46 protein-coding genes and 1 tRNA gene are annotated in these 54,074 nt (G+C 58.0%); 17 read left to right on the top strand and 30 right to left on the bottom strand.

Annotated features, from left to right (window positions below):
* Positions 1–341: 341 nt before the first annotated feature.
* Positions 342–2,543 (bottom strand): catalase/peroxidase HPI, encoded by a 2,202-nt coding sequence (gene katG, locus AC2FJF_RS22970; RefSeq protein ID WP_496727344.1) that lies wholly within the window; start codon positions 2,541–2,543, stop codon positions 342–344.
* Positions 2,544–2,813: 270 nt separating this feature from the next.
* Positions 2,814–3,659 (bottom strand): SDR family oxidoreductase, encoded by an 846-nt coding sequence (locus AC2FJF_RS22965; RefSeq protein ID WP_496727343.1) that lies wholly within the window; start codon positions 3,657–3,659, stop codon positions 2,814–2,816.
* A 90-nt stretch (positions 3,660–3,749) separates the two neighbouring features.
* Between AC2FJF_RS22965 and AC2FJF_RS22960 the strand changes: the two genes are divergently transcribed.
* On the top strand, positions 3,750–4,382 hold the full coding sequence (locus AC2FJF_RS22960) for a class I SAM-dependent DNA methyltransferase (protein ID WP_496727342.1): 633 nt from the start codon (positions 3,750–3,752) through the stop codon (positions 4,380–4,382).
* A 5-nt stretch (positions 4,383–4,387) separates the two neighbouring features.
* On the opposite strand, the gene AC2FJF_RS22955 is transcribed toward AC2FJF_RS22960, so the two are convergent.
* Genes AC2FJF_RS22955 through AC2FJF_RS22945 form a run of 3 tightly spaced genes read right to left on the bottom strand, consistent with a single transcriptional unit; the run spans position 4,388 to position 8,356 of the window.
* Complete coding sequence (locus AC2FJF_RS22955) at positions 4,388–5,167, bottom strand: carnitinyl-CoA dehydratase (protein ID WP_496727341.1); 780 nt, start codon at positions 5,165–5,167, stop codon at positions 4,388–4,390.
* Entirely contained in the window at positions 5,164–7,179 is a 2,016-nt protein-coding gene (locus AC2FJF_RS22950; protein WP_496727340.1) for an acetate--CoA ligase family protein, read from the bottom strand. Before AC2FJF_RS22950 ends, AC2FJF_RS22955 begins: the two co-directional genes overlap by 4 nt.
* Before the next feature lie 16 nt (positions 7,180–7,195).
* Positions 7,196–8,356, bottom strand: coding sequence for an acyl-CoA dehydrogenase family protein (locus tag AC2FJF_RS22945; RefSeq protein WP_496727339.1), 1,161 nt, complete (start codon positions 8,354–8,356; stop codon positions 7,196–7,198).
* A gap of 78 nt (positions 8,357–8,434) precedes the next feature.
* Between AC2FJF_RS22945 and AC2FJF_RS22940 the strand changes: the two genes are divergently transcribed.
* On the top strand, positions 8,435–9,376 hold the full coding sequence (locus AC2FJF_RS22940) for a GlxA family transcriptional regulator (protein WP_496727338.1): 942 nt from the start codon (positions 8,435–8,437) through the stop codon (positions 9,374–9,376).
* Here AC2FJF_RS22940 and AC2FJF_RS22935 read toward each other — a convergent pair.
* Both AC2FJF_RS22935 and AC2FJF_RS22930 read right to left on the bottom strand, forming a co-directional pair.
* Positions 9,373–10,362, bottom strand: coding sequence for a sterol desaturase family protein (locus AC2FJF_RS22935; RefSeq protein WP_496727337.1), 990 nt, complete (start codon positions 10,360–10,362; stop codon positions 9,373–9,375). The genes AC2FJF_RS22940 and AC2FJF_RS22935 overlap by 4 nt on opposite strands.
* A 22-nt stretch (positions 10,363–10,384) precedes the next feature.
* The gene (locus AC2FJF_RS22930) at positions 10,385–11,140 is read right to left on the bottom strand and encodes a class II aldolase and adducin N-terminal domain-containing protein (protein WP_282154113.1); all 756 of its coding nucleotides are present in this window, start codon (positions 11,138–11,140) and stop codon (positions 10,385–10,387) included.
* 119 nt (positions 11,141–11,259) lie between these two features.
* Between AC2FJF_RS22930 and AC2FJF_RS22925 the strand changes: the two genes are divergently transcribed.
* The 5 genes from AC2FJF_RS22925 (at position 11,260) to AC2FJF_RS22905 (ending at position 17,028) form a co-directional block, all read left to right on the top strand.
* Positions 11,260–12,135 (top strand): LysR substrate-binding domain-containing protein, encoded by an 876-nt coding sequence (locus AC2FJF_RS22925; protein ID WP_496727336.1) that lies wholly within the window; start codon positions 11,260–11,262, stop codon positions 12,133–12,135.
* Positions 12,136–12,279: 144 nt separating this feature from the next.
* Entirely contained in the window at positions 12,280–14,082 is a 1,803-nt protein-coding gene (ade, locus tag AC2FJF_RS22920) for an adenine deaminase (protein WP_496727335.1), read from the top strand.
* Positions 14,079–15,542 carry an AMP nucleosidase gene (locus AC2FJF_RS22915; protein WP_496727334.1) on the top strand — a complete coding sequence of 488 codons (1,464 nt, stop codon included), beginning with the start codon at positions 14,079–14,081 and terminating at the stop codon, positions 15,540–15,542. Before ade ends, AC2FJF_RS22915 begins: the two co-directional genes overlap by 4 nt.
* A 130-nt stretch (positions 15,543–15,672) precedes the next feature.
* A complete protein-coding gene (locus tag AC2FJF_RS22910) occupies positions 15,673–15,960 on the top strand; it encodes an HU family DNA-binding protein (protein ID WP_039533371.1) in 288 nt (95 codons plus the stop codon).
* Between the two features lie 234 nt (positions 15,961–16,194).
* Positions 16,195–17,028 carry a hypothetical protein gene (locus AC2FJF_RS22905; protein ID WP_496727333.1) on the top strand — a complete coding sequence of 278 codons (834 nt, stop codon included), beginning with the start codon at positions 16,195–16,197 and terminating at the stop codon, positions 17,026–17,028.
* A gap of 81 nt (positions 17,029–17,109) precedes the next feature.
* Here the strand turns inward: AC2FJF_RS22905 and AC2FJF_RS22900 are convergent, their stop codons facing one another.
* Entirely contained in the window at positions 17,110–18,306 is a 1,197-nt protein-coding gene (locus AC2FJF_RS22900) for a BCCT family transporter (protein ID WP_496727346.1), read from the bottom strand.
* A gap of 181 nt (positions 18,307–18,487) precedes the next feature.
* Between AC2FJF_RS22900 and AC2FJF_RS22895 the strand changes: the two genes are divergently transcribed.
* Positions 18,488–19,375, top strand: a complete 888-nt coding sequence (locus tag AC2FJF_RS22895; protein WP_496727332.1) for a DMT family transporter — start codon at positions 18,488–18,490, stop codon at positions 19,373–19,375.
* Here AC2FJF_RS22895 and AC2FJF_RS22890 read toward each other — a convergent pair.
* A complete protein-coding gene (locus tag AC2FJF_RS22890; RefSeq protein WP_496727331.1) occupies positions 19,351–19,872 on the bottom strand; it encodes a glutathione peroxidase in 522 nt (173 codons plus the stop codon). The two genes, AC2FJF_RS22895 and AC2FJF_RS22890, sit on opposite strands and share 25 nt — an antisense overlap.
* 145 nt (positions 19,873–20,017) lie before the next feature.
* On the opposite strand from AC2FJF_RS22890, the gene msrB reads away from it, so the two are divergent.
* A complete protein-coding gene (gene msrB, locus AC2FJF_RS22885; protein ID WP_170563837.1) occupies positions 20,018–20,467 on the top strand; it encodes a peptide-methionine (R)-S-oxide reductase MsrB in 450 nt (149 codons plus the stop codon).
* Complete coding sequence (gene msrA / locus AC2FJF_RS22880; RefSeq protein WP_496727330.1) at positions 20,464–20,973, top strand: peptide-methionine (S)-S-oxide reductase MsrA; 510 nt, start codon at positions 20,464–20,466, stop codon at positions 20,971–20,973. Before msrB ends, msrA begins: the two co-directional genes overlap by 4 nt.
* Before the next feature lie 30 nt (positions 20,974–21,003).
* Here msrA and AC2FJF_RS22875 read toward each other — a convergent pair whose 3' ends face one another.
* The 7 genes from AC2FJF_RS22875 to AC2FJF_RS22845 form a co-directional block, all read right to left on the bottom strand.
* The gene (locus AC2FJF_RS22875) at positions 21,004–23,007 is read right to left on the bottom strand and encodes a hydantoinase/oxoprolinase family protein (protein WP_496727329.1); all 2,004 of its coding nucleotides are present in this window, start codon (positions 23,005–23,007) and stop codon (positions 21,004–21,006) included.
* Between the two features lie 72 nt (positions 23,008–23,079).
* Positions 23,080–24,117 (bottom strand): tRNA epoxyqueuosine(34) reductase QueG, encoded by a 1,038-nt coding sequence (gene queG / locus AC2FJF_RS22870; protein WP_496727327.1) that lies wholly within the window; start codon positions 24,115–24,117, stop codon positions 23,080–23,082.
* 80 nt (positions 24,118–24,197) lie between these two features.
* Positions 24,198–24,863, bottom strand: a complete 666-nt coding sequence (gene fzlA / locus AC2FJF_RS22865; protein ID WP_496727326.1) for an FtsZ-binding protein FzlA — start codon at positions 24,861–24,863, stop codon at positions 24,198–24,200.
* Between the two features lie 58 nt (positions 24,864–24,921).
* On the bottom strand, positions 24,922–25,656 hold the full coding sequence (gene mtgA / locus AC2FJF_RS22860) for a monofunctional biosynthetic peptidoglycan transglycosylase (RefSeq protein ID WP_496727325.1): 735 nt from the start codon (positions 25,654–25,656) through the stop codon (positions 24,922–24,924).
* 161 nt (positions 25,657–25,817) lie between these two features.
* Entirely contained in the window at positions 25,818–30,350 is a 4,533-nt protein-coding gene (gene gltB / locus AC2FJF_RS22855) for a glutamate synthase large subunit (protein ID WP_496727323.1), read from the bottom strand.
* Positions 30,347–30,781: a GFA family protein gene (locus AC2FJF_RS22850; protein WP_496727322.1), complete on the bottom strand. Its 435-nt coding sequence runs from the start codon at positions 30,779–30,781 to the stop codon at positions 30,347–30,349. Before AC2FJF_RS22850 ends, gltB begins: the two co-directional genes overlap by 4 nt.
* Before the next feature lie 26 nt (positions 30,782–30,807).
* A complete protein-coding gene (locus AC2FJF_RS22845) occupies positions 30,808–32,241 on the bottom strand; it encodes an NAD(P)-dependent oxidoreductase (RefSeq protein ID WP_109313050.1) in 1,434 nt (477 codons plus the stop codon).
* A 229-nt stretch (positions 32,242–32,470) separates the two neighbouring features.
* Here AC2FJF_RS22845 and AC2FJF_RS22840 point away from each other — a divergent pair, with 229 nt between their 5' ends.
* Positions 32,471–33,274, top strand: coding sequence for an undecaprenyl-diphosphate phosphatase (locus AC2FJF_RS22840; protein ID WP_496727321.1), 804 nt, complete (start codon positions 32,471–32,473; stop codon positions 33,272–33,274).
* Here the strand turns inward: AC2FJF_RS22840 and AC2FJF_RS22835 are convergent, their stop codons facing one another.
* Positions 33,275–34,258, bottom strand: a complete 984-nt coding sequence (locus AC2FJF_RS22835) for a complex I NDUFA9 subunit family protein (protein ID WP_496727319.1) — start codon at positions 34,256–34,258, stop codon at positions 33,275–33,277.
* Between the two features lie 198 nt (positions 34,259–34,456).
* Here AC2FJF_RS22835 and AC2FJF_RS22830 point away from each other — a divergent pair.
* Positions 34,457–34,543, top strand: a tRNA-Leu gene (locus tag AC2FJF_RS22830).
* A gap of 103 nt (positions 34,544–34,646) precedes the next feature.
* Here the strand turns inward: AC2FJF_RS22830 and AC2FJF_RS22825 are convergent.
* From AC2FJF_RS22825 to AC2FJF_RS22775, 11 genes are all read right to left on the bottom strand, one after another.
* Entirely contained in the window at positions 34,647–35,099 is a 453-nt protein-coding gene (locus tag AC2FJF_RS22825) for an SRPBCC family protein (RefSeq protein WP_058279316.1), read from the bottom strand.
* 106 nt (positions 35,100–35,205) lie between these two features.
* Positions 35,206–36,018, bottom strand: a complete 813-nt coding sequence (locus AC2FJF_RS22820) for an XdhC family protein (RefSeq protein WP_496727317.1) — start codon at positions 36,016–36,018, stop codon at positions 35,206–35,208.
* A gap of 11 nt (positions 36,019–36,029) precedes the next feature.
* Entirely contained in the window at positions 36,030–37,217 is a 1,188-nt protein-coding gene (locus tag AC2FJF_RS22815; RefSeq protein ID WP_496727316.1) for a vWA domain-containing protein, read from the bottom strand.
* Entirely contained in the window at positions 37,217–38,083 is an 867-nt protein-coding gene (locus AC2FJF_RS22810; protein ID WP_496727315.1) for an AAA family ATPase, read from the bottom strand. Before AC2FJF_RS22810 ends, AC2FJF_RS22815 begins: the two co-directional genes overlap by 1 nt.
* 105 nt (positions 38,084–38,188) lie before the next feature.
* Positions 38,189–40,606 carry an aerobic carbon-monoxide dehydrogenase large subunit gene (locus AC2FJF_RS22805; protein WP_496727314.1) on the bottom strand — a complete coding sequence of 806 codons (2,418 nt, stop codon included), beginning with the start codon at positions 40,604–40,606 and terminating at the stop codon, positions 38,189–38,191.
* Positions 40,603–41,097 (bottom strand): (2Fe-2S)-binding protein, encoded by a 495-nt coding sequence (locus tag AC2FJF_RS22800; RefSeq protein ID WP_155149197.1) that lies wholly within the window; start codon positions 41,095–41,097, stop codon positions 40,603–40,605. The genes AC2FJF_RS22805 and AC2FJF_RS22800 overlap by 4 nt, the downstream gene beginning before the upstream one ends.
* A gap of 14 nt (positions 41,098–41,111) precedes the next feature.
* Positions 41,112–41,945 (bottom strand): FAD binding domain-containing protein, encoded by an 834-nt coding sequence (locus AC2FJF_RS22795; protein WP_496727313.1) that lies wholly within the window; start codon positions 41,943–41,945, stop codon positions 41,112–41,114.
* Positions 41,946–42,084: 139 nt separating this feature from the next.
* Entirely contained in the window at positions 42,085–43,182 is a 1,098-nt protein-coding gene (locus AC2FJF_RS22790; RefSeq protein ID WP_496727312.1) for an MHYT domain-containing protein, read from the bottom strand.
* A 142-nt stretch (positions 43,183–43,324) separates the two neighbouring features.
* The gene (locus AC2FJF_RS22785; protein ID WP_496727311.1) at positions 43,325–44,329 is read right to left on the bottom strand and encodes an ABC transporter substrate-binding protein; all 1,005 of its coding nucleotides are present in this window, start codon (positions 44,327–44,329) and stop codon (positions 43,325–43,327) included.
* Positions 44,308–45,675 carry a sensor histidine kinase gene (locus AC2FJF_RS22780; protein ID WP_496727310.1) on the bottom strand — a complete coding sequence of 456 codons (1,368 nt, stop codon included), beginning with the start codon at positions 45,673–45,675 and terminating at the stop codon, positions 44,308–44,310. Before AC2FJF_RS22780 ends, AC2FJF_RS22785 begins: the two co-directional genes overlap by 22 nt.
* Positions 45,665–46,333, bottom strand: coding sequence for a response regulator transcription factor (locus AC2FJF_RS22775; RefSeq protein WP_282154090.1), 669 nt, complete (start codon positions 46,331–46,333; stop codon positions 45,665–45,667). The genes AC2FJF_RS22780 and AC2FJF_RS22775 overlap by 11 nt, the downstream gene beginning before the upstream one ends.
* 108 nt (positions 46,334–46,441) lie before the next feature.
* Between AC2FJF_RS22775 and AC2FJF_RS22770 the strand changes: the two genes are divergently transcribed.
* The 5 genes from AC2FJF_RS22770 (at position 46,442) to AC2FJF_RS22750 (ending at position 51,437) form a co-directional block, all read left to right on the top strand.
* Positions 46,442–47,419, top strand: a complete 978-nt coding sequence (locus tag AC2FJF_RS22770) for a tripartite tricarboxylate transporter substrate binding protein (RefSeq protein ID WP_496727309.1) — start codon at positions 46,442–46,444, stop codon at positions 47,417–47,419.
* Positions 47,420–47,488: 69 nt separating this feature from the next.
* Entirely contained in the window at positions 47,489–47,971 is a 483-nt protein-coding gene (locus tag AC2FJF_RS22765) for a tripartite tricarboxylate transporter TctB family protein (protein ID WP_496727345.1), read from the top strand.
* Position 47,972: 1 nt separating this feature from the next.
* A complete protein-coding gene (locus tag AC2FJF_RS22760; protein WP_058275183.1) occupies positions 47,973–49,484 on the top strand; it encodes a tripartite tricarboxylate transporter permease in 1,512 nt (503 codons plus the stop codon).
* Positions 49,474–50,661: a CaiB/BaiF CoA transferase family protein gene (locus AC2FJF_RS22755; protein ID WP_496727308.1), complete on the top strand. Its 1,188-nt coding sequence runs from the start codon at positions 49,474–49,476 to the stop codon at positions 50,659–50,661. Before AC2FJF_RS22760 ends, AC2FJF_RS22755 begins: the two co-directional genes overlap by 11 nt.
* Positions 50,658–51,437 carry a citryl-CoA lyase gene (locus AC2FJF_RS22750; protein WP_496727307.1) on the top strand — a complete coding sequence of 260 codons (780 nt, stop codon included), beginning with the start codon at positions 50,658–50,660 and terminating at the stop codon, positions 51,435–51,437. Before AC2FJF_RS22755 ends, AC2FJF_RS22750 begins: the two co-directional genes overlap by 4 nt.
* 4 nt (positions 51,438–51,441) lie before the next feature.
* On the opposite strand, the gene AC2FJF_RS22745 is transcribed toward AC2FJF_RS22750, so the two are convergent.
* The gene (locus tag AC2FJF_RS22745; RefSeq protein ID WP_496727306.1) at positions 51,442–52,956 is read right to left on the bottom strand and encodes a heme biosynthesis protein HemY; all 1,515 of its coding nucleotides are present in this window, start codon (positions 52,954–52,956) and stop codon (positions 51,442–51,444) included.
* Positions 52,957–52,966: 10 nt separating this feature from the next.
* On the bottom strand, positions 52,967–54,074 hold a 1,108-nt coding region (locus AC2FJF_RS22740; protein WP_496727305.1), incomplete at its 5' end, for a COG4223 family protein.

The raw sequence follows: 54,074 nt of genomic DNA, 5'->3' as shown, positions 1-54,074 counted from the left end.
GCGTCCGGCTGTCTCTCCAACCCGTCCGGCCGTCTCTCCGACCCGTCAGCACCGCCTCAGCAGCGCCGGTGAAGGGGTATTTACGGATTAGGTCTGGGACCTGCAACCCCCATTTTGAAAAAACTTCACATTTCTCCGCAGAAACTCGCCCATGTTAATGAAAACAATAAGTTAGCTTAATAATTTGGGTAAGAAACAGGGCTGGGCGATGCGTGACGCGCGGGTTAGTCAAGGCTTTGGGCGAAATCGTACCCAATGCTTGGTATGCCCGCGGGGCTCGACCCAAAGAAAACGCCGCCCGAGTCCCCTCGGGCGGCGCTACCTCTGCGATGATCGTCGGTTTACTTCAGATCAAATCGATCCGCGTTCATCACCTTGTTCCAGGCCGAGACAAAGTCACAGACGAATTTACCCTCGGCACCCGTCTGACCGTAGACCTCAGCAAGCGCCCGCAGTTGCGAGTTCGAACCGAAGACCAGATCGACGCGTGTACCGGTCCATTTGACCTCACCGCTGGCGCGGTCACGACCTTCATAGACGTCCTTGCCGGCAGGTTTCCATTCGGTGCCCATGTCCAGAATGTTGGTGAAGAATTCATTGCTGAGTACACCCACACGATCCGTGAACACCCCATGCTTGGCGTCACCGAAGTTGGCGCCCAGAACACGCAGGCCACCGACAAGTGCCGTCATCTCTGGTGCAGATAAGGTCAACAATTGTGCGCGGTCGACCAGCAACTCCTCGGGCGAGACGGTGTAGTCGGCCTTTTGGTAGTTGCGGAAACCGTCTGCTGCGGGCTCCAGGACTGCGACGCTGTCCACATCGGTCTGCTCTTGCGATGCATCGGTGCGGCCCGGGGTGAACGGAACCTCGACATCCTGACCGCCAGCTTTCGCAGCCTGCTCGATGCCGACGGCACCGGCCAGAACGATCAGGTCGGCCAGCGACACTTTCTTGTTGCCCGACTGCGCGCCGTTGAACGCCTCCTGAACGCCTGTCAGCGCATCCAGCACCTTGGACAGTTTCATTGGCTCGTTGACGTCCCAATCCTTCTGAGGCGCAAGACGGATACGGGCGCCGTTGGCACCGCCCCGCTTGTCCGAACCGCGGAAGGTCGAGGCCGAGGCCCATGCGGTCGAAATCAGCTCGGACACCGACAGACCGGATGCAGCGATCTTGGTTTTCAAATCCGCTACATCGGCATCATCGACCAGGTCGTGATCCACCGCAGGCACGTTGTCCTGCCAGATCAGCTCTTCGGTCGGGGCTTCCGAACCGATATAGTTCGACCGCGGCCCCATATCGCGGTGGGTCAGCTTGAACCAGGCGCGCGCGAAGGCATCTGCGAACTCTTCCGGGTTCTCGTGGAAGCGTTTCGAGATCGGGCCATAGATCGGATCCATGCGCATCGCCATGTCGGCGGTGGTCATCATGGTTTTGACCTTCTTGGTCGGATCACCGGCCGCCGGGGCCATGTCTTCTTCCTTGACCCCGATCGGTTCCCAGATCCATGCGCCCGAGGGGCTTTTGGTCAGGTTCCACTCATATCCAAACAACAGGTCGAAATAGCCGTTATCCCATTTGATCGGGTTCGCGGTCCATGCGCCCTCGATGCCCGAGGTTGTGGTATCGTCACCGACACCCGAACCGAACTTGTTGATCCAGCCAAGACCCATCTCTTCGATCGGTGCCGCTTCGGGTTCGGGGCCGACCAGATCAGGATCACCCGCGCCGTGCGCCTTACCAAAGGTGTGGCCACCTGCAACCAGTGCGACGGTTTCCTCGTCATTCATCGCCATCCGGCCAAAGGTGTCACGGATATCACGGCCCGAGGCCAGCACGTTTGGTTCACCGTCCGGGCCCTCGGGGTTCACATAGATCAGGCCCATCTGAACGGCGGCCAGTGGGTTTTCCATGTCGCGCTCACCAGTGTACCGGCTGTGCGGGTTGTCGGTGGGGGCAAGCCACTCAGTTTCGGAACCCCAATAGATGTCTTCTTCAGGCGCCCAGATATCCGCGCGACCACCAGCAAAGCCAAATGTTTTGCCGCCCATGGATTCAATGGCGCAATTGCCGGCAAGGATCATCAGGTCGGCCCAGGAAATCTGGTTGCCGTATTTCTGCTTGATCGGCCACAGCAGACGGCGCGCCTTATCAAGGTTGCCGTTATCCGGCCAGCTGTTCAGTGGCGCAAAGCGCTGGTTCCCGGTCGAGGCACCGCCACGGCCATCCGCCGTGCGATATGTACCGGCGCTGTGCCAGGCCATCCGGATGAACAGACCGCCGTAATGACCATAGTCGGCAGGCCACCAATCCTGAGAATCGGTCATCAGCGCGTACAGATCTTCTTTCAGCGCCTTCATGTCCAGCTTCTTGAATTCTTCAGCGTAGTCGAAATCAGGCCCCAGCGGGTTCGACGCAGGCGAATTCTGGTGCAGGATCGACAGGTTCAGCTGGTTCGGCCACCAATCCCGGTTTGACCGGGTTCCTGCGCCGTGCATTACAGGGCATCCGCCTGTTTTAGGGTTATCACTTCCGTCCATGTCGATCTCCAATCCTGGCTAAAATCCGGCTCGTTCGCGCGGTGAGAAAACGCGGGCGATCAAGAACATATATAGATGACACTTTTACCTCTTTTAGATGCGCGGCTTGGATTGCGCACATTCTGTCAAAGGTATCGGCGACTCTTGTCTTGTCACCGCCAGACCTAGCAAATTCGAACCATGCAAATAAGTTTTCTTTATGGATGGTTCTGATAACCAAAAACTATCACCAAGCATCCGGGGCGCATCACCGGAAATCAAGCCGACAGCTCAGTTACCGGTCATAAGCGACCGCAGTCCAACCCGATAATTCGGGTACATCAGGTTTACTCCCAGCTCATCCTTGATCCGATCGTTTCTCACCCGCTTGTTCTCATTGTAAAAGCTGCGCGCCATGGGGGTCATGTCGGCCTCGTCAAAGGGTACTTCGGGCGGCAACGGCAGTCCCTGCAATTCGGCCGCATAGGCGATGACATCCTGTGGTGGAACGGGTTCATCATCACATACGTTGTAAATCGCCCCCGGATTGGGCGCGGACATGGACGCGGCAAGAACCTGGGCAATGTCAGCGACATGAATGCGCGAAAAGACCTGCCCCGGCTTGATGATACGTCGCATACCAACACGCTTGAGCTTGGAAAACGGCCCGCGACCGGGACCATAGATGCCCGCAAGGCGAAAGATGTGTGTCGGCAAGCCGGGGATGTTCTGCCACTGCTCTTCCGCCTGCACCCGCCATTTGCCGCGCTGCGCCGTGGGCGTAGCAGGGGTGACCTCGTCGACCCAGTTGCCCTGATGATCGCCATACACGGCCGTGGTCGAAAGATAGCCAACCCATTTGAATTGCGCAGCCCGTTCCGCAATCTCATCCGCCAATGCACCCAGAACCGGATCTCCGTCCGCGTTTGGCGCAGCCGAGATCAAAAGATGCGTCACCCCATCCAGCTGTGGCACTTGCCCCGGCCAAATCACCGGCTCTGCGCCGGACGCCTTGACCACCTGCGATTGGGCCGGATCACGCGTCGTACCCAAGATACGCCAACCATGGGGTTGCAACTGACGGGACAAGGCCTGTGCCGAGTACCCGTGACCGAAGGAAAATAGTGTGCCTGTCATACGCTCTTAGATGATCCGCAATTTCGCCAGATGCAAGAACTCTGCCAAGGATACTTGATTCGAATCCCCCAATGCGCCTTTCTTTTGGGTATGAGTGACAAAACACCAGATCTGCATGCCGCCTACGCGCTGGATTCCCCGGAAGACCACAAGCGTCTCTATGCTGAATGGGCCGGGGATTACGACGAAGGCTTTGCCACGCGCGAGGACTATCAGCTGCACATCCATACCGCCCGCGCCTTTGTCGGCGCCGGCGGGCAAGGGCCTGTGCTTGATGTAGGTGCAGGCACTGGCCTGTGCGGCGCGGTTCTGGCCCGGCTGGGTGTGGGACCGATAGATGCCACCGATATCAGCGCCGAGATGCTGGATCAGGCCATGCGCAAGGATATCTACCGCGACGCCATTGAGGCCGATCTGAACGAAGGCATCCCGGTGCCGCGCGAAAGTTACTCCGGAATCGTTTCATCCGGTTCATTCACCCATGGCCACCTCGGGCCAGAAGCTTTGACTGCACTGCTGCGTGTGGCCCGCCCCGGTGCTCAATTCGCGCTGTCGATCAATGCCCAACATTATGAAAAGCTGGGATTTGCCGAAACCCTGCACCGGTTGGCGCAAGGCCGGATTCGAAACCTGACCCTGCCCGAAGTTCGCATCTATGGCGATCTTGCATCTGGCCCCAACAAGGATGACACAGCGCTGATAGCCCTGTTCGAACGCGCTTAGGCCGACTATCGACCTTTCCACATGGGATCACGCTTTTCAGCAAAAGCGCGGGCGCCTTCTAGATTGTCTTCAGAGCCATAGAGGGTATCAACCGTCGGCAATTGCCGCCCGGTAATCCGATTCATGGCATCCTGAAACTTGGAGTCTTCAGCATCCCGTACAATCTCTTTGATTGCGGCATAAACCAAAGGCGGACCGCTGGCCAAAAGACGCGCCAGTTCCCATGCCCGATCCATCAGTTGATCGCCCGGCACGATTTCGTTCACCAATCCCCAGTTCTTAGCCTCTTGGGGGTCAAACCAGCGTCCGGTCAAAAGCAGTTCCATTGCCACGTGATAAGGGATGCGCTTGGGCAGTTTGACGCTGGCGGCATCTGCCACTGTGCCGGACCGGATTTCCGGCAGCGCGAAACTGGCGTGGTCCGCGGCAAGGATCATGTCGGCGCTCAGGGCCAATTCCAGCCCGCCGCCGCAGGCTATCCCGTTGACGGCGGCGATGACGGGCTTGTTCATGTTCCGCAGTTCCTGCAACCCGCCAAAGCCACCAACGCCATAATCTCCGTCCACGGCATCCCCGTCAGCGGCTGCTTTTAAATCCCAACCGGGGCAAAAGAACTTCTCGCCGCCACCGGTCAGGATGGCGACGCGCAGATCGGGATCATCACGGAAATCACGAAACACTTCGCCCATGACACGGCTGGTCGCCAAATCAATCGCGTTCGCTTTGGGACGGTCCAAAGTGACTTCCAGAATTGCGCCATCGCGCTTGGTTTTGACCGGGTTCATATACTTGCCTTTCGGATCAGAGCATCCACCGCTATGGCACGGTCCGGTGTGCAGATCAGTGGGTTTATTTCAACTTCGCTGACATGGGATGCGTTGGCAATGACGTAGGCCTGCACCGCATCGACAGCGTCCAGGATGGCCTCAATCTCTGCCGCTGGTTTGCCGCGATATCCCGCCAGCAAGGGGGCGCAGTTCAAATTACCCAGCGCCTCTTTCACCGCGGTGCGAGAGGATGGGATCAAAAGTGAAACCGTGTCGCGCAGGATTTCAGTCAACACACCCCCTGCACCCAGCGTCAGAACAAGTCCATGCGCCGGGTCTCGGGTCACGCCGACCAACAATTCTGCCACGCCGCCAACAGCCATTTCCTCAATAAGGACCTCTTCGGTTCCGATTTCCGCCGCGACTTCAGCCACGGCATCAGCGTGAACCTCTAGGCGCACGGCCGCATGTTCAGACTTATGCGCCAACCCGACGCCCTTGATCGCAAAAGGACCAGTCAGCGCGGCAGAGGCTTGTTTCGCCAGATCCGGCGTCACCACAACGTTGTGCGGTACACAAACACCGAATTCCGCAAGAGCCTGCTTGGCTTCTGCTTCGGTCAGAACATGATCCGCAACGGTATCCGAGGGCAACAGGACCGGTTCGGCCTCCGTTGCTTGCGGCCGCGCGGCCGCCTCAATTGCCGCAAGCGCTTCGTGCAATCCGGCAAAAGGGATAACACCGCCATCGAGTAATCGCTGTGCCACGTCTTCGGGCAAAAGCTCCGGCAGAGTCGCCGTTACCGCAAAGGGGCGCCCCGTCTGAGCAACACTATTCAAAGCAGCCTGCGTGGCGCATTCCCAATCCGTCGCATCCGTGTGCGGATAGTCGAGAATAGCCATAGTCAGGGCCTGTTCCGGCCCCATCATAGCAGTCCAAGCGCGGGTCATGGCTGGCGTGTCACGCCATATATAGGTGTGATAATCCAGCGGGTTCGCCAAGGCCACCATCGGCCCCAAGGCATCGCGCAGGTCAGCTTTTTGTGCTTGCGACAACGGCGGGAAGTGCAGATTGCGCCCCTCGGCCATGTCCGCAGCCAGACTTGCTTCACCACCTGAGCAACTGATCGACCCCAAACCGTTGCTGTCTAAGCGCCCGGTCACGTGCAGCAGCTTGAGGCATTCCAGGAAACTGGGAATGTCATCCAAACGCGCGATCCCAAGGCGATCCAGAAATGCCTGCGCGCCCGCGTCGCCTCCGGCCAATGATGCAGTGTGAGAAATCGTCGCCGCCTGTGCATGGGCGGACCGGCCCACTTTCAGCGCAACAATCGGCACGTTACGATCTCGCGCCTTTTTGGCCAGCGCCTCCCATTTACGCAGGTCACCGAAGCCTTCAATGTGGACACCTACCGCGGTGATCCGGTCATCATCCAACAGGGCCGAGGCGATGTCGGCCTGATGGGTTTGCGCCTGGTTCCCACTGGTCAGCATAAAGGCCAGCGGCAAGGCCCGGCGCTGCATCGTCATATTGATCGCTATGTTCGAACTTTGCGTCAGGATCGCCACACCGCGATCTACCGGTCGCATGCCGTGCTGATCGGGCCAAACAGCGGCACGGTCTAGCCCGTTGACGAAGCCATAACAGTTTGGCCCGAGGATCGGCATCTCGCCTGCGGCCTGCACCAAACGGACCTGCAAATCTGCACCCTGATCGTCCTCGGCATGCGCTTCGGTAAATCCCGAGGCAAAACACACTGCACCCCCGGCCCCCATGGCCGAAAGGACCGCGACAGTCTCGATCGTTGCATGACGGTTGATGCCAACAAAGGCTACGTCGGGGGCCGCTGGAAGGTCCTCAAGGCGTGCAAAGGCACTCAGACCCTCGATTTGACCGGCTTTGGGGTGGACCGGCCAGATGTCGCCCTGAAACCCGAATTTCTGGGCCTGTTCGATCACTGAGACGCACCAGGCGCCGCCGCCAATCACAGCGATGGATGTGGGGTGCAAAACGCGTGACAGGGAAGACATCAGGCGGCCCCCTCCATCACGCACCGAGTGTCCTCAGAAGATCGCGACTGATAATGTGGCGCTGAATTTCGCTGGTCCCGTCCCAGATACGTTCGACCCGCGCGTCGCGCCAGAACCGCTCAAGCGGGTAATCGTCCATCAGACCCATGCCGCCGTGGATTTGGATGGCAGCATCGGTGACCCGCGCGAGCATTTCCGAGGCATAGAGCTTGGCCGAAGCAATTTCGCGATTTGCAGGCAACCCTTTGTCCAGCCGATCCGCAGCGGCCAGCGTCAACAAGTCCGCCGCGTCAATCTCGGTGATCATGTCTGCGATTTGGAATGACACGCCCTGAAACTTGCCGATCTTCTGGCCGAACTGTTCGCGCGTGGCGGAATAGTCCAGCGCATAGTCGAAAGCGCGGCGTGCGCGGCCTACGGACATGGCAGCAACCGTGATACGGGTCGCATAAAGCCATGTGTTCATCACCTCGAACCCGCCATCGACCTCACCCAGAACCTGGGCGTCCGGCAGACGGCAATCGTCGAAATCAAGAACCATGTTCTTGTAACCGCGATGGCTGACCGATTTGTACCCGTCCCGGATGGTGAAACCGGGCGTTCCGCGATCCACCAGGAACGCCGTTATCCGCTTTTTCGGACCTTTAGGCGTCTGGTCCTCTCCGGTCGCGATGAAAACGATGATGAAATCCGCGTGCTCCGCGCCCGAGATGAAGTGCTTGGTGCCATTGACCACCCAGTCTCCGCCATCCCGCACCGCGGCGCACTTCATTCCACGAACATCTGACCCGGCACCGGGTTCGGTCATCGCCAGCGCGTCCATCCTTTCACCGCGAACGGCGGGCATCAGGTATCGTTCGACCTGCTCGCCCTCACACGCCATCAGGATGTTCTGAGGACGCCCGAAGAAGTGGTTCAGCGCCATGGATCCGCGGCCCAGCTCACGCTCGACCAGCGCGAACTCCAGATGGTTCAACCCTGCACAACCGACGCTTTCGGGAAAATTACAGGCATAAAAACCCAGCTCAATCGTCTTGCGCTTGATCTCATCCGCGATCTCCTCCGGGACTTCGCCGGTGCGCTCGACCAGCGCCTCATGCGGGTAGATTTCGTTTTCCACAAAGCTGCGAACCGTAGAGACGATCATCTCTTGTTCGTCGGACAATCCATATTGCATCGGGCGTCTCCACATCTGGCGTTGCGGCATATTCTGACGCGGCTTGCCATTTGAAACGTGCAGAAATAGAAGTTTACCATGCAAGAATGGACTAAATCACCCTCTGCACCGCAGCAAATCGGGGTTCTTCTGTTCGACGGATTCTCGAACCATTGTCTGGCCAATACGGTCGAGCCGCTGCGGGCTGCAAACACTCTGGCTGGTCGCAAATTGTACGATTGGCAGTTCCTTGCGTTGGAGGGTGGTCCGGTGACATCCTCATCCGGGCTGCAGGTCGCGCCGCATCGCCCACTCCAGATCGCCAGTGGGGACATGCTGATGGTCATGCCATCTTATGGATTCCGCGCGCATGGCGGGTGGCGCACCCTTTCAGGCCTGCGTTCTGCGGATCAGCGGTACAAAGTGCTGGCGGGCCTCGACACTGGCAGCTGGCTTTTGGCGCAAGCAGGGCTGCTGGACGGGCATCGCGCCACGATACACTGGGAAGAGCTGACCGGATTTACAGAAAGGTTCCCCGATGTCGAAGCCCACCGCGAGCGCTATGTCGTTGACCGCAATCGCATCACTTGTTCCGGGGCAATGGCGGCCTTTGATCTGGTCTTGCACCTGATTGGGCGGGATCAGGGGCAGGCCTTGGCGCTCGAAGTTTCGCAGCTGTTTATGACCCGCGATTCCGCGCGTTCGCACAAGGGCGGCGCTGGTGCGACCAGCGGTTACGTGAACAAAGCGTTAGCCCTGATGCAGGAACATCTTGAAAACCCCCTGCCCGTATCTGAAATCGCAAACCGAGTGGGCCGGTCGCAGAAAGCCTTGTCTGTACGCATGCAAGCCGAACTGGGTGCAGGCCCTGCTCAGGTCTATCGCCGCCTGCGCCTGAATCTTGCGCGCAAACTCGTGGCGGAAACCGACCTGAGCATCGGTGAAGTTGCCCTGCGCGCGGGCTATGACGATCCCAGCGCTCTGACACGCGCCTTCAAGGCCGAGTTTGGAACCACGCCGCGCGCGCTGCGGGCCGACTAGGTATACATCTGTTTCTTGTACGCCCTTGTTCGCGTCGTCGCCTCGGCTGATCCGTCGTGATAGGTGCCGAACCACTTATCGAACGGGATTTCAGAAGTGCCGTAGTTGCACTCGAAATACCGATGATGCAGCTGGTGAAAGAAGTCCCCGGCGCGGGCCGCATCCGTATCTCCGGCCTTTAGTTTTTCAAAGCCGGAATGGGACAGAACGGGGCTAACCTGCTGAAAGTACGCGTGAAACAGAACGTGCAGTGGGTGCGACGGCACGATCAGGTGAATGAAATAAGTCGTGAAGTACAACAGGTTCTCGTACCAATGGTTCGAAATTCCCGACCAGGGCCCGATGTTCACGTTCCGATGATGCACGGCGTGCACGTATTTATATAGCTTCGGGTGATGCTCGAGCCGATGAACCCAATAGAAATGCAACCCCGACCACATCGGGATGAACACCATCCAGACCACGAACCACACTGGCGCACCGGACCATGTCACTGTGGGCACATACCCGTTGGCCATCGCCCAGTAGATAACCCACTGATAAACCGTCGCGACGGTCGTCGCGCTGCCCAGCGTCCACCAGATATTGTCCAGAACCTGATTGCGGAATGTGAACGTACCATTGTTGCGGGTCAGATCGCGGCGATCAAACTTTTTGTACATGCCCTGTCCTTTTCGCATGTACAGCCACCAATGCAGACTACCCGCGACAAGAATCTGGGGCACCATATTCAATAACCAGATGCGAAACATCCACCCGGGCGCGAAGGTTTGCATTGCTTCAAGCGAGGGAAAGAAGAACGCATAGGCGATGACGGCCAGAGACAGGCACAAGGTCAATGCCGTGATCTGCAGCCACGCTCCGCTATACCATTTCAGCACTTCAGCGGGGCGCGGCGGCCATTTAAACAAAGGGTTTAAACTTACCGGGCCGTCGGGGTGATAGTGCCAACGGGCGGATTCGGGGTTCTGAGTCGTGTCGGTCATGGTGGTTACCCAGTTGAAGTGGTCAGGTGGCGTAGTCCGAGCCTTCGTCATCCAGCAAGGCTTTGATCTCCCGCAGATGTGCTTCGGCCTGATCAGGATAGTCTTCCAACTCTTGCGCGGTCTTCTCGGCAACCTCTTCCGAAAGCACGCGCAATCGTTGTCCCGTCTGCAGCGCTCGGATGTAGGTTTCCGCTGCGCGTTCAAAATAATAAAGCCTGTTAAAGGCATCTGCCGGGTCACTGCCGATCACAAGAACACCGTGATTGCCCATGATCATGACCTTTTTCTTAGGGTCCGACAGCATCGACGCACAGCGTTCACCTTCGCTTTCAAAGGCGAGGCCTCCGAACTCTTCATCCACGACGTATCGGTCGTAGAACGTGGCCGTATTCTGATCGATCGGCGGCAATGTGCTATCCGCCAACGATGCAAGGACCGTCGCAAAGATCGAATGCACGTGCATGACGCAACGTGCGTGCGGGCAGTGACGATGAATTGATCCATGCAGACCCCAAGCCGTCGGATCCGGGGCACCGGGTTGGTTCATCACATCGGCATCATTTGCGTCCAGAAACAGCAGATTTGACGCTTTGACCCGCGCAAAGTGCATCTGGTTCGGGTTCATCAAAAACTGCGTACCTTCCGGATTCACCGCAAGGCTGAAATGATTGGCAACGCCTTCGTGCATGTTCAGCCGCTCGACCCAGCGAAAGGTTGCAGCCAGATCAACTCGTTCGGCCCAGTGGTCGATATTGGCGCGCAGGTTGGTAACAGTCATTCCGGGCTCCTTTGCGGATAGCTGAGGACTTTCGGGAAAAAGTGCCTGCGGCATCAAAAATTGACCAACGAAAAAAACGCAACTATTTCATTAGCTGAACTAATGGCAAGGTTATACGCATGCAGAAACCACTTCCCCCGCTGGGTTGGCTCCGCACGTTCGAGGCGGCGGCGCGGCACCTGTCCTTTACCGGGGCGGCCCGTGATCTGAACATGACGCAAAGCGCAGTCAGCCAGCAGATCAAGTCCTTGGAAGGGTACCTTGGCCAGCCTTTGTTTTTGCGTCGACCACGCGCGTTGGAACTGACCGAAGCGGGCATCACGTATCTTCCAGTGGTGCGCGAGGCATTTCGGACACTCGTACGTGGAACTCAGGCCGTGACCGGCGCCCAGCAGAACGCGGTTCAGGTTCAAAGCAACATCACCTTTGCCGTGAATTGGCTGGCACCCAGACTGCCGAGTTTCCGAGCGTTACATCCCGATGTTCAGCTGAATATCTTCACCGAGCTTTGGGAGCCGCGCGAAATGGCCGAAGGGGCCGCCGTGGAAATCCGTTATTCACTACGACCGTCAGATACGGTTCGAACCGAATTACTGAGAACTGATCACTACTATCCAGTCTGTGCGCCGGGCTATCACGTGACGTTGGAAGACCTGCAACAACACCCGCTTTTTGACTGCTCGAACCTGCTGTCGAATTGGCTGGGTTGGGCCGAAGAACAGGGTCTAAACTGGGCAAATCCTGCAATCACTTATTCGACGACCTACTTGGTCAGCTTGTCCGTTGCCATGGCTGGAGGAGGGCTGTGTCTGGCGCATGACACCATTGCCAGTGACCTGATTGCGCAAGGTCGTTTGATAGCCCCGTTCGCCCATCGCGCACCCATGCCCGAAGCCTATTATCTGCTTCTGTCACCGCGCGCCGAAGAAAGCCCCGGCGCCATAGCGTTTGCCAATTGGGTTCGCCGCGAGCTGGAGATTGATCCACAGAAATAACCGGGTGCTGCTCCCGCCCATCATCGATGCCCTGCCGGGCGTCTCTTCTGGTTGGGCCGGGCAGCGCTGACGCGCTGCGTGACGGTTTGATGATACCTGTTCACAAGGGGTTGAACCTTCCTGCGCATTCGGGAAAGTTGGGCCATGGAACACACACCCTTCCCAAGTTGGCCCGATGTCGCCCCCCGTCTGATTGCAGTAGCTGCAGGTCGTGAAGCTGCAGATTCGATCATTCGCGGCGGAATCTGGGTGAATGTGCACAGCCGCGAAGCACTGCCAGATTATGATATTGCAATCGTTGACGGACGCATCGCCTATGTGGGACCCGATGCATCACATTGCACCGGCCCAGAGACTAAGATCATCGAGGCGACCGGGCGCTATATGGTTCCTGGCCTGTGCGACGCTCATATGCATATCGAATCAGGCATGCTGACACCGGCTGAATTTGCCCGCGCTGTCATTCCGCATGGAACCACCAGCATGTTCACCGACCCGCATGAGATTGCAAATGTCCTTGGCCTGGACGGCGTGCGCATGATGCATGACGAGGCGATGATGCAACCCGTGAACATCTTTACCCAGATGCCGTCCTGCGCCCCATCTGCGCCGGGATTAGAAACGACGGGGTACGAAATCACCGCCGAAGACGTGGCCGAAGCGATGAGTTGGCCAGGCATTATTGGCTTGGGCGAGATGATGAACTTTCCGGGTGTCATCAACGGCGACCCAAAGATGCTGGCGGAAATCGCCGCCACACAACGCGCCGGGAAAACCGTAGGCGGACACTACGCTTCGCCTGATTTAGGGCCTGATTTTGCCGCCTATGTTGCCGGAGGTCCGGCGGATGATCACGAAGGCACCTGCGAGGCGGACGCGATCGCGCGTGTTCGGCAGGGGATGCGCTCGATGATGCGGCTGGGCTCGGCCTGGTATGACGTGGAAAGTCAGATCACGGCTGTAACACAAAAAGGTCTGGACCCGCGCAACTTTATCCTGTGCACCGACGATTGCCACTCAGGCACGCTGGTCAATGACGGCCATATGAATCGTGTGGTTCGGCACGCCATCGCTTGCGGATGTGATCCGCTGATTGCCCTGCAAATGGCGACGATCAACACGGCGACCCACTTCGGGCTGGAGCGTGAAATCGGCTCGATCACACCGGGGCGGCGCGCGGATGTCATCCTCAGCTCGGACCTGAAAGAACTGCCCATCGAGACCGTGATTGCGCGCGGTCAGATCGTGGCCGAAAACGGTAAAATCACCGTCGACTGCCCGCACCTCAACTGGCCTGATACCGCCCGGAACACCGTGCATCTGGGGCATACCCTGACCGCTGCCGATTTCGAAATCCAAGCACCTGCAGGGGCAAACCGCGTGCAGGCCAACGTGATCGGCGTGGTGGAAAACCAGGCCCCGACCAAAGCTCTGAAGGCTGAACTGCCGATCATCGAAGGATTAGTCGAGGGCGACGGCGATGTCTGCCAGATTGCACTGGTTGAACGCCACCGGGCGACGGGCGGCGTGACGAACGCTTTTGTTTCCGGATTCGGATATCAGGGCAAAATGGCCATGGCCTCGACCGTGGCGCATGACAGCCATCACATGATCGTTGTCGGCACGGATCGCGAACAGATGGCACTGGCCGCAAATAGGCTGGCCGAAGTAGGTGGCGGCATCACCATATTCCGCGATGGGGAAGAATTGGCGCTGGTCGAACTGCCCATCGCAGGCCTGATGTCAGACAGCCCCGCCGCAACTGTGGCCGCCAAAGCCGAAGACATGGTCGCCGCGATGGAGGCCTGTGGCTGCACCCTCAACAACGCATATATGCAGCACTCACTTTTGGCACTAGTCGTGATTCCGGAATTGCGGATATCGGATCTGGGCCTGGTGGATGTGCGCACCTTTGAAAAAATCGATCTTCTGGAACCACTTGCATGACAATAATAAAAACACCCGACGCACCCAAACCGGAACAATTCACCGACCCCAAAGCGGCGGTCGCTCGGTTGGAAGCGCTCTATGAACAAGCAACCCGCTTTCTGTGCGACAGTTTCTCGGCAGCCATTGAACACGGCGCACCAACTGCGCGGTTCAGAGCCTATTACCCGGAAATTCGTATCAGAACGTCGTCCTATGCGCATGTCGACAGCCGTCTGAGTTTTGGCCACGTCTCAGAACCCGGTATTCATGCCACAACGGTTACGCGGCCGGATTTGTTTCGGTCCTATTTGACCCAGCAGATCGCGTTGTTGATCAAGAACCACGACCAGCCGGTTACGATTGGGCCGTCCGACACACCGATCCCGGTGCATTTCGCGGTTGCCAACAATCCCGATCTGCACGTTCCGCAACAGGGCGCGGCCGGGTTCACGTTGCGCGATGTCTTCGACGTTCCCGACCTGACCACGACCAACGATGATATCGTCAACGGGGTGTACGACCACGAAGATGATGCCGGTCCGCTAGCCTTGTTTACTGCCCAACGCGTCGACTATTCGCTGGCCCGGCTTGCGCATTATACCGCGACGGATCCCAGCCATTTCCAGAACCATGTCCTGTTCACGAACTACCAGTTCTACGTCTCTGAGTTCGAGAATTACGCGCGTGCGCAATTGGCCGATCCGGACAGCGGTTACACCAGCTTCGTTTCGACCGGGAATGTCGAGATCAAGGGCTCCGAGGAAGAGTTGGCCCAACCGCTGAAGCTGCCGCAAATGCCGACTTATCACCTGAAACGCGAGGATGGGTCCGGGATCACGCTGGTCAATATCGGCGTTGGGCCTTCGAACGCTAAAACGGCCACTGACCATATCGCCGTTCTGCGGCCCCACGCCTGGCTGATGGTCGGCCACTGTGCCGGGCTGCGTAACACGCAGGCGCTGGGGGATTTCGTTCTGGCCCACGCCTACCTGCGTGAAGACAAGGTGCTGGACGATGACCTGCCGGTCTGGGTTCCGATCCCGCCGCTGGCCGAGGTTCAGGTCGCGCTGGAAAGCGCCGTGGCCGAGGTTACCGAGTTGGAAGGATACGAGCTTAAGCGGATCATGCGCACAGGCACCGTCGCCTCGGTCGACAACCGCAACTGGGAACTGCGCGACCAATCCGGCCCTGTGCAAAGGCTCAGCCAATCCCGCGCCATTGCACTGGATATGGAAAGCGCAACCATCGCCGCAAATGGCTATCGGTTCCGGGTTCCCTACGGCACATTGTTGTGTGTTTCTGACAAACCGCTGCACGGCGAATTAAAGCTTCCGGGCATGGCATCTGCCTTTTATACCACCCAGGTCAGTCGCCATCTTGCAATCGGAATTCGGGCGATGGAACATCTGCGCGGCATGCCGTTAGAGCGTCTGCACAGCCGGAAATTGCGTTCATTCGACGAAACAGCCTTTCTCTGAAGCAAAAAAGCAACGATTTCCCCATATTTTTAGGGTTTTCAGCGCTACTATTCGTTGTGTTCGACCACAATATCCCGTTACAGTTACGCGGTGAGGCCCTATGTATCGGGCACGTTAAGGAGACCAAGAAATGGCAAAGCCTATGACAAAGACTCAGCTGGTGGCTGCTCTCGCTGAGGAAATGGGAACCGACAAGAAAGCTGCAAACGCAGCGTTGGAGGCCATGACTGGCCTGATCACCCGCGAAGTTTCCGCCGGCGGCGCAGTGACCCTGCCAGGCGTTGGCAAAATCTACTGCCGCGAGCGCCCCGAGCGCATGGTGCGCAACCCCGCCACCGGCGAGCAGTTCAAGAAAGAAGCCGACAAAGTGGTCAAGATGACCATCGCGAAAGCTCTGAAGGACAGCGTGAACGGCTAATCTCAGCTTTCACTGCAAACGATAGAGGGTCGCCTTCGGGGGGCCCTTTTTCTTTGTTCGCCTGTTGGGACGAATTTTGGCACACCCGATAGATTTCGATGTACTTTGCGGGTTACCCGTCTAGTTGTTGAATAACAACATTTGAATTCATCGATCGGTTTGAAAAACGTGACGCACTTCTTCTCCAAAATCTCGTCTCTCGCGATTGCTTTTTCTCTAACCTGGACAACTCAGTTGGCTGCGCAACCTGTGGGTTGGGGCTTTCAGGTTGATGGGCTTGCGGCGTATCAAGGCAACGCATCCTTAAGCGGAGGTGGCAATTTCTCTGCAAGTCGTGCCTTTATTCGTGGCGGTTCGCTGTATAATACCGGCGATGGTACGTCATTCGGCCTGTCCATAAGCCTTGGGCAATTTGACTACGACTTCAATCAGACTGACAATCAACCATGGACCGACATACGCGATATCCGGGTCTCGTTTCCGGTACGCGCGCGCGTCGGTGAAACGGCGCAACTGTTAATATCTCCACAAATCAGATGGGATTACCAAAGTGGTATAGACGCGTCTGATGGGCGGACTTACGGGGTTTTTGCCGGTCTGGCTTGGGAAGTCAGTAGCCGCTTGTCGATTGGACCTGCATTCGGCGTTTTTTCCCAACTCGAGGAAGAAGGCGTGGACTTTTTTCCGGCTCTTCTGGTGGATTGGGACATCAATGACCGTTGGAACCTGAATACGGGATCAGGGATTGGCGCAACCAGAGGGCCGGGGCTGACACTGAGTTATGCCATGACTGACACAATAAACCTGTCTTTGGCTGCGCGCGCTGAACGCATCCGCTTTCGCCTGGATGACCAAGGTCTTGCGCCGGATGGCGTTGGGGAAGACAAGAGCATCCCGGTTGTATTGGCCTTGGATTACAGCCCAAATCCCGGAGTTTCTCTAAACGTTTTTGCCGGAGCTGAATTCGATGGTCGGCTTACTCTGGATGACGAAAATGGAAGTGAGATTAGCCGGCAATCTTACGACACTGCACCGCTTGTCGGTTTTGCGTTCCGTTTTCGGTTCTGACTTTTCCAAAATAGAACTTCAAGACCACGGAAAACGGGCGCCGGATTAGGCGCCCGTCTGTTCTTTAACTCCGTTCGGCAATCAGTGAACCGTCTCAACCTTGTGGAAGTCCAGATCACGATCTTCGGGCATTGAATCGATGCTCAACACCTCTTTGCGCTTGGTGATCAGGATGTAGACCACGCAGGCCAAATAGAGGCCAACGACCACCGCTCCGATCCATTGGATCTGCAGCCACTGGCTCTGGAACAACAGGGTCAGGACAAACAGCAGGGCGACGTTGCCTGCAACGTAGATCGCCTTGCCGAACCGCTCGACTGTCAGGTTCAGGTTGTCTGTATAGAGCCTAATCAGCGAGTCCAGCGAGTTGATCACAAAGGTCACGCCCACGATCACCATCGCGATGTTGGTGATGCCCGCAGTGCTGATGCCGTTCAGGTGATAGTAGTAGAGAACGGTGAACCAGATTCCCAACGGGATCGACGGGAAGATCAGCAGCGCCGCGAGCAGTTGCCAGGTCTTCAGGCCACCAACAAAGCGAGAGGTGAACTGGCCGATCATAATCGACCACGCAAACCACCAGAACAGGTAGAAGGCGTGATAATCGGTCAGCGGCAGGACGAACTTGTGCAGATTGGCGAAATAGGCACCGATATTGCTGCCGGTTTCAACAATTCCGGTCATTCCCATTCCGGCCGCGACCCACATTCCGGTGATCAGTGCCAAGAACAGGAAGGTCGAGCCCACCGACAGGATACGTACGTATTTCAGGTCGGTCGAAGAATAGGCCGCTGCCAGAATGACCACGAATACGATGATGTAGAAGGTTGAAACCACGGATTCACCGTCTCCGACTTCGGGCAGATAGCCGGGCAGGTAGATCAGGAACAGGCTGGCGGTGAAGGCGCAGGTACCGATGATGACCACGTTGTTGATCAGCTTGACCAGCGGGATCTCAAAGAACTTCACGCGGGGTTCGATGACGCAGAAATAGAACGCTGTCAGGAAGTAGAAGGCCCAGATCAGGAAACCCCAGAACCCGAACTCGATGGCCAGCGGATTCGCAAAGGCATAGGCCGGTTCCTCGGCATAGCCGCCAAACTCGGTCAGCGGGAACATGATCAGGCCGACATCCAGACCGGACGTGAACAGGATCGCGATGAAGGTGAACAGATGCACTGGCGTGACGCCCACGCAACGCAGGTTCCACCATTTCACGACGAAGAAAGCGACCAGGCCCAATGCCAGCAGGACGCCGAAAGACAGAATATACTCCAAAAGCACCAACATACCTCCCTTGGTTAGTCAGAGTGCGGCTCGCATACCTTTAATTGACTGATCAATCAACAAACACCGCAATGCCGAATGTAACTGATGAGGCCTGTGGTTTTTTTGACGCGCGGCGCTTGCGCGTTTGAGATAATTCCGAAACAGTCGCTGCGTTTGGGAGAGCGTCATCATGGATCTGCGCGCCATAGCCATGGGGCTGGCATTTGCCTTCATCTGGTCGTCAGCCTTCACCTCGGCGCGGATCATCGTCGCCGATGCCTCGCCCCTTTTCTCACTGGCGCTGCGATTTTTGATCTCGGGGTTGTTAGGGGTCGCAATTGCGCGGGCGATGGGCCAAAGCTGGAGGCTGACGCGCGCGCAATGGTACGCGACTATTCTGTTTGGAATATGCCAAAATGCCCTTTATTTGGGTCTGAATTTCTACGCAATGCAAACCGTACAAGCATCTGTTGCGGCGATTATTGCATCAACAATGCCCCTGATCGTGGCATTAGCCAGCTGGACACTGTTTCACGAAAAACTTCGACCACTGGGCGTGTTCGGATTGCTGGCGGGTTTCGCTGGCGTCGCATTGATCATGAGCAGCCGGATTAGCGCGGGCGCCGACCTGTTTGGCGTCATGCTGTGCGGGCTGGGTGCGCTGGCGCTCAGCTTTGCGACACTGGCTGTGCGCGGGGCAACATCCGGCGGCAATTTCATGATGGTGGTCGGGCTACAGATGCTGGTGGGCGCGGCAATTCTGTTCTTCGCGGCCCCCATATTCGAGACGATCTACATTCACCCGAACGTACCGTGGATGCTGGCCTTTGCTTATACGACACTGTTCCCTGGCTTGTTGGCGACACTGATCTGGTTCCATTTGTTGAACAGGATCGGCGCGATCCGAGCCGCAACTTTTCACTTTTTGAACCCGGTCTTTGGCGTCGCGGTCGCTGCTGCTCTGCTGGGTGAAAAGCTTGGTCCGATGGATGCGGTTGGCGTGGGCATCACAACGCTGGGAATTCTGGCAGTGCAGCTGTCTCGGCAGACCGATCAGCGTAGCAATGCCTCGACCTGACGCAAGAGCTTCGGTGAATCCGGTTTGACGTTCGAGCCATACGTCTCGACAACCTCGCCCGCTGGGTCAATCAGGATCTTGTTGAAATTCCACTTGGGGACAAAGCCCGTTTGCTGGGCAACAGCCCTATAAAACGGATGGGCACCGGCGCCTTTGACTGGGGTGATGTCGGTCATGGGCAAGGTCAGACCAAAATTCATCTCGCAGAATTGTTTCACTTCTTTCGCTGACCCCAGTTCCTGATTGAACGAATCCGAAGGGACGGCCAAAACCACGAGACCTCGATCAGCATAGGTGTCATGGATTTTTTGTAAGCCAGCGTATTGCCCCGTGAACCCGCAATGGGATGCCGTGTTCACAATCAGCACCGGCTGACCTCTCCACCCCTCAAGAGAAAGCGTTCCGCCGTCAATCGAGTCAAACTCACCGGTCAAAGGTGCAGCTTGAACAGCGCGGGCAACCAGCAATAGGACGGATAACAGAAGCAGTCTGAACATGGTGTCACCTCCTTTATTGTGAATTACGCGTGCGTTTGGCATTCGGATCACCCGCACGAGAACGCGAGCAAGCTGAAATATGATTTTGATTTTCGCCCCAGTATGCCCAAATAAAGGTCCAAGTCACATCAACACCGGAGAAGCCATGACCCGCTACACCAAAGACCCCGAGGCCATTGCCGCTCTTTCACCTGAGGAATTCCACGTCACCCAACGCAGCGGCACCGAACGCCCCGGCACTGGAAAACTGTTGGGAAACAAGGAGCCGGGCATATACGTCGATATCGTCTCGGGCGAACCGCTATTTGCCTCGACCCACAAATACGAATCCGGATGTGGCTGGCCAAGCTTTACCAAGCCCATCGTGCACGAGCATGTCGAAGAGATTGAAGATCGCACGCTTGGCATGATCCGGACCGAGGTCCGCTCGAAACATGGCGACAGTCATCTGGGGCACGTATTCCCCGACGGTCCACGCGAACACGGCGGGCTACGCTATTGCATCAACTCCGCCTCCTTGCGGTTCATTCATCGCGATGAGATGGAGGCCGAAGGGTACGGTGAATACCTGATCCATGTGGAGGAAATCCAATGACCAATGAACGCGCTGTTCTGGCCGGGGGCTGCTTTTGGGGCATGCAGGACCTGATCCGTAAATTGCCCGGCGTTTCCAGCACCCGCGTCGGGTATACTGGCGGTGACGTGCCGAACGCCACCTATCGCAACCACGGCACCCATGCCGAAGGGATCGAGATCATTTTCGACCCAGCGCAAATTACCTATCGCGACCTGCTCGAGTTCTTCTTTCAGATCCACGACCCGACAACCGTTAACCGTCAGGGCAATGATCGCGGGATGAGCTATCGCTCGGCCATCTACTATGTGGACGACGCCCAGAAGCAAGTGGCCCAGGATACAATTGCCGATGTAAACGCCAGCGGCATCTGGCCCGGCAAGGTTGTGACCGAGGTCGAACCCGTCAGCGATTTCTGGGAGGCTGAGCCCGAGCATCAGGACTACCTTGAACGTATTCCCAACGGCTATACGTGCCACTTCCCGCGCCCCGATTGGGTTCTGCCCAAGCGCAGCGCGGCTGAATAACCGAATTGGCCCTCCTTCCCGCGAGGGGGGCTAACCTGAGGCCACCCTTGGGCGTCCGCTGGCTTCGACCGTGATCATCGCTTCGACAAACACGTCCTGCGCTTCGATGCGCGCAGTGCGGATGTCGCGGTCGACGACCACCCGGATATCTGCCGCTCCGGCCTGTCGCACTGCACCCTCGGCCTGATCCCGCAAAACCGTCTCCAACAGTTCCAAGGCCTTTTCGGATTCTGTGAAATCCTGCGGCCCTTCCTCCAAATGAACCCGGTAACGCCCTTCAGACGGTGACGTCACGGTTCCTGTTCGACGCAGCGTAAGCCGACCAACAACTGCTCCGATCGCGTTGGCCACACCGGCGTGTTCCGGTAGGATCATGGTGCAATGCAGGCGATCTCCGACAGCCGGATAATAGCTGGGGGCGGATGCGCCGAGGCCCACGACATCCACGTTTAGCGATGCGTCCAGCGCGATTAAGCCGCGATGCCTTGCCAGCCCTTTTTGCGTCAAAACGTGCCGGGCCAAGTCAGCAGGTGCAAGACCAAAACCGTCAGCTTCTTCGGCAAAAGCAGTCTCTAATAAGGTCAAAGACGTCTGTTCGGTCAACTGATCCACGATCATCTGTGCCAGTTGTTCGGGGCTGCCGGCTAGCCTGTCACCCGTCCCCACACGTTTGCGCGCCACCAGTTCCAATGCCTTGTGGGCGGCTTCCGCGTCCCAGACATCCAATCGACCCAGAACATGGCTGGCATCCGATGGTGTCACACCCGACACCTGAACGATTCCGCGATCCACCAGACGCGACAGGGCACCGTTCTCCATTCGGGTGCGCAACAGATCACTCAGGGGCAGGACATTTTCACCGAGCCTGTCCAACAAGGCCTCTTCGCGCGCACCCAACCCGTCGGCATTGATACCGGGAACACGGCGGGCAAACCGCGTGTCATGCTCTCCCACGGTTGTTGCCCGCAACTGTGTGTCCAGAACGCCGTGAACAACCTCGGGTGCTTCTGACGCGATCAGAGATACCGGCAGCACCCGTCGTGGCCCCAGAAATACGCCGCCGCCCAGCCCTTCGGTCACCACATGCACCTGGCTATCTCCACCCAGTCCGTGGGTGCGCATGGCAACCGCCTCAACCATCGTACGAAATCCGCCGACCTGCGCGCCCGCTGGGTCAATCGCGGGTTTGCCATCCCGAATCAGCGCAACATCTGTCGTGGTGCCGCCAATATCGGACACCAGTGCATTCTCGGCCCCTGTCAACCAGCTTGCCCCAACAATCGAAGCCGCCGGCCCGCTGAGGATGGTCTCAATCGGGCGTTCCCGCGCTTGTTCGGCGCTCATCAGGGCACCATCGCCGCGCACGACCATCATCGGTGCGGTGATGCCCAGATCAATCAACTGATCCTGCGCCCGACCGATCAAACGGTCGATCATGCCGATCAAACGCGCATTCAAAACCGCCGTGACCGCGCGCTTCGGGCCGTTCAATTTGGCCGACAACTGATGAGAGCACGTAACCGGTGCCCCGGTTTTTTCGGCAATGACACGCGCGGCATGCAATTCATGCGCCGGGTTCCGCGTTGCGAACTGCGCGGCAACCGCAAACCCAGAAACATCTTTGTGCGACGCCAAAAAGGCTTCCAACGCATCGACATCCAATGGCGCCGCCTCACCCCCGGCGTGGCTATGCCCACCGCCAATCACCAGCGCTGGATCACCCTTCAGCGCATCCCGCAGCCCATGTTTCTTAAGGTCTGCTTCCTTAAACCCGATGTAAATCAGCGCGACTCGACCACCTTGCCCTTCGACCAAGGCGTTCGTCGCCAATGTTGTCGACAAGGACGCCATCGAGATCTGGTCCGGCGAAACCTGCGCCTGATCCAACACGGCCGAGATCGCCCTGCCGACGCCAATTGCAAGATCGGCGCGTGTGGTCAGGGATTTGGCCGAGGCGATCACCTCTTTCTCGTCCCGGATCAGCACCGCATCCGTATAGGTTCCACCCGTATCCACCCCCAAAGCCAACGCCATCGGGATCTCCTTCCTGTTCGCTGTTCACGGGTGTAGCGGTTTGGACCGACACGTCCAGCCTGTTTGCGTCACTTACGACAATCGTTTCACCGCCCAGCGCGCGGCATCCGCCACAGTCGGATCGGGGTCATCGACCAGCGACTGGGCCACAGTCATCAGATCAGTCTGGTGCGAGTTTCCAATTGCATACAAAACATTGCGCACAAACCGATCCCGCCCGATCCGCTTGATCGGCGAGCCCGAGAACTTGGCCCGAAACGCTGCATCATCCAACACAGCAAGCTCGGCCAACGGCGGTGCTTTCAGATCATCACGTGCGGCATACCGCACATCGCTCGCTGCGATGGCGAATTTGTTCCACGGGCACGCGGCCAAACAATCGTCGCATCCATAAATCCGGTTTCCCAGCTTTTGGCGCAGCTCTTCGTCGACCGGCCCTTTATGTTCGATCGTCAGATATGAAATGCATCGCCGCGCATCTAACTGATACGGCGCGGGAAACGCATCCGTCGGACAGGCGCTCAAACAAGCTCGACAATTACCGCAATGGTCAGATTCAGCCATGTCTGCAGGCAGGTCCAACGTCGTAAAAACAGAGCCTAAAAAGGCCCAATTTCCCCAGTCGCGGCTTACGAGATTGGTGTGTTTTCCCTGCCAGCCCAGCCCTGCCGCATGGCCCAAAGCCTTCTCCGGAACAGGCGCGGTATCAACAAAGACCTTTACCTCTCCACCAGCTTCCGCAATCAACCAGCGCGCCAACCGCTTCAGCCGCTTCTTGACCAGATCGTGGTAATCCTTGTTCTGAGCATAAACAGAAATCGCCGCCTTGTCCGGATGCTGCAGCACTTCGGTCGGATCATGGTCAGGCGTATAGCTCTCGGCCAGCATGATGACCGACCGCGCCTCGGGCCACAATGCGGCCGGATCCCCGCGCCAATGGGTCCGCTCGGCCATCCACCCCATCTGCCCGTAATACCCGGCATCCAAAAACGCCTGCAAGCGTGACGGCACTTCGGGCACGTCCCAAGGTCGGCAAACACGGCAAGAGACAAATCCCTCGCTCAGAGCCTGCGCCACCAGCTTTTCTTTTAGACCTGATCCGCTCTTCATCTGGCTACAAGTACCCTCGGGGGTGAATTGGCCCACACCCGGCCAAGAGGGGGCAGTCAGCCCGCTACACCTTCACCCTATCAGAAATCCAGATCAGCGTAATGCGGTGGCGGTCGGAACCCAGGAACCTGATCTGCCAATATAGACCGGAATGCAGGCCGCGACTTGATCTTGGCATACCAATCCTTGACCGCCTGAGAACGGTTCCAATCTACGTCCGAGATGTAATCCAGCGCAGACAGATGCGCAGCAGCAGCAAAATCAGCCAGCGTCATCTGATCCCCTGCCAGCCAGCGCCGGTGATCCAGCAGCCAAGCCATGTAGTCCAGATGATACTTGATCGCCTTTGCACCCGCCTTGACGTTTTTACTGTCGGGATAACCCTCGCCCGTCACCTTCTTGTTCACCCGCTCATACAGCAGTCGGGATGTGACCTCGTGATGGAACTTGTCATCGAACCAGCCAACCAAACGCCGCACCTCGTACCGTGCTTCTGGTTTTTTGGGCATCAGCGGGGGGTCAGGGCGGGTTTCTTCGATATATTCACAAATGGCGGCACTTTCCGCCATGACCTGTCCATCCAGTCGCAACACCGGGACTTTGCCGGCTGGGTTGCGGCGCAGAAAATCCGGGTCTTGTTCCCAGTATCGTTCCTCGACCAGTTCGACTTCGATTTTCTTTTCCGCAAGCGACAGGCGCACCTTGCGGCAATACGGGGACAGGGGAACATGAAACAGACGCGCCATGGGCTTCCAATCGAACCAGTGAATACCCCCCAGCTTTAGCCTTGAGGGGCATAGGGTTTCAATCCTCGAAACAATCCGCGCGACCATCTGCGCGGATGGTGGCCGCCCCATCCCGGATGGATGCCGCACGTCTGCGGGTTCGAACCGACGGATCTGTGACGGATCTGTTGCGGGGGGACGGCAGGATCGCCGCCAATCGGGCCGCCTGAACTGACGACAACTTGGACGCACTCGTTCCATAATATCGCTGCGCTGCCGCTTCGACCCCGAAGACCCCCTGACCGGTTTCGGCAACGTTCAGATATACTTCGAGGATTCGCTGCTTGCTCCAGAAGATTTCGACGACGGGCGTAATCGACGTTTCAAACGCTTTGCGCACCCAACTGCGCCCCTGCCACAGGAACACGTTCTTCACGACCTGCTGTGTAATGGTCGAGGCCCCTCGACTGCCGCCGTCTTCCAGCGCTTCGCGGATTGCTTCAACGTCAAAGCCCCAATGCAGGCAGAAATTCGCGTCCTCGGCGGCCACGGCAGATCTGCCCATAACCGGGGCAATTTCTTCGATCGACACCCACTCGCGCTCGACCTTCCCCAATCTTCGCCATTCCGACCAGATTGTATGAGTCACCGGCGGATTAACCACCGAGTAAAGCAGGACCAAACCCACGACAAAAGCCACAACGCCCAAGGCGATGCGTGTTACCCAACGACGAATCCGCGGAACCAGTGGCCTTTTTGATTTCGACGCCTTGCTTTTCTTTTTGCTCGACTTGCGCGCTGCTGTTCTTGCCATTTTGTTGCTATACGACGCTGTGGCCGGGTTTGGAACGGTTTATCTTGCCTGATCTGAGCGTTGCGCGGGTATGCAATCTTAAGCAAGGCCGGGACGTAAATTGAAAACCCCGCGTGTCCTTGGTGACACGCGGGGTTCTGATTTGGTCTAACAATTTTCGCTTACTCGGCGGGAACAGCAGTTGCCTCGGTCGTCAGAGGATGGCTGAGCTTGTTCAGCATCTCTTTCGGGCAAACCTGCAGGAAGTTGGCCTTTTCGACCTCCCAATGTTGCAGAATGTCGGCGGCCTTACGGCTGTTGGTTTCAGCCTGATGGGTTTCGATCAGCGATTTCAACTGATTTTCCCAATGGTCGACAGTCACCGGGCAGGTCACCAGCGTTTCCATGTTCATCAGCTGCTCGGCCTTGCCTTCGGGGTCGTACAGATAGGCCATACCGCCCGTCATACCTGCGCCAAAGTTGGCACCAATGCCACCCAAGATCACCGCAATACCACCGGTCATGTATTCACAGCCGTTCGAGCCACAGCCCTCGATCACCACAGTGGCGCCCGAATTCCGAACCGCGAACCGCTCACCTGCGCGGCCAGCCGCAAACAGGTGGCCATCAGTTGCGCCGTAAAGAACGGTGTTGCCGATAATGGTGTTTTCGTCTGCTTTCAGCGGGCTGACCTGCGGCGGACGTACAACGATTGTGCCCCCGGACAGGCCCTTGCCGACATAGTCGTTGGCATCACCAGATACCTCAAGCTTCAGACCTGGGGCCGCAAAAGCCCCCAACGACTGACCGGCCGAGCCTTGCAGTTTCACATGCAGGTGGTCGGGCTGGAACGTGTTCCGCATCCCGAAATTCTGCACGATATGGCTGGAGACCCGTGTGCCCACGGTTCGGTGCGTGTTTTGAACAGCATAGGACAGCTGCATTTTCTCACCGTCTTTCAGGAACCGTGCAGCATCGCGCACAATTTCCGCATCAAGCGTATCGGGCACTGCATTGCGATCTCTGTCGCGGTTGTAGACGATGTTATGGGCACCATCGACGGTGATCAGCAGCGGGTTGAGGTCCAGATCATCCAGATGCGCTGAACCGCGACTGACCTGCGCCAGCAGATCTGCCCGCCCGATGATGTCGTCAATCGACCGCGCACCGAGGCTGGCCAGCAGCTCGCGCACTTCCTGTGCATAGAAGGTGATCAGGTTGACGACCTTATCGGCATTACCGGTGAACTTTGCCCGCAGGGATTCGTCCTGCGTACACACACCGACCGGGCAGGTGTTCGACTGGCACTGACGCACCATGATACAGCCCATCGCGATCAGAGCAGCGGTGCCGATACCGTATTCCTCGGCCCCCATCATCGCAGCCATGACGATATCACGACCGGTGCGCAAGCCACCATCGGTTCGCAGGGTCACGCGGTCGCGCAGGTTGTTCATCGCCAAAACCTGATGTGCCTCGGTCAGGCCCATCTCCCACGGCAGACCGGCATATTTGATCGAGGTCGCCGGAGATGCCCCGGTGCCACCATTGTGGCCCGAAATCAGGATCACGTCCGCTTTGGCCTTGGCCACACCGGCGGCAATCGTGCCAACACCCGAAGACGCCACCAGTTTCACGGTAACCTTGCAGCGCGGGTTGATCTGTTTCAGGTCGTAGATCAGCTGCGCCAGATCCTCGATTGAGTAGATATCGTGGTGCGGCGGTGGAGAGATCAGGGTCACACCCTTGGTCGAATGGCGCAGTCGCGCAATCAGGTCGGTAACTTTCATGCCCGGCAGCTGACCGCCTTCACCGGGTTTGGCACCCTGAGCGACCTTAATCTCCAGTTCTTCACACTGATTCAGGTATTCGGCGGTCACACCGAACCTGCCCGAAGCGACCTGTTTGATCTTGGCCGACGGGTTGTCGCCATTGGGCTCCGGCACAAAATGTGCCGGGTCTTCGCCACCCTCGCCGGAGTCGGATTTCGCACCGATCCGGTTCATCGCCACGTTCAGCGTCTTGTGCGCCTCGGGCGATAACGCACCCAGCGACATGCCCGGCGTGACGAACCGCTTGCGGATCGAAGTGATCGACTCGACCTCTTCAATCGGGATTGGCTTGCCCAGCGGTTTAAAGTCCATCAGGTCACGCAGATGGATCGGCGGGTTCGACTGCATCTTGGCCGAGTATTGCTTCCACAGCTCATAGGACGCGCGGTTACAAGCCATTTGCATCATATGCATCGAGGTCGCTTCCCACGCGTGGGTCTCACCCGATTTACGCGCCTTATAGAACCCACCGATGGGCAGCACGTCCAGACCGCTATCCCATGCCTTGGCGTGGATCTCCTCGGCCTTCGTCTGAATACCCGTGACGCCGATGCCGGAAATCCGGCTGGTCATTCCAGGGAAGTATTCGGCCACCATCGCACGGCTCAGGCCAACGGCCTCAAAATTCAGGCCGCCGCGATAGGACGAGATTACCGAGATTCCCATCTTGGCCATGATCTTCAACAAGCCCTGATCGATCGCTTCGCGGAAGCGGGCGACATTTTCGGTCAGGGTCCCGTCCAAAAGGCCGCGATCAATACGGTCGGCCAGCGAATCCTCGGCCAGATAGGCGTTCACAACGGTCGCACCACAACCGATCAGAACGGCAAAATAGTGCGGGTCGACACATTCCGCCGAGCGTACGTTCAACGAACAGAATGTCCGTAGGCCCTGACGGGTCAGGTGTGAGTGCACCGCACTTGTGGCAAGGATCATGGGCATCGCCACACGACCTGCGCCCGAGTTCAAGTCAGACAGCACCAGATGCCCAGCGCCGGACCGAACGGCCTCTTCCGCTTCGGCTCTAACACGGGCCAACGCCTCGCTTAGTGCGTTTTGGCCGGGCTCAAAGCTACAGTCGATCTCGGCCAGCGGGGCATCAAAGCTTTCAACCAGCTTGTCCCATTGCGCGTTGCCGACAAAGGGACTTTCCAGAACCACAATCTCGGTCTGGCTGCTGTCCTCATCCAGCACGTTCTTGAGGTTCGCAAACCGCGTCTTCAAAGACATCACGCGGTATTCGCGCAAAGAATCGATCGGCGGGTTGGTCACCTGGCTGAAATTCTGCCTAAAGAAATGGCTGAGCGGGCGGTATTGCTTGGACAGAACCGCCGAGGGCGTATCGTCACCCATCGAGGCCAGCGCCTCTTTACCATCTTCCGCCATCGGGGCGAGAATCTGCTCCAATTCTTCGACTGAATACCCCGCCGCGATTTGGCGCTTGCGCAGTTCTTCACCTGAAAAGATCGGAGCTTCGGTCACGCCCGCCAGCGTGGCATCCAAATCGTGAATCTTGCCGACCCATTCGCCAAATGGCAGCGCACGGGCCAGTTTGTTCTTGATCTGCGTGTCGCGGAACAACTTGCCCTTCTTCATATCGACGGCCAGCATCTGACCTGGGCCAAGCGCGCCTTTTTCGGTCACTGTGGCCTCATCAATCGGCACCATCCCGGCCTCGGACCCTGCAATGACAAGACCGTCGCCAGTTACTACGTAACGCATCGGACGCAGACCGTTCCGGTCCAGACCCGCACAAACCCAACGGCCATCGGTCATCGCCAATGCGGCGGGGCCGTCCCACGGCTCCATCACCGAGTTGCAGTAGGAATACATGTCGCGCCACGCCTGCGGCAGTTCGACCGCCTGCTTGGACCAGCTTTCCGGCACCAGCATGGTTTTCGCCATTGGGGCAGACCGGCCGGCACGGACAAGAACTTCAAAAACAGAGTCCAGAGCCGCCGAATCCGACGAACCGCCTGCGATGATCGGTTTGATGTCCTCGGCATAGTCACCAAAGGTGCCGCTGGCCATGCGAATCTCATGGCTTTTCATCCAGTTGATGTTGCCCTTCAGCGTGTTGATCTCGCCGTTATGTGCCAACATGCGGAAGGGCTGAGCCAGCCACCACTGCGGGAACGTATTGGTCGAATATCGCTGGTGGTAGATGGCAAAGGCACTTTCAAAGCGCTCGTCCATCAAATCGGGGTAGAACACCGCGACCTGCTCGGCCAACATCATGCCCTTATAGATGATCGACCGGCAGCTGAGCGAGGCCAGATACAGATCAGAAATACCGGCAGCCAGTGCCGCCTTTTCGATGCGGCGACGGATCACATAAAGCTCGCGCTCAAACGTGTCTTCATCCACACCTTTTGAGTTCGAGATCAGGATCTGCTCGATCTCAGGGCGGGTGGCGTTGGCTTTTTCACCCAAGCAGGTCACATCGACCGGCACATGACGCCAGCCATAGATGTAATAGCCCATTCGTAGAACTTCGGTTTCCACGATGGTCCGGCACTGCTCCTGCGCACCGAAATCGGTGCGCGGCAAAAAGACCTGACCAACCGCAATCAGTTGATCCAGTCGTGGCTCATGTCCGGTGCGGCGGATCTGGTCATAGAAGAACGGAACCGGGATCTGCACGTGGATACCCGCGCCGTCACCCGTCTTGCCGTCTGCGTCCACCGCGCCGCGGTGCCAGATTGCCTTGAGCGCGTCGATCCCGGCATCCACCACCTTACGCGACGCCTTGCCGTCAATCGAAACCACAAGACCTACGCCGCATGAAGAATGCTCTTCATCTTCGGAATAGAGACCATTTTCGGCCAACCATTTGCGCTTGGCTTCTTCTGCCCGCACCCAATCGGCATCATACTTGGTCATTGGCTGTCTCCTTCTTCCGGCAGGGCATACATGGCTTCGACCTCGGCTTTGGTCATCTGCCGGCGCTCTCCTGCGAACGCGTAGCCCTCGGGCTTTTTATCTATGTAAAGTTCAAGTTTCAGCGGGTTGCCGGTGTCGTCGAATAGACCGGCAGCCATTTGGGTTTGCCCGTGCATCTCGCCGGGCAAAGTGATCCGGTACCATAGCGCCGAGCCGCAGTCCGAGCAAAACGCCCGTTCGGCCCAATCTGACGAGGTGTAAGTCTTGACCGGTCCCAAGGCGGCATAACCGGGCTCGGCCGCGAAGGTCACCAGCATCGAACTGGTCCAGCGACGGCATTGATCACAATGGCAGGCTCCCAGCGATTCCCGCGCCGGGGTTGCGGTCACCGTTACCGCGCCGCACATGCATTGACCTTGCAATTCGGGCATCAGACCCTCCTGTCGCTGGGCTAGGATTATTCGGCTGCGATGGCAGCCTTGGCGTTGAAACGGTCGATAATCGCATCTGCGCAGTCACGACCGTCACGAATGGCCCATACCACCAGAGACGCACCGCGCACGATGTCACCAATGGCATAGACTCCGTCCATCTCGGTCGCGCCAGTCTCGAACGCTGCCTTGACGGTGCCCCAACGGGTGACGGGCAGGTCGGGCTGGCCGAACAGGGTGGGCAGGTCTTCAGGCTCAAAGCCCAGCGCCTTGATCACCAGATCGGCATCTTCGACATAATCCGCGCCTTCGATCACCTCAGGTGCCTGACGGCCGGTTGCATCGGGCTGACCCAGACGCATCTTCTGCACCATCACGCCTGCAACGGTGTCGTCGCCGGTAAAGCCCTTGGGCGCGCTCAGCCATTCGAACACCACGCCTTCTTCTTCGGCGTTTTGGGTTTCGCGCTGCGAACCCGGCATGTTCGCCCGGTCACGACGATAGAGGCATTTGACCGACGTGGCGCCTTGCCGGATCGAAGTCCGTACACAGTCCATCGCGGTATCACCGCCACCAATAACGACCACCTTCTTGCCTTCGGCATTCAAGCGGCCATTGTCGAAATCTTCGACGTCATCGCCAAAACTTTTGCGGTTCGAGGCGGTCAGGAAATCGATGGCTTTTTCGATTCCAGCCAGACCGCTGCCGGGCATAGACAGATCGCGCGATTTGTACACGCCTGTCGCAATGATTACTGCATCATGCTTGGAGCGTATTTCCTCGAACTTGGCGGCATCGACGTCGCAATTCAGCACGAATTCTACACCACCATCTGCCAGCAGGTCATTGCGACGCTGCACGATGTCTTTTTCCAGCTTGAACCCCGGAATGCCGTACATCAACAGACCACCCGCACGATCATAACGATCATAGACGGTGACCTGAATGCCCGCGCGGCGCAGCATGTCAGCCGCAGCCAGACCGCCGGGGCCGCCACCGATGATGCCGACGCTTTCGCTGCGCTCGGCACCCGGAGCGGTGGGCTTCACCCAGCCTTTGTCCCAGGCGGTGTCGGTGATGTATTTCTCAATCGTGCCAATGGTGACCGTGCCGTGGCCCGATTGCTCGATCACGCAGTTGCCTTCGCACAGGCGGTCCTGCGGGCAGATTCGGCCACAAATCTCGGGGAATGTGTTGGTGGCCTGACTGGTTTGGTAGGCTTCTTCCAAACGCCCCGTCGCCGTCAAATGCAGCCAGTCAGGGATGTTGTTGTGCAGTGGGCAATGCGACTGGCAGTATGGAACACCACATTGACTGCATCGGCTGGCTTGCTCCTTGGCCTTCTCTGCTGCGAATTCGGCGTAGATTTCATCAAAATCTTCTCTGCGGTCATCGGCGGCACGCTTTTCGGGCATGACGCGGTCGATCTGCACAAATTTCAGCATCGGTTGCTTGGCCACGGGTCAAACTCCATGAATTGGCTTGGTCACGTCTCTTTAAGAGATGAAAGATTGGATGAAAAGTCAACTGTACTGACCTAAATTCGAAAATCGAGGGAAAATTTGGTGGAGGTTTGAAATTAAATGCGATTTTTAGTTCCGATTCGGACCTATATGCACGCTTTCCTTTTCCACAGAGCACTTATACCCATTGGGCAAACAAAGACGTGACCACAACACGGCGGGGCAGATGGGTCTTTTTCAATTGATTCTCGCGGCGATTATTCAGGGTATCACTGAGTTTTTGCCGATCTCTTCATCTGGTCATTTGATACTGCTACCCAGCCTGACCGGACTGGACGATCAAGGCCTGGCCATCGACGTGGCCGTGCATGTGGGCACTTTGGGCGCTGTGATTCTGTATTTCTGGTCCGATGTGAAACAGGCGGTCTCCGGACTGCCGCAGGCGTTGACCGGACGGGCCGACACACCACAGGCGCAGCTGGCCATGGGTCTGATAGTCGCCACGATTCCCACCGTGATTGTCGGGGCTATTCTGTTCAAAACCGGCCTGATCGAGGCGTTTCGGTCAATGGCGGTCATTGGCTGGACCATGCTGGTTTTTGGCCTCGTTCTGTATTGGGCCGATCAAAAAGGGCCGCAGACCAAAGAAGCAAGCGAATGGGGTCTGCGCGATGCGTTGATCATGGGGCTGTGGCAGGTTCTCGCCCTGATACCGGGAACATCCCGATCGGGCATTACGATCACCGGCGCGCGCCAACTGGGCTATACGCGAGAGGATGGCGCGCGGATCGCGATGTTGATGTCGATCCCGACCATTCTTGCCTCAGGCGTTTTGTTGTCGGTTGACGTGATCCGCGAAGCAGACGCCCAATTGGCCCGAGACGGGGCAATCGCGGCCTTCTTTGCTTTTATCTCAGCTCTGCTGGCTCTGACCCTGATGATGCGCCTGCTGCGCAGTGTCAGCTTTACACCTTATGTGATCTACCGCGTGATCCTGGGTGCCATCCTGCTTGCAATCGCCTATAGCTGATCAGGTCCGCAGATTGTTGGCCGAGTTCTGGATGTCGTCGTACTGACCCGAGGGACGGAACTTCCACAGGTAATCTGGCAGTACGGATTCCAGTGTCGCTGGCTCGATCCCAAGATCGGTAAATCCTTTGGCCCCGTCGGACACAATATTGTCGCGGCGCAGGTTTTTCAGCTGATCGCGCGTCAGGATGTGGTTCGGGAACAACTGGAAGCTGGCGAATTTAACAATGTCCAACACGCCAGCCATTATGCGGGCCACAAAGAAGGGCATTCCGATGATCACTCGGCGTCGGTAAATCACATCAAGCATCTGCTGCATCAACGCGCGAAAGGTTTTTACCTCCGGCCCGCCCAATTCGTACACACCGGGCTCAGCGTGACCCAAAACACCCTGAACGGCTGCCTTGGCCACGTCATCCACATAGACCGGCTGGAACTTGGTTTCAGCTCCGACCAGCGGCAGGAAAGGTCCCATCCGGGTCATCCCGGCAAACCGGTTGAAGAACTGGTCCTCGGTCCCGAAAATTACAGACGGCCGCAGGATGATTGCATCTGGCATATGGGTCAGCACACCGGCCTCACCATGTGCCTTGGTTCGCGAATAATGACTGTCGGACTCGGCGTCCGCTCCGATGGCTGAGATATGCACCATCCGAGAAATACCCTGTTCGGCCGCCAAACGCGCGATCCGCTCGGCCCCATCGGCCTGCACGGCGTCAAAGGCGTTCTTGCCCAGCTCGTTCAGCACGCCGACGCAATTTACCACCGCGTCTGCCCCGTGCATTGCAGCAGCGACCGAGGCATCATCACGGATGTTGCACAAAATGGGTTCGACCTGGCCGACCACACCGTAGGGCCTGACGAACATCGCCTCATTCGGACGCCGCACCGCCACCCGGACACGCCACCCTTCATTCGCCATGCGCCGCGTAATATACCGACCGACAAATCCCGATCCGCCATAAATCGTGACCATTTTAGACATGAGAGGGCTCCTGCTTGTGGGTCCTCTTTCGATGTAGCTCTCTGAGCCTTTTCAAACAAGGCGCAATAACGCCGCGCACCAGCGAAAAAACCAACCAATTCAAGCTGAATTTGGATGCGAGGAAAAAACTTTCAAAAATCTTCCCGAATCTGGTTGACCCTTCCAGCCAGTGGGCTTAAACGCCCCTCCACGACACCTGCCCAGGTGGCGGAATTGGTAGACGCGCTAGCTTCAGGTGCTAGTGTCCGTATGGACGTGGAGGTTCGAGTCCTCTCCTGGGCACCAAATCCCCTTAAAATCAAACCACTGATATTCTCTTACCGGAATTGAGTTTCCGTGGGATGTGATCTGACGCGGGCCGGTCCATTCACCGGCCCTGTCACGCGCCTTAAGTGACGGATTGTTCTGAAACAACTTCGCCAAACCGGGTAAAAAATTTGCCCGACAGCTTTTTCGCCGTACCAGCGATTAGGCGGCTGCCCAGTTGGGCGATTTTTCCACCAACCTCGACCTTGGCTGTATAAGCCAGAACGGTTTCGTCCCCATCTTCAGTCAGCGTCACGTCTGCGCCACCCTTGGCAAATCCGGCGGCACCGCCCTTGCCTTCCCCGGTCAAGGAAAACTCGTCCGGTGCATTGGCAGTGTCCAGCGTCACAGCGCCCGCAAACCGGGCTTTGACGGGGCCGATTTTCAAGACCACCTTGGCCTCCAGATCTTCGGGTGAATTTTGGATCAGCTCTTCGCACCCTGGGATGCATTCCTGCAGGATTTCGGGATTATTCAGAGCCTTGTATACAACATCCCGCGGCGCAGAGATGCGGACTTCGTCACTCAGTTCCATTCAACTTTCCTTTGTTCAACAGCATCTTGGATAAACCAGAAGCGCGGTCTCTGTCGCCTCTTCCGGAGTTTGTTCGGGACGCGCGGGCCACAGGAACCTCAGGCGTTTAAGCACGTTTCTCATCATGGGACTCCGTTTTGGATTTGTCACTGTTTCGCCAAAGCACAATTTCGGCCAGAATCGACACGGCGATCTCATGCGGGTCGATTGCGTGAATGTTCAGACCTGCAGGAGATTTAAGCCGCCCCGCTCTTATCGGGTCCATCCCCTGTGCTATCAGTTTGGCCACCAGCGTTTCGGCCTTGCGGTGGCTTGCAACCATCGAAACGCGTTTGGCATCCGTTCGCAGGGCAGCGGCTAAGGCGGCAGCATCCCCCTTTCCTTGCGAGGCAACAACAACGAAGTCCTGTGGCTCGATTCCAATACCTTCGGTTGATTCCACGTTGAATCGCCGGAAATCTCCGTCTGTTTCGGCCGCTTCGCTTAGAACAACCCGGAAGCCGGCCAGCGCCCCATGTGCCGCCAGCGCAGTTGCAATCGGCGACTCGCCAAATATCACCAGACGCGGTGCATGCTGATACGGCTCGACAAGCAGATCGACTGTGCCACCCGAAGGGCATCCGCTTTTGAACGTCTGAACACCGTCAGGATCGGTCATGTTCACCACCTTTTCCGAAGGTTTGACCCGGATCATTTGCGGCGCACCACTGGCCAACGCCTGCTGGGCCGAGGATCGAACCGCACGTTGAACGCAGCCCCCGCCCAAATGGCCCAGGATCCGTCCATCTTTTGTAATCGCAGCCTTGCCCCCGGCTTTCGCCGAAGTTGCATCCGCAGTCCGCAACACCGTGGCCACGCAAAAGGCTTCATCAGTTGTGCGCAGCTGCTCAATCGTGTCGAATATGTCGAAGCTTGCCATGTGGGCTCCATTCACAGCTTACGGAATTGCGGCTCCAGCGCCGCCAGCGCATCAAGCGTGTTTGCGGGCCGGTGCGCGTCCAGATACGGCTCAGCTGCCTGCATTGCGGCGGCAATGGGCTGGTAGTCGCGCCAACCCTTCAGCGGGTTCAGCCAGACGATCCGTCGCGCCTTGCGTCGAATCCGGGCCAATACATCGCCCAACGCTTGCGGGTCCGAGCTGCAATACCCGTCAGACAGGATCAGTACGATGGTCCGACCGTTCAGTGCGCGCGCGCCATATCCATTTAGAAAATGCTCAAGACTGCCTGAGATATCCGTGCCTCCGCCAAACCCTTCGGCCATCAGCGACAGCCGCCCTGCTGCGCGCAGCGAATCGTGGTCGCGCAACGCATCCGTGACGCGCATCAAGCGCGTATGGAACAGATACGCGTCCGCCTCTGTTCCACTGCCGATCAGACCCTTGAGGAAGGCCAGAAAAACCCGCGAATATACCGTCATCGAACCGCTTACATCGCACAGTGCAACGATCCGCATCGGACGCGGTGGGCGGGCGCGACGATACAGGTCCATCGGCTCGCCGCCTCGTGCAAGGCTGGCGCGCTGTATGCGACGCATGTCCAGAGCAGGCCCCCTTAGCGCTTTTTTCCGCCGGCGCGAGCGGCGGTCGCGGATGGCGCGCGCCAGAGCAGTTGCGGCCTGTTCGGCCTGCTTCAGCGCGTCTTCATCCATCAGCTCACGCAAATCCCGACGCGACAGGTTGGCCGTACGGGTCGCAATCAGTTTCCCGTCTCTCCCCACGGCCTCCCCGTCGCCAGGATCAGGGGTTACGTCCTGATCCGGCGCGGATCCGGCCTCCTGAATGTCTCGGCTTTCTTGCTGCCAGATCATCGGCTTGGCGGATTGCACCCGAACATGCGTGGTTTGCGCCATTCCGGTCCGTTGTTTCCCGGCATTTAGCCAATATGCATCGAAAAGATCGTCAAACCGTCGCCAGTCTTCCGCGTCACCGGCCAGCAATACACACAGCGCTTGCCTGGCCTGCGGCAAATCCGTTGCCTCAACTGCCGCCAGAACCGCCAACGCATCCCCGGTCTCTGCCGGTCCGACGCGCATCCCGTTCATACGCAAATGCGCGATGAAGCCGGACATGCGATCCGCCAAACCAGACGCGCGAGAGGGGAAGCGTGTGACCTGCATCACGCCACCTTTCCAATCAGGCGATCCATCACTTCAGGCGGGGCCGCGTCATAATCGGCTGCGGTTTTCAGAAGACAGACAAGAGTCGCCTGAACCTCTTCGCGGGACTTCGCCATGTCGTTAACACCCATTCCTGAAAGGGCTGCCGCCCAGTCCAGCATCTCGGCAATGCCGGGAGTCTTCTCCAAGTCTTCTTTGCGCAAAGCCTGCACGACGCCAACAATCTGGCGTGCCAACTGCCCTTCAACCTGGGGCATGCGGGCTGTCAAGATTGCTATTTCGGTTTCACGCGACGGGTAGTCAAGGAAACTGTACAGGCACCGGCGGCGCAGTGCATCGGACAAGTCCCGCGTGCCATTCGCCGTCAGAATAACGGTCGGCTTTGTACGCGCCGGGATCGTGCCCAGTTCGGGAATTGTGATTTGGAAGTCCGAGAGGATTTCCAACAAATACGCCTCGAACTCTTCGTCGGCCCGGTCAATTTCATCAATTAGCAAAACCGGAGGGGCATCTTGCGAAATGGCCTCTAACAGGGGACGTTTCAGCAGATATTCATCTGAGAAAAGCTGTGCTTCGCTCGTTCCACCCTGTGCCTCGCTCGCTCGGATCGCCAGAAGCTGACGCTGATAGTTCCATTCATAAATGGCATGACTGGCATCGAGCCCTTCATAACATTGCAGCCGGATCAGCCGGGCGTCCTGCCACGCGGCCAGGGCCTTTGCCACTTCGGTCTTTCCAACGCCAGCAGGACCTTCCAACAACAATGGCCGCCCAAGTTGCTGTGCCAAATGCAGCGCCATCGCCAACCGGTCATCGGAAACATAGCCCTGCGCGGCCAATCCGTTCTGAACATCACTCAAAGTCAAAACCAGGATCCAATCTTCATCTGGCCAAAAATATCCCGGGGGAGGTTAGGAGGGGGTTCTACCCCCTCCGTTCGGTCGGGCCGGCAACAGCCGGTTCGAAACCGTTTACCCGTGCATCCCCAACCCGTTGGCGATCTTCCAGATCCGCCAATGATCATGCGGCATATGGCTTTGCACCAACCCAAAGGGCCGGAACGCATCATGCACCGCGTTCGAGAACGCAGGCACGCCGCCGACATTCGGACTCTCGCCCACGCCCTTGGCACCGATCGGGTGGTGCGGAGATGGCGTGACCGTGTGATCGGTGGTGTAGTTCGGCGTCTCCCATGCCGTAGGCAGGAAGAAGTCCATCAGCGTCGCGGTCTTGACGTTGCCCATCTCGTCATAGGCAATCTCCTGCCCCATCGCGATGGCCAGCGCTTCGGTCACACCGCCATGGACCTGCCCTTCGATGATCATCGGGTTGATCCGCGTGCCGCAATCGTCCAGCGCATAGAACTGCCGAACATCCCATTCCCCAGTATCCACGTCGATCTCCATGACACAGATATAGGCCCCGAAAGGGTAAGTCATATTTGGGGGGTCATAGTAGCTGACGGCCTCCAGACCGGGTTCCAGCCCCGGAATAGCCTGGTTGTAAGCGGCAAAAGCGATCTCTTTCATGGTCTTGAACCGCTCAGGCGCGCCTTTGACGGCAAACCGATCGACATCCCATTCGACATCATTGTCATGCACCTCGAGCAGATAGGCCGCGATCATCTGCGCCTTGGCGCGGATTTTGCGCGCGGCCATGGCTGTCGCAGCACCGGCAACCGGTGTGGACCGAGACCCGTAGGTCCCAAGGCCATAAGGCGCGGTGTCGGTGTCGCCTTCCTCCAGCGTGATGTCATCGGCTGGCAGGCCGATCTCACTGGCGATGATCTGGGCAAAGGTCGTGGCGTGGCCCTGACCCTGGCTGATTGTCCCCAGCCGCGCGATGGCGGAACCCGTCGGGTGAATCCGGATTTCGCACGAGTCGAACATGCCCAGCCCGAGGATATCACAGTTCTTCACCGGTCCGGCCCCGACGATTTCGGTGAAATGCGTCAGGCCGATGCCCAGCAGTTTGCGAGTCTTACCAGCCTTAAAATCCTCGATCCGTTGCGCCTGTTCTGCGCGCAAGCCGTCATAATCGACGGCCTTCAGTGCCTTGTCCCAAGCGGTGTGATAGTCGCCCGAGTCATATTCCCAACCCAGCGCCGATTGATACGGGAACTGATCTTTGCGGATAAAGTTGATCCGGCGCAGCTCAGCCGCGTCCATGTTCAGCTTTATGGCCAGAACCTCGATCATACGTTCGATGAAATAAGCAGCCTCGGTCACCCGGAACGAGCAACGATAGGCGACACCGCCCGGTGCCTTGTTGGTGTAAACCCCATCCACAGCCAGATAAGCGGTGGGAATGTCATACGACCCGGTGCAGATGTTCATGAACCCTGCTGGAAACTTGGTTGGGTCCGCACAGGCGTCAAATCCACCATGATCCGCCGTGGTATGACACCAGAGGCCAGTGATTTTGCCATCCTTGGTTGCCGCGATCTTGCCCTGCATCCAGTAGTCCCGCGCAAACGCGGTGGACATCAGATTTTCCATCCGGTTCTCGACCCATTTCACCGGCTGCCCGGTGACAATCGAGGCGACAACCGAGCAGACATAGCCCGCATAGGCGCCAACCTTATTGCCAAAGCCACCGCCAATATCAGGGCTGATAACCCGGATATTGTGCTCGGCCAGACCCGAGATTAGCGACACAACAGTCCGGATCGCGTGAGGGGCCTGGAAGGTGCCATAGAGCGTCAGCTTGCCGGTCACCTTATCCATCGACGCGACACAGCCGCAGGTCTCCAACGGGCAAGGATGCGTGCGGTGGTAATAGACCATCTCTTCGGCCACGACATCGGCCTCACCCAGAACCGCTTCGGTCGCGTCCTTGTCGCCCTGTTCCCAAGTGAAGATGTGGTTGTGGTGCTTTCGCGGCCCATGTGCGCCCTCTGTCTGACCCGCAAGGTCTTCGCGCAGGACGACATCTGATTTTAGCGCCTCGAACGGGTCGGTCAGAACGGGCAGCTCTTCATAGTCAACCTCGACCAGCTCGGCTGCATCCGCCGCGATATAGCGATTTTCAGCGACGACATAGGCAACTTCCTGGCCCTGGAACAGAACCTTGCCATCGGCCAGCACCATTTGCATGTCGCCCGCCAGCGTCGGCATCCAGTGCAGACCCAACGGCGCGAGGTCTTCGGCAGTCAACACAGCAACAACGCCAGGTATCGCCAGCGCAGCCTCTTTGTTCACGCTGACGACGCGGGCATGGGCATAGGGAGAGCGGACAAAGGCGCCAAACAGCATCCCGTCCATCTTGATGTCATCGACATAATTGCCCTTGCCCTGGGTAAAGCGCACATCTTCGACGCGTTTGCGCGAACTGCCCATCCCTTTGAGATTGGCGACGCGTTCTTCGGGGGTCATGGTTTGATCGTTCATTCCGCGGCCTCCTTCTGAGCGTTCAGCATGTCAGCCGAGGCCGAGATCGCCTTGACGATGTTCTGATACCCGGTGCAGCGGCACAGGTTGCCCGCCATACCAAAGCGGATTTCCTCTTCGGTCGGGTTCGGGTTTTCCTGCAACAATCTGTGCGCACGGGTGATCATGCCCGGCGTGCAGAAGCCGCATTGGAGCCCGTGATGTTCGCGGAACATCTCTTGCAGAACCCCAAGGCTTCCATCGTCATTGGTCAGCCCTTCAACAGTGGTGACATCGGCGCCGTTCACCTGTGCCACGAATGTCGTGCAGGATTTGACGGACTTGCCATCGATATCCACGGTGCAGGCGCCGCAATGACTGGTCTCGCAACCGATATGAGGACCGGTGATTTTCAGATCTTCCCGCAGGAAGTGGATTAGCAGCGTGCGCGGCTCGGCCAGACCTTCGACCTGTTTGCCGTTCACTGTTAGTTTTACGTGCATTTTTGACATGGTTGTTCCTCCCCTCAACTCGCGCGGCTTTGCGCACGGTCGATGGCACGGCGCAGCATCACGGCGGCCACGTGTTTTTTGAATTCGACTGGGCCGCGATTGTCGGCCACCGGGTCGATTGCTTCGAGCATCGCGGCGACGCAGCCGCTGACGTCTCCGTCGGCCAGCGCATTGCTTGCGCTTTCGGACCAGACGGGCGTGTCCGCAAGGTTGGTCATCGCGACCGAGGCCTGACCGTTGCCAACCATCACCGCAGCCGCGGCTGTCGCGTAATCGCCGATCTTACGTTTCTGCTTTTCGTACGCCTGACCCACCCCGGCGCCCGGCACGGGGATCGAAATCCGCGTCAGGATTTCCTCATCCTCACGCGCAGTGAAGTACGCGGCCTCATAAAAATCCCGTGCTGCCACACTGCGGGTGCCGTCAGGACCCGATAGTTCAAACGTGGCGTTCAGGCATTGCATCAGGCCCGGCATATCATTGCCCGGGTCGCCATTGGCGACGTTCCCACCAACAGTGCCAACATAGCGCACTTGAGGGTCCGCGATCTGCAAGGCCGCCTCGCGGATCAACGGAACGGCTGAGGCCAGACCGTCATGCGTGATAAGTTCATGCTGGGTTACCATCGCGCCGAGTGTGACAGTGTCAGAACCGACCTCGATGCCCTTCAGCTCATCAATGGCTTGCAGATCAACCAGATGGCCCATCTCAGCCATGCGCAACTTCATCATCGGAATCAGGCTGTGCCCGCCTGCGATCACGCGCGCCTCGTCTCCATGTTCCTGCAAAATGCCAATGGCCGAGGCGATATCGCCTGGCCGGTGATACTCAAAACCGGCTGGTATCATGTTTTTCCTCCCTGGGTCCGGACGTTGTGCCTTGGGGGACCTGCGGTAAGAAAAGTACGGTAAGCTTGGCCATTCCAGCCAGTGAAAACGGGGCGCGCAGCTTGTTTCACCAAATGCGAATGGGCTGCACGAACTGCGACTACAGGCCCAGCGCTTCGCGTATGTCTGTCAGACGTGATCTGCTGACCGGCACCTTGGTCAACGCATCGACCCCGTCGAAGTAACAAGTGCCGTTGTCCTTGTGTCTTTCAAACCGCGAGACATGTTTAGGGTTCACCAGATAACTGCGATGAGCCCGCAAAAACCCGTCAGGCACCAGGCGCGATTCAGCTTCGGTAATAGACCACGGGCAGAACAGTTTCTCGGCGTTCATGTAGAGAACGGTATAGTGTCCTTCGGCCCGGATGGCGGCGATATTGGAAGGCTGGGCGAAAAAGGTTTGTCCTTCCCGCTCAAACGGAACCCCGGCCCGCAATGTGGGCTCTGGTTCCGGGGCAGGTGCTGGCGCGCTGGGCAATACGTCTGCTGCCGCAGGTTCGATGAAGGTGATGCCCGTTAGCAGGAATGCACCACAGATCAGGAACACGGAAACCGTGACCCCCATCGCCAGCACCTGATTGTTTAGCGCGGGTCCGGCGCGACCGGCGGTATCGCTTGCGACAAAGTCAGTCAGGCCGGTGGCGACGAAATGCATGGTGAAGACCGCCAACCCGAAACACACCGTTCCCAGCAGAATATTGCGTTGCGTTCGGTTGTCATAGGCCGCCCAGATTGCCAGCACCGACAGAACGACCGAGGCTAGGGTCGAAATCACCACGTCCCAAACATTGTAAACGGGGCGGCACAGCTCCATCCCGGCCATGCCGACGTAGTGCATGACAACAATCCCCAGACCCACGATCACGCCCGCACCAACAATTGTTCCCATTGTGCGGGGACGGAAATGCAGGATCAGCAGCGCAAGGCCAACCATCAGGATCGCGACCAGGGCTGAGATCAGGGTGATCAAAGCATCGTAGTAAAACAGGATCGGCAGTTGCAGGCCCAGCATGGCCACGAAATGCATCGACCAGATGCCACCGCCCAGAATGATCGCAGCCAACGCCACGACCAGTTTGCGTTTCTGATCGTCGAGTTTTGAGGCCCCATGCGTCAGATAAAGCCCTGTGAATCCAGCCATCATCGCAACAGCCAGAGACGCCGCCACAAGCCAAGCGTTATGAGAATAGTCCAACATTTGGATTTACACGCCCTCCCCGACGCGTGGGTGACGTTAGCAAACGGAATTGATTGCGACAATTGATGTTGGAAAGGAATTCCAACAGCATCGGTGCCGGTTTCAGTTTTTACCGACCCGTCGGGCTTAGGTGGCGGTCTTATTACTGAATAACGGCATCTTCCCATGCAGAAAGAAACTTTGTTCGTTTCAACCCGTCAAGAAAGGTCAGTAACGCGGGATCAAGTCCGATTGTCTCGCGCCCGTCAGAACCATCGCCTGGCTGCAAAAGAGGAAGCGGGCTGGCCCCTTCGACCACGGCTGGTCGCTCAGTTACGAGGTAACGTAACAGCATCTCCGCAGCTTTGGGTTCTGGGGTGGCATTCGAAACCATTGCCGTGCGCATCATAATTGTTTGAAAATCAGACGGTAACACGACCTCAAGTGCGTCTTTGCCCTCGGTGCGGACGGCGGCGTAACTGCCCAGAACATTGTAAGCAACCAGGATCGAGCCATCCGCTAGGTCATTGATCATTTCGCCCGAACAGCAATAAAGCCGCACATCCAGGCCGCCCATAACCTCCATCAAGCGCCAATACGTCTCAGACGCGCGCGCATCCTGGGTTGCAAACAGATATCCCAAACCAGACTGGCGCACGTCATAGGTGCCGACCTTGCCGCGAAATTCTTCGGGTCGTTTGCGCAAGGCCTCGATCAGACCTTGCCGGGTTTGGGGGATAGGCTGCCCTTCAAACGCAGCTCGGTTGATCACGATTGTCGCGGGTTCCGAGGTGAATGCGAAAAGGCTGTGGTGCCATTGTGCCCAGTGTGGCACCTGTACATCGTCAATAGGCAGGGCAAAGCCGTCATTTGCCAACTTCAATTGCAGGTCCATGGCACTGGAAATGATCACGTCGAAGGCATCGGGCGTTGCGCGGACCCGCCTGTTTATGTCAGCGGTTCCGGAAACGAGGTATTCGACACTAACCATAGGGTTTTCAGTGACAAAACCCTCGATCACCGGAGCGAACAAAACAGTATCGGTGCTGGAAATCACACGAAGGCTTGGTCCTTCGGCGCTTTCATTAAAGACCAGACGGTCTTCCCAATCGTCGGCCCATCCGAAGCAGGGAACAGCCAACAATATTAAAGCGATAAGATAACGCATGCGCCCCCCTTTGATCGGTTTTTGAGGATCAACGAACCTCCATGCGCCGTTGCCACATCCTGCGCGATCGTCAACCCCAGCCCGGACCCGATGGTCCCAACCGCGTTTTGTCCGCGTTCGAACCGGCGCGTCAGCGTAGCGATTTCATCGGGCGGAAAGCCAGGACCCGAGTCGCGCACCTGTATCTGGGGTTCGGGATGCGCGATGATCGTGATCTCAACAGCGCTGTCAGATGGCGCGTATTTCATCGCGTTATCAACCATATTTCGCACAGCATTCTGGATCAGAATCGGATCACCCGAATAGGGAACTGACGGCTCACCCGTCAGGGAAAGTGTCAGTTCTTTCATTTCGGCAATCGGGATCATGCGCTGCACCAGATCGCGGATCAGGACGACCAGATCAATCTCTTCCCGCTCCAGATGGTCCGCCCGAAAGGTTATCATGGCGTGATCCAGCAACTGCCCCGCCGCGCGCGAGCTTTCGTCGATGGCCCGCACCATGGCCTTTAAGGCCTCGCGGTTATCTTCGCGTTCAACACGATGAAGGGTTGCTTCGGCATATGACCTGACGGTCGCAAGCGGCGTTCGCACCCGGTGTGCGGCTTCGGCGATGAAGTCCTCGGATTGGCTAAGCGATTGGTCCAGACGACCCATGAGCGAGTTCAGCGACGTCACCAGCGGTGCCATCTCTTTCGGTACGGGTTTTTTGAACGGACTTAGATCCTGCGGACCTCTGCGTGTGACCGAGGTCGTCAGTTTGTTCAACTGGCCGATCGTTGAGGATGTCACCCAGAACGATAGCGCGGCGGTCAGCAGAAAGAACCCGATCCCCAAATATGCCGCGTTGCGTGAAATCTGGTCCAGCGTATCCGACAACGCGTCTTGTGTTTGCCCCAACGCGACCTCAATCTCAGTCTGGCGGCCCAACCCGACAAGCGTTCGGCTGGCGCTGACCTGGCGGATGCGTTCGCCGCGCACCTCGCCGGTTTGAAAGGCCCATCTACCTTCAATCGGGCCATCTGTTAGGCTCAGATCATCGTAGCCGGACAGGAATTCTCCATCCTGATAAATGGCATAGAACACCCGGTCATCCGACGGCGTGCTGAGCATAGAAAACGCGGCATAGGGGATGTCCACCTCAAGCTGACCATCCCTGAGTGCGGCAGCATCAAGGATCGAAGAGACGGACGCCCCCAATATATCGTCCTGACCCTGCTGGGCGACCTTTGCAGCATAGCTGCGCACCGTCAGGAACAAGAGGATCGCCAGGACCGCCGCTCCGCCGATCAGCGTCAACACCAGCCTATTTCTTAGTGATCCCGAAACGGTTGGGCTAGTCGTCATGATCCAACCTGTATCCCAGCCCGCGCAACGTAGTGATTTTCATGCCGGATTTTTCAAGATGCTTGCGCAGGCGTCCGACGTAGACCTCAATCGCGTTGTCCGACACGTTGTCATCATAAGAAAACAACCTGTCCGCCAGCTTCTGCTTGGAAAACACCTGACCCGGCGCGTTTATGAACAGCTCGATCATTCTCAACTCGCGATTTCGTAGAGAGAGCGTGACACCATCGACGGTCAAATGACCAGCAACCGGATCAAAGATAATTCCGCCAACTTCAATCGTCGACTTTGAGCTTCCGGACTTCCGACGCAGAACAGCGCGGCAGCGGGCCTCAAGTTCAGCATGATCGAAAGGTTTGGTGACGTAGTCGTCCGCCCCCAGATCGAGCGAACCGATTCGATCCGAAACCTGACTGCGCGCGGTCAGAACGATCACCGGCGTGTCCAAACGGCTTGCGCGGTGCTGCCTTAGGAACTCGCGGCCATCCCCATCGGGTAACATGATATCCAGCAGGATAAGGTCGTATTCTTCGGTCGCAACAAAGGCGCGCGCATCCTCTAAATTTGCTGCGTGATCAACAACATGACCATCCAGCTGCATGCGGGAACTGATCGCGTTCGCGAGGTCGAGATTGTCTTCGACAAGCAGAAATTTCATGGGCGGAAATCAGTTTCTTTTTGCATGACAGGTTGATGTCAGGTTGGCGTGTTTAGGTGCAGGATAATCTGTGCCGCTGAGCGGCCAGTTGTCAAATGGGAGGACATAATGAAAACATTTAACCTGGGCCGTCGGGCCCTGATCGCAGCTGTTGCAGCAATCGGTCTGGTTGGACCTGCCGCATCCGAAGAAGTCGTCGACAGCATCCACTTTCTGATCCCCGGCGGCGCCGGCGGTGGCTGGGACGGAACCGCCCGGGGAACGGGCGAGGCCCTGACCAATGCAGGTCTTGTGGGCACAGCGTCCTACGAAAACATGTCGGGCGGCGGCGGTGGCAAGGCCATCGGCTTCCTGATCGAAAACGCAGACAGCAACCACGGCACACTGATGGTCAACTCGACCCCCATCGTGATCCGCTCGCTGACTGGCGTGTTCCCACATAACTTCCGTGACCTGACGCTGGTTTCAGGCACAATCGGCGACTACGCGGCGATTGTTGTGGGCAAAGACAGTCCTATCAACTCGATGGCGGACCTGCTGGCCGCCTATGACGCTGATCCGGGTGCGACCGCAATCGGTGGCGGCTCGGTTCCGGGCGGCATGGACCATCTGGTCGCTGCAATGGTTATGGAAGCCGCTGGCAAGGACGCGCTGGGCGTTAAATACATCCCTTATGACGCGGGCGGAAAAGCTATGGCTGCCTTGCTGTCGGGTGAGATCGCCGCACTGTCGACCGGTTTCTCGGAAGCCGTCGATCTGGCCAACGCGGGAGAGGTTAAAATCATTGGTGTGACCGCAGAGGAACGCGTTGATGCAGCACCTGACGCACAGACCATGAAAGAACAGGGCATCGACACCACTTTCGTGAACTGGCGTGGATTCTTTGCTGCCCCCGGCCTGCCCGAGGACAAGCTGGCCGCTTATCAGCAAGCCATCGCCAAGATGTACGATACGCCCGAATGGGAAGAGGTTCGTGCCCGTAACGGCTGGGTCAACATCCACAACTCGGGTGCCGATTTCGAAGCGTTTCTGGAAGGTCAGGAACAGCAGATCAGCGACCTGATGAAGAAGCTGGGCTTCCTCTAAAGCAATCTACGGCAGAGCGTTCGGTCGCTCTGCCGTCCCAATGAACCAAGACACATGGGAGGGGACGTTATGGCGCTGGATCGCTGGATCGCGCTTATTTTGCTGGGTGTTTGCCTGACATATGGGTACACCGCCTGGTTCACGATGGATGGAAGTCTTCCTCCTTTCATGCAAAGAAATCCGATCTGGCCCAGCACGTTTCCAAAGGTGCTGTCTATTCTGGGCGTGGTCGCGTGTTCAATCATCCTGCTTGGCTTGGAAAAGAGCGAAGTCAAAGAGGCCGATATCGATTACCGCAGACTTGGGGAGTATCACCTGGGTCAGGCAATTTCTCTTCTTGTGCTGATGGTTGTCTATGCCCTGTGCCTGCGCCCGGTCGGTTTTCTGATCGCGACATCCAGTTTCCTGATTCTCGGGTCCTTCATTCTGGGCGAACGCAAGTGGCACATCATGCTGCCTGTCGCGTTCGTGGCAACCGGATCCGTCTGGTATCTGGTTCAGGAAGTTCTTGGAATTTATATGCGCCCCCTGCCGGGCGTGTTCGGAGGCTGACATGCTAGAAGGACTTCTGATCGGCCTGCAAACGGCATTCTCAATTCAAAACCTGCTGATGGTCGTAGCCGGATGCCTGATCGGCACGTTTATCGGCATGCTTCCGGGTCTGGGCCCAATGTCGATCATCGCAATCATGATCCCGGTTGCAATCTCGATGGGCGATCCATCCGCCGCACTGATCCTATTGGCGGGGGTTTATTATGGCGCGATCTTTGGTGGTTCGACCTCGTCCATTCTGTTGAATGCGCCGGGGGTCGCGGGCACCGTGGCCTCAAGCTTTGATGGCTATCCAATGGCCCGGCAGGGCAAAGCGGGCAAGGCCCTGACCATCGCGGCAATCGCCAGTTTCGCAGGCGGCACGATAGGGGCAATTTTGCTGATGGTCTTTGCTCCGGCACTGTCTTCGGTCGCTCTGCTGTTCCATTCCGCAGAATATTTCGCATTGATGGTGGTGGGTCTTTCGGCCATCGCAGCCTTTGCCGGTTCGGGGCAAGTGGCCAAGGCCATCATCATGACGACCATGGGATTGATCATGGCCACCGTCGGAGAGGGGGCGCTGTTCAATCTTCCGCGTTTCACAATGGGCATCATGGACCTGCAATCCGGGTTTGGCTTCATCACCCTGGCCATGGCGATGTTCGCCCTGCCCGAAGCGTTGTTCCTGGTGCTTAAACCCAAGGACCTGAAAGGTGATGACGGCAAGATCAAGGATCTGCGCATTACCAAGGCCGAGGCGAAGGCCATCACCCCGGTCATCGGTCGCCAATCGGTGCAGGGCTTCTTTATCGGCGTCCTGCCCGGCGCGGGCGCGACAATTGCCAGTTTCCTCGGCTATGCGGTGGAACGGAACATTGCCCCCAAGGATGAGCAGGAGGAATTCGGCAAAGGCTCGATCAAAGGTCTGGCCGCGCCTGAATCGGCGAATAATGCGGCTTGCACCGGATCTTTCGTGCCGCTGCTGACACTGGGCATTCCCGGTTCCGGAACGACCGCGATCCTGCTGGGTGCCTTGATTGCCCTGAACGTCACCCCTGGCCCGCGCCTTATGCTGGATGAACCTCAGATCTTCTGGGCGGTGATCATGTCGATGTTCATTGGCAACCTCGTCCTGCTGATCCTGAACCTGCCGCTGATCCCCTACATCGCCAAAGTGCTGGCAGTTCCGCGCAACTATTTGATCCCGTTCATTTTGTTCTTCACGCTGATGGGCGCCTATATCGGGCAGAACAATGCCACCGAATTGCTGATCCTGGTGGGTTTCGGCGTATGCGCAACGGCCTTGAAGTTCGCTGACTATCCGCTGGCACCCCTGCTGATCGGGTTCATCTTGGGCGGCATGATGGAGGATAACTTTTCGCGCTCGATGCAGCTGTATGATGGCATCGCGTTTATCTGGGAACGTCCGATGACCTTGGGACTGCTTGCCATTGCCGTTCTGCTGGTTCTGCTGCCCAGCTACCGCGCACGTCGTGCACGGGCACGGGCCGCTGGTGTGGCTGATGGGGACTGAACCGCTCAGGGGTGTTCGGGTTCTTGATCTGACAAACGTGCTTGCTGGCCCGTATTGTTGTTACCAACTGGCTCTGATGGGGGCCGAGGTGATCAAGGTCGAACGCCCCAATAGCGGTGATCTGGCGCGTGTACTTGGGGCTGACCCTGACCGGAACAACGCCGGTATGGGGATCAGTTTTCTGGCGCAGAACGCGCAGAAGAAATCGGTCACGCTGGATATGAAATCCAGTCGGGGCAAGGCTCTGCTAAAGCAGCTTGTTAAAACGGCGGATGTTCTGGTTGAAAACTTCCGGCCCGGCGTGATGGATCGGTTGGGTCTGGGGTATGACGTTCTTCGTACCGAAAACCCTGCCTTGATCTATTGCGCAATAAGTGGGTTCGGGCAGGACGGTCCGCGCCGCGACGACCCGGCCTATGACCAGATCGTTCAGGGCATCAGCGGGGTCATGTCGATCACCGGCGCACCAGACACCGCGCCCTACCGCGTTGGCTATCCGCTGGCTGATACGGTCGGGGGGCTGACGGCCGCCTTTGCGGTGAGTGCCGCATTGAACGCAAATCCCCGTGGCGCGTTTCTGGATATTGCCATGTCCGAGGCCGTGATCTCGACCATGGGATGGGTTGTGTCCAACTACCTTGTCGGCGGTGTGATGCCCGGCGCGCATGGCAATGAAAACACAACCTCGGCACCGTCCGGTACCTTCGCCACATCCGACAGCCCGATCAACATCGCCGCCAATCGCGATGAACAATGGCAGGCGCTTGCCCGGCATCTTGGCCGCGAGGACCTGTTTGATGACCCTGACTATACAACACGCGAAGATCGCAAACGAAACCGCCACGCTTTGCGGGGTGAGCTGGAGAAATCCCTGAAATTGCGTCCCGCGAGCGAGTGGGTCAGCGAATTGAATGGCTTGGGCGTTCCCACGGGGCAAGTGCTGACAATCCCCGAGGCGTTGGCGGACGAACAACTCTCTAACCGGGGGCTGATTGGATCTCTGCACGTGCACGGAGAGGACATGCAGCTGGCAGGCAGCCCCGTGGTGATGGACGGGCAGCGAAATTTGCCGAAAGTCTCACCGCCGGAATTGGGCGCGGACAACGATTCAATCTGGTCCGAACTTGGCTTGTCACCGAATGAGATCAAGGAGCTGGCTAAGGATGGTGTGATATGAGCGATGTTTCCGACTGGTGGAGCACATCTATCATTGACATGGAACCCGGACGCATCGCCCTGCGCGGTGAACCCATCGAGGACCTGATCGGCAACCTCAGTTTCGCTGAAATGATCTGGTTTCTGGTTCGCGGCAACCGCCCGTTACCCGCACAGGCAGATCTGTTCGAAGCGGCCCTGGTTGCCGCCGTGGATCATGGACCACAGGCACCTTCTATTGCGACGGCTCGGATGGCAGTGACCTGCGGTTTGCCTTTGAACAACGCAATGGCCAGCGCGGTGAACATGCTGGGCGACATCCACGGCGGCGCCGGTGAGCAGGCGGTTGAGCTGTATCACTTTGTCGGGTCCCACTCGGGCGGGATCGGTGCAGCGATTGACAACTGGATCGACGACCACGGAAAGATACTGCCGGGTTTCGGCCACCGGTTTCACACACCGACCGATCCACGCGCACCGCGACTGATGGCTCTGGTCGCTGAGGCCGTAGAACGCGGCGCCTGTGACGGACGTTTCCGGAAAATCGCGTTGGATATCGAAGCAGAGCTTGCACGTCGCAAAGGCAAACCCGTCCCGATGAACATCGACGGGGCCACGGCTGTCATCTACGCAGAGCTTGGGTTCGAACCACCGCTTGCGCGTGGTTTGTTTTGCCTCTCCCGGTCAGTCGGCATACTGGCACATGCGTGGGAGCAAATGCAGCAAGGTGGCCGCAACAAAGGCCCCACACCTCCGACGTACCGCTGGACTTATGTCAGGAACTCGCCTGAGGAATAGCGCGTCAGGCCTGTTTCTCGACCACGGGTTCGACGTCGGGGCGGACTGGTTCCACATCCAATTCGATGATCTCGGGATCAACCGGTTCCTCGACGTCTTCCACTTCAACCTCGACCTCAGCTTCCGGCTCGCTGCTGTCTTCCAACGCACCAACGATCAGAGGCAGCATATGGACACCCGTCGCGCTTGCGATTTCCGGCGTTTGCGGTGTTTGCCAGCTTAGCGTGTCAAAGCTGCTGCAGTTCTGACAGACCGGAGCCCACTCGGGCTGAATGTCATGACAATTGTCGCAGACCCATTGTGGCCCGCGCGGAGCAGTCAGCGCCTTGGCCAGCCAACCCTGTACCACTGCGTCCGAGGACCCCTCGCCCCGTTCAATAGCGGCCATCAACGTGTAACCGCGCGCATCCGCCTGCTTTTCGACCACATCGCCCAGCGCGCGGCGCGCCTCGGGGAAGTCTTCGGCCACGATGTTCAGCTCCGCCAAAATCAGACGGGTTTCCATATTCTCAGGGTGAATGCGGGTTAGCGCGGTAAAGCGTTTGATCCGTTCATGTGGCGTTTCATCCGGCGCAATCTCGGCAAAGACATGGGCCAGATCGGGGTGCGGCTGCACCTCCCACGCTTTTTTCAGGATCTTGGTCGCATTGCGCGGTTTGCCTTTCTCGATATAGGCGCGCGCTGCCATTGCAGCCGCCGGCACCAGATCAGGAGACAGGCGGTTCGCCTCAATCGCGCGCTCTTGCTGTTCAACCGTGGCGTTCTCGTCCAGAATCCCCTTGGCCTCGGACAGGGCCAGCACAGCATCACGGCGCTTGAACACGTCACGCGGCAGGTGGCCGGATTTCAACTTGGCTGTCAGTGTCGACCGCGCGCCTGCCCAATCTTGCGCCTTGGTCTGCAGACCCAGCAGAATGTCCTGTGTTTCCAGATGACGCGGTTTCATCGCCAACGCTTTTTCGGCCAGTTTGCGGGCGGTTTCGTCATCCCCTTCGGCCAGTTTCTGCTTCATGATCCCGCGCACACCGACAAAGCGAGTTGCATTATCCGTCACCAGTTTCTTGTAGGTGTCAGCCGCCTTTTGGGTATCGCCGTTCATCTCGGCAGCCTGGGCCACCAGCAGGTTGGTCAGCTCGGGTTTGTTCAAAAGCCGCTCCGCCTTGGTGGCCTTGTTCAAAGCCACACGACCTTCGCCCGAGGCCAGCGCCATCAGCCCATCAGACAACGCTTGATAACCGCGCTGCTCGCGGCTGCGGTCGAAATAGCGCGACAGGGCGGTTTCGTCCCCGTTGAGGAACTTCAGCGTGGCGATCAACAGGGTCAGCAGCTTGAACAAAAGCCAAACTGCAAAAACCAGAACGCCCAGCGCGATGACCGATTGCAACGGCCCCAGAGTGTACTCCGTCCCGCCAGCTGTGATCTGTACACCACCGCTGGTTTCCATGAGGAGCCCGGCACCCACGGCCAGAAGACCGATAATCGCAACAAAAACTAGAATCTTAAACAGTGACCACAGCATGGCAGGTCCTTCAGTTCGAGTTCACGCTAGGCTGAAGCGCATTGGCAGCATCCACCGCGGAAACCCGCGCCTGTGCTGCCTGCTCCCAATCAGCCATAGCTGCCTGCGCCGCTTCGGGCAGGGATTTAAGTTCGGTCAGGGCCGTTGAGACGTCGCCACTGGACAGAGCCGACTCGGCACGAGACAGGATCGCATCCGGGCCATCGCCATCTTGTGGGGTGACCGAACGCGCCCCGGTCTGTCGCTGCAGGAATGCCACCAGACCGGTGGCTTTGTCCGCATCCCGTGCCTCCGCCAACGCGGTTCGCGCAGCAGGTGAGAACGATGCCCGCAAGGTCGATACGCTTGCAACGCCCTTATCGGCAGGGCCCGATAGCGCCTCAGGCACATCAACGCCGCCTGCCTTCAGTTCGGCGACAAGGTCTGCGTAAGGCTGACCAGCATCCAGTTGACCATGCAGGCGCGACAGGATCGCCGCGTTGGTCGCTGCCAGAGCCTCTGCCGAGGCTTTCGCCTCAAGCGTTTGTGCGTCCGACACCATTTTTTCCACTTCGGCCCGCTGCGCCGCCAGTGAGTCCTGTAATTTCTTCAGTTCGGCCTCAAAGGCTGCCGACGCTTCGGGGGACGCGCCTTGGGTCAGCGCGTCGCTTTCAATTTTACTTAGGCGGCTGGCCAAAGGATCAATCTTGCCCGCCAACTCATCGACACTGGATTTGAGCGTATCCAGATCGGAGGTGATCGGTGTCACCTGATCGGTCAGCGCTGCAATCTTGCTGTCGACGCCAGATGTGTCGGACAGGGACTTGGTTAGTGCCTCGATCTGTGTGGACTGATCGTTGAGCTTCGCCTCAAGCGTGGTAAGCGCATCTGTATCGCCAGATCCAAACAAGCCCGCGCTGCCAGCTGCAAATCCAATTCCCGCCGCGATCACACCACCGAGCAAAGCGGGGACAAATCCACTGCGTTTTTCTTCCTGCTGCGGCTCTTCACGATGCGCTTCTTCCGGCGGAGCAGAGTTCTCTTCCTGGGTCAATTCCACAGCGGCTTCGGCTTCGGCTTCGGCTTCGGCTTCGGCTTCGGCTTCGGCTTCGGCTTCGGCTTCGGCTTCGGCTTCGGCT

The sequence above is a fragment of the Ruegeria sp. CDSB013 genome (genome assembly GCF_059611165.1).
The sequence above is the reverse complement of the archived record's forward strand: the minus strand, read 5'-3'. Positions and strand labels throughout refer to the sequence as shown.

Bases quoted from the DNA above. Each gene is read 5' to 3' on its own strand.
- katG (WP_496727344.1), bottom strand. From the start codon at position 2,543: ATGGACGGAAGTGATAACCCTAAAACAGGCGGATGCCCTGTAATGCAC.
- AC2FJF_RS22965 (WP_496727343.1), bottom strand. From the start codon at position 3,659: ATGACAGGCACACTATTTTCCTTCGGTCACGGGTACTCGGCACAGGCC.
- AC2FJF_RS22960 (WP_496727342.1), top strand. From the start codon at position 3,750: ATGAGTGACAAAACACCAGATCTGCATGCCGCCTACGCGCTGGATTCC.
- AC2FJF_RS22955 (WP_496727341.1), bottom strand. From the start codon at position 5,167: ATGAACCCGGTCAAAACCAAGCGCGATGGCGCAATTCTGGAAGTCACT.
- AC2FJF_RS22950 (WP_496727340.1), bottom strand. From the start codon at position 7,179: ATGTCTTCCCTGTCACGCGTTTTGCACCCCACATCCATCGCTGTGATT.
- AC2FJF_RS22945 (WP_496727339.1), bottom strand. From the start codon at position 8,356: ATGCAATATGGATTGTCCGACGAACAAGAGATGATCGTCTCTACGGTT.
- AC2FJF_RS22940 (WP_496727338.1), top strand. From the start codon at position 8,435: ATGCAAGAATGGACTAAATCACCCTCTGCACCGCAGCAAATCGGGGTT.
- AC2FJF_RS22935 (WP_496727337.1), bottom strand. From the start codon at position 10,362: ATGACCGACACGACTCAGAACCCCGAATCCGCCCGTTGGCACTATCAC.
- AC2FJF_RS22930 (WP_282154113.1), bottom strand. From the start codon at position 11,140: ATGACTGTTACCAACCTGCGCGCCAATATCGACCACTGGGCCGAACGA.
- AC2FJF_RS22925 (WP_496727336.1), top strand. From the start codon at position 11,260: ATGCAGAAACCACTTCCCCCGCTGGGTTGGCTCCGCACGTTCGAGGCG.
- ade (WP_496727335.1), top strand. From the start codon at position 12,280: ATGGAACACACACCCTTCCCAAGTTGGCCCGATGTCGCCCCCCGTCTG.
- AC2FJF_RS22915 (WP_496727334.1), top strand. From the start codon at position 14,079: ATGACAATAATAAAAACACCCGACGCACCCAAACCGGAACAATTCACC.
- AC2FJF_RS22910 (WP_039533371.1), top strand. From the start codon at position 15,673: ATGGCAAAGCCTATGACAAAGACTCAGCTGGTGGCTGCTCTCGCTGAG.
- AC2FJF_RS22895 (WP_496727332.1), top strand. From the start codon at position 18,488: ATGGATCTGCGCGCCATAGCCATGGGGCTGGCATTTGCCTTCATCTGG.
- AC2FJF_RS22890 (WP_496727331.1), bottom strand. From the start codon at position 19,872: ATGTTCAGACTGCTTCTGTTATCCGTCCTATTGCTGGTTGCCCGCGCT.
- msrB (WP_170563837.1), top strand. From the start codon at position 20,018: ATGACCCGCTACACCAAAGACCCCGAGGCCATTGCCGCTCTTTCACCT.
- msrA (WP_496727330.1), top strand. From the start codon at position 20,464: ATGACCAATGAACGCGCTGTTCTGGCCGGGGGCTGCTTTTGGGGCATG.
- AC2FJF_RS22875 (WP_496727329.1), bottom strand. From the start codon at position 23,007: ATGGCGTTGGCTTTGGGGGTGGATACGGGTGGAACCTATACGGATGCG.
- queG (WP_496727327.1), bottom strand. From the start codon at position 24,117: ATGAAGAGCGGATCAGGTCTAAAAGAAAAGCTGGTGGCGCAGGCTCTG.
- fzlA (WP_496727326.1), bottom strand. From the start codon at position 24,863: ATGGCGCGTCTGTTTCATGTTCCCCTGTCCCCGTATTGCCGCAAGGTG.
- mtgA (WP_496727325.1), bottom strand. From the start codon at position 25,656: ATGGCAAGAACAGCAGCGCGCAAGTCGAGCAAAAAGAAAAGCAAGGCG.
- gltB (WP_496727323.1), bottom strand. From the start codon at position 30,350: ATGACCAAGTATGATGCCGATTGGGTGCGGGCAGAAGAAGCCAAGCGC.
- AC2FJF_RS22850 (WP_496727322.1), bottom strand. From the start codon at position 30,781: ATGCCCGAATTGCAAGGTCAATGCATGTGCGGCGCGGTAACGGTGACC.
- AC2FJF_RS22840 (WP_496727321.1), top strand. From the start codon at position 32,471: ATGGGTCTTTTTCAATTGATTCTCGCGGCGATTATTCAGGGTATCACT.
- AC2FJF_RS22835 (WP_496727319.1), bottom strand. From the start codon at position 34,258: ATGTCTAAAATGGTCACGATTTATGGCGGATCGGGATTTGTCGGTCGG.
- AC2FJF_RS22825 (WP_058279316.1), bottom strand. From the start codon at position 35,099: ATGGAACTGAGTGACGAAGTCCGCATCTCTGCGCCGCGGGATGTTGTA.
- AC2FJF_RS22820 (WP_496727317.1), bottom strand. From the start codon at position 36,018: ATGGCAAGCTTCGACATATTCGACACGATTGAGCAGCTGCGCACAACT.
- AC2FJF_RS22815 (WP_496727316.1), bottom strand. From the start codon at position 37,217: ATGCAGGTCACACGCTTCCCCTCTCGCGCGTCTGGTTTGGCGGATCGC.
- AC2FJF_RS22805 (WP_496727314.1), bottom strand. From the start codon at position 40,606: ATGAACGATCAAACCATGACCCCCGAAGAACGCGTCGCCAATCTCAAA.
- AC2FJF_RS22800 (WP_155149197.1), bottom strand. From the start codon at position 41,097: ATGTCAAAAATGCACGTAAAACTAACAGTGAACGGCAAACAGGTCGAA.
- AC2FJF_RS22795 (WP_496727313.1), bottom strand. From the start codon at position 41,945: ATGATACCAGCCGGTTTTGAGTATCACCGGCCAGGCGATATCGCCTCG.
- AC2FJF_RS22790 (WP_496727312.1), bottom strand. From the start codon at position 43,182: ATGTTGGACTATTCTCATAACGCTTGGCTTGTGGCGGCGTCTCTGGCT.
- AC2FJF_RS22785 (WP_496727311.1), bottom strand. From the start codon at position 44,329: ATGCGTTATCTTATCGCTTTAATATTGTTGGCTGTTCCCTGCTTCGGA.
- AC2FJF_RS22780 (WP_496727310.1), bottom strand. From the start codon at position 45,675: ATGACGACTAGCCCAACCGTTTCGGGATCACTAAGAAATAGGCTGGTG.
- AC2FJF_RS22775 (WP_282154090.1), bottom strand. From the start codon at position 46,333: ATGAAATTTCTGCTTGTCGAAGACAATCTCGACCTCGCGAACGCGATC.
- AC2FJF_RS22770 (WP_496727309.1), top strand. From the start codon at position 46,442: ATGAAAACATTTAACCTGGGCCGTCGGGCCCTGATCGCAGCTGTTGCA.
- AC2FJF_RS22765 (WP_496727345.1), top strand. From the start codon at position 47,489: ATGGCGCTGGATCGCTGGATCGCGCTTATTTTGCTGGGTGTTTGCCTG.
- AC2FJF_RS22760 (WP_058275183.1), top strand. From the start codon at position 47,973: ATGCTAGAAGGACTTCTGATCGGCCTGCAAACGGCATTCTCAATTCAA.
- AC2FJF_RS22755 (WP_496727308.1), top strand. From the start codon at position 49,474: ATGGGGACTGAACCGCTCAGGGGTGTTCGGGTTCTTGATCTGACAAAC.
- AC2FJF_RS22750 (WP_496727307.1), top strand. From the start codon at position 50,658: ATGAGCGATGTTTCCGACTGGTGGAGCACATCTATCATTGACATGGAA.
- AC2FJF_RS22745 (WP_496727306.1), bottom strand. From the start codon at position 52,956: ATGCTGTGGTCACTGTTTAAGATTCTAGTTTTTGTTGCGATTATCGGT.